The 48,217-nt window shown below is 75.3% G+C and carries 47 protein-coding genes and 1 pseudogene; 22 read left to right on the top strand and 26 right to left on the bottom strand.

Annotated elements, in window-relative coordinates; all coding sequences use genetic code 11:
• Window positions 1-758, top strand: a pseudogene (locus ACFU5J_RS18990) (rRNA small subunit methyltransferase B); the annotation flags it as partial.
• A gap of 36 nt (window positions 759-794) precedes the next feature.
• Here ACFU5J_RS18990 and ACFU5J_RS18985 read toward each other — a convergent pair.
• Window positions 795-1,352, bottom strand: coding sequence for a GNAT family N-acetyltransferase (locus ACFU5J_RS18985; protein WP_430575701.1), 558 nt, complete (start codon window positions 1,350-1,352; stop codon window positions 795-797).
• A 38-nt stretch (window positions 1,353-1,390) separates the two neighbouring features.
• On the opposite strand from ACFU5J_RS18985, the gene rpe reads away from it, so the two are divergent.
• The 4 genes from rpe (at window position 1,391) to ACFU5J_RS18965 (ending at window position 3,971) form a co-directional block, all read left to right on the top strand.
• Complete coding sequence (rpe, locus tag ACFU5J_RS18980; RefSeq protein WP_430575700.1) at window positions 1,391-2,053, top strand: ribulose-phosphate 3-epimerase; 663 nt, start codon at window positions 1,391-1,393, stop codon at window positions 2,051-2,053.
• Window positions 2,054-2,195: 142 nt separating this feature from the next.
• The gene (locus tag ACFU5J_RS18975; RefSeq protein ID WP_430575699.1) at window positions 2,196-2,459 is read left to right on the top strand and encodes a phosphoribosyl-ATP diphosphatase; all 264 of its coding nucleotides are present in this window, start codon (window positions 2,196-2,198) and stop codon (window positions 2,457-2,459) included.
• A 102-nt stretch (window positions 2,460-2,561) separates the two neighbouring features.
• Window positions 2,562-3,410, top strand: a complete 849-nt coding sequence (hisG, locus tag ACFU5J_RS18970) for an ATP phosphoribosyltransferase (RefSeq protein WP_430575698.1) — start codon at window positions 2,562-2,564, stop codon at window positions 3,408-3,410.
• Window positions 3,411-3,482: 72 nt separating this feature from the next.
• The gene (locus tag ACFU5J_RS18965; RefSeq protein WP_430575697.1) at window positions 3,483-3,971 is read left to right on the top strand and encodes a PH domain-containing protein; all 489 of its coding nucleotides are present in this window, start codon (window positions 3,483-3,485) and stop codon (window positions 3,969-3,971) included.
• Window positions 3,972-4,059: 88 nt separating this feature from the next.
• Here ACFU5J_RS18965 and ACFU5J_RS18960 read toward each other — a convergent pair whose 3' ends face one another.
• The gene (locus tag ACFU5J_RS18960; protein WP_430575696.1) at window positions 4,060-5,946 is read right to left on the bottom strand and encodes a DEAD/DEAH box helicase; all 1,887 of its coding nucleotides are present in this window, start codon (window positions 5,944-5,946) and stop codon (window positions 4,060-4,062) included.
• A gap of 233 nt (window positions 5,947-6,179) precedes the next feature.
• On the opposite strand from ACFU5J_RS18960, the gene ACFU5J_RS18955 reads away from it, so the two are divergent.
• The 8 genes from ACFU5J_RS18955 (at window position 6,180) to ACFU5J_RS18920 (ending at window position 12,247) form a co-directional block, all read left to right on the top strand.
• Window positions 6,180-6,794: a CDP-alcohol phosphatidyltransferase family protein gene (locus ACFU5J_RS18955; protein WP_430575695.1), complete on the top strand. Its 615-nt coding sequence runs from the start codon at window positions 6,180-6,182 to the stop codon at window positions 6,792-6,794.
• Window positions 6,791-7,720 (top strand): DUF881 domain-containing protein, encoded by a 930-nt coding sequence (locus tag ACFU5J_RS18950; RefSeq protein ID WP_430575694.1) that lies wholly within the window; start codon window positions 6,791-6,793, stop codon window positions 7,718-7,720. The genes ACFU5J_RS18955 and ACFU5J_RS18950 overlap by 4 nt, the downstream gene beginning before the upstream one ends.
• Window positions 7,717-8,049, top strand: coding sequence for a small basic family protein (locus ACFU5J_RS18945; RefSeq protein WP_430575693.1), 333 nt, complete (start codon window positions 7,717-7,719; stop codon window positions 8,047-8,049). Before ACFU5J_RS18950 ends, ACFU5J_RS18945 begins: the two co-directional genes overlap by 4 nt.
• Window positions 8,050-8,056: 7 nt before the next feature.
• Window positions 8,057-9,364 (top strand): DUF881 domain-containing protein, encoded by a 1,308-nt coding sequence (locus ACFU5J_RS18940; RefSeq protein WP_430579757.1) that lies wholly within the window; start codon window positions 8,057-8,059, stop codon window positions 9,362-9,364.
• A 173-nt stretch (window positions 9,365-9,537) separates the two neighbouring features.
• Window positions 9,538-10,014, top strand: a complete 477-nt coding sequence (locus ACFU5J_RS18935; protein WP_430575691.1) for an FHA domain-containing protein — start codon at window positions 9,538-9,540, stop codon at window positions 10,012-10,014.
• Window positions 10,011-10,760 (top strand): MerR family transcriptional regulator, encoded by a 750-nt coding sequence (locus ACFU5J_RS18930; RefSeq protein ID WP_430575690.1) that lies wholly within the window; start codon window positions 10,011-10,013, stop codon window positions 10,758-10,760. The genes ACFU5J_RS18935 and ACFU5J_RS18930 overlap by 4 nt, the downstream gene beginning before the upstream one ends.
• A 119-nt stretch (window positions 10,761-10,879) precedes the next feature.
• Window positions 10,880-11,416: a bifunctional nuclease family protein gene (locus ACFU5J_RS18925; RefSeq protein ID WP_430576465.1), complete on the top strand. Its 537-nt coding sequence runs from the start codon at window positions 10,880-10,882 to the stop codon at window positions 11,414-11,416.
• 243 nt (window positions 11,417-11,659) lie between these two features.
• Window positions 11,660-12,247 (top strand): MerR family transcriptional regulator, encoded by a 588-nt coding sequence (locus ACFU5J_RS18920; RefSeq protein ID WP_430575689.1) that lies wholly within the window; start codon window positions 11,660-11,662, stop codon window positions 12,245-12,247.
• Between the two features lie 16 nt (window positions 12,248-12,263).
• On the opposite strand, the gene ACFU5J_RS18915 is transcribed toward ACFU5J_RS18920, so the two are convergent.
• The 4 genes from ACFU5J_RS18915 to ACFU5J_RS18900 all read right to left on the bottom strand — a co-directional run bounded on the left by ACFU5J_RS18915 (window position 12,264) and on the right by ACFU5J_RS18900 (window position 17,001).
• Complete coding sequence (locus ACFU5J_RS18915) at window positions 12,264-13,541, bottom strand: phosphatidylserine/phosphatidylglycerophosphate/cardiolipin synthase family protein (RefSeq protein ID WP_430575688.1); 1,278 nt, start codon at window positions 13,539-13,541, stop codon at window positions 12,264-12,266.
• Window positions 13,542-13,546: 5 nt separating this feature from the next.
• The gene (locus ACFU5J_RS18910) at window positions 13,547-14,749 is read right to left on the bottom strand and encodes a tyrosine-type recombinase/integrase (protein ID WP_430579756.1); all 1,203 of its coding nucleotides are present in this window, start codon (window positions 14,747-14,749) and stop codon (window positions 13,547-13,549) included.
• A gap of 521 nt (window positions 14,750-15,270) precedes the next feature.
• Entirely contained in the window at window positions 15,271-15,828 is a 558-nt protein-coding gene (locus tag ACFU5J_RS18905; RefSeq protein ID WP_430579755.1) for a methylated-DNA--[protein]-cysteine S-methyltransferase, read from the bottom strand.
• An 807-nt stretch (window positions 15,829-16,635) separates the two neighbouring features.
• Window positions 16,636-17,001, bottom strand: a complete 366-nt coding sequence (locus ACFU5J_RS18900) for a cupin domain-containing protein (protein WP_430579754.1) — start codon at window positions 16,999-17,001, stop codon at window positions 16,636-16,638.
• Window positions 17,002-17,308: 307 nt separating this feature from the next.
• Between ACFU5J_RS18900 and tyrS the strand changes: the two genes are divergently transcribed.
• Window positions 17,309-18,559, top strand: coding sequence for a tyrosine--tRNA ligase (gene tyrS, locus ACFU5J_RS18895; RefSeq protein ID WP_430579753.1), 1,251 nt, complete (start codon window positions 17,309-17,311; stop codon window positions 18,557-18,559).
• Here the strand turns inward: tyrS and ACFU5J_RS18890 are convergent.
• From ACFU5J_RS18890 to ACFU5J_RS18880, 3 genes are read right to left on the bottom strand one after another with little or no spacing between them, the layout of a single operon-like run.
• On the bottom strand, window positions 18,534-19,130 hold the full coding sequence (locus ACFU5J_RS18890) for a hypothetical protein (protein ID WP_430575683.1): 597 nt from the start codon (window positions 19,128-19,130) through the stop codon (window positions 18,534-18,536). The genes tyrS and ACFU5J_RS18890 overlap by 26 nt on opposite strands.
• Window positions 19,131-19,178: 48 nt before the next feature.
• Window positions 19,179-20,567 (bottom strand): type II toxin-antitoxin system HipA family toxin, encoded by a 1,389-nt coding sequence (locus tag ACFU5J_RS18885; protein WP_430579752.1) that lies wholly within the window; start codon window positions 20,565-20,567, stop codon window positions 19,179-19,181.
• Entirely contained in the window at window positions 20,560-20,814 is a 255-nt protein-coding gene (locus ACFU5J_RS18880) for a helix-turn-helix domain-containing protein (protein WP_430579751.1), read from the bottom strand. The genes ACFU5J_RS18885 and ACFU5J_RS18880 overlap by 8 nt, the downstream gene beginning before the upstream one ends.
• A gap of 295 nt (window positions 20,815-21,109) precedes the next feature.
• On the opposite strand from ACFU5J_RS18880, the gene ACFU5J_RS18875 reads away from it, so the two are divergent.
• A complete protein-coding gene (locus ACFU5J_RS18875) occupies window positions 21,110-22,960 on the top strand; it encodes a glycoside hydrolase family 3 N-terminal domain-containing protein (protein ID WP_430579750.1) in 1,851 nt (616 codons plus the stop codon).
• A gap of 29 nt (window positions 22,961-22,989) precedes the next feature.
• On the opposite strand, the gene ACFU5J_RS18870 is transcribed toward ACFU5J_RS18875, so the two are convergent.
• From ACFU5J_RS18870 to ACFU5J_RS18860, 3 genes are all read right to left on the bottom strand, one after another.
• Entirely contained in the window at window positions 22,990-23,802 is an 813-nt protein-coding gene (locus tag ACFU5J_RS18870; protein WP_430579749.1) for an SDR family NAD(P)-dependent oxidoreductase, read from the bottom strand.
• 64 nt (window positions 23,803-23,866) lie between these two features.
• Window positions 23,867-24,658 (bottom strand): hypothetical protein, encoded by a 792-nt coding sequence (locus ACFU5J_RS18865; protein WP_430579748.1) that lies wholly within the window; start codon window positions 24,656-24,658, stop codon window positions 23,867-23,869.
• A gap of 97 nt (window positions 24,659-24,755) precedes the next feature.
• Window positions 24,756-25,793, bottom strand: coding sequence for a nitronate monooxygenase (locus tag ACFU5J_RS18860; RefSeq protein ID WP_430579747.1), 1,038 nt, complete (start codon window positions 25,791-25,793; stop codon window positions 24,756-24,758).
• A 117-nt stretch (window positions 25,794-25,910) separates the two neighbouring features.
• Between ACFU5J_RS18860 and ACFU5J_RS18855 the strand changes: the two genes are divergently transcribed.
• Window positions 25,911-26,360 carry a pyridoxamine 5'-phosphate oxidase family protein gene (locus ACFU5J_RS18855; RefSeq protein WP_430579746.1) on the top strand — a complete coding sequence of 150 codons (450 nt, stop codon included), beginning with the start codon at window positions 25,911-25,913 and terminating at the stop codon, window positions 26,358-26,360.
• A 39-nt stretch (window positions 26,361-26,399) separates the two neighbouring features.
• Here the strand turns inward: ACFU5J_RS18855 and ACFU5J_RS18850 are convergent, their stop codons facing one another.
• Window positions 26,400-27,419 carry an LLM class flavin-dependent oxidoreductase gene (locus tag ACFU5J_RS18850; protein ID WP_430579745.1) on the bottom strand — a complete coding sequence of 340 codons (1,020 nt, stop codon included), beginning with the start codon at window positions 27,417-27,419 and terminating at the stop codon, window positions 26,400-26,402.
• Window positions 27,420-27,587: 168 nt separating this feature from the next.
• Here ACFU5J_RS18850 and ACFU5J_RS18845 point away from each other — a divergent pair, with 168 nt between their 5' ends.
• Entirely contained in the window at window positions 27,588-28,418 is an 831-nt protein-coding gene (locus ACFU5J_RS18845; RefSeq protein ID WP_430579744.1) for an alpha/beta fold hydrolase, read from the top strand.
• A 16-nt stretch (window positions 28,419-28,434) separates the two neighbouring features.
• Here the strand turns inward: ACFU5J_RS18845 and ACFU5J_RS18840 are convergent, their stop codons facing one another.
• A complete protein-coding gene (locus ACFU5J_RS18840; protein WP_430579743.1) occupies window positions 28,435-29,253 on the bottom strand; it encodes a sulfite exporter TauE/SafE family protein in 819 nt (272 codons plus the stop codon).
• A 216-nt stretch (window positions 29,254-29,469) separates the two neighbouring features.
• Here ACFU5J_RS18840 and ACFU5J_RS18835 point away from each other — a divergent pair, with 216 nt between their 5' ends.
• The 3 genes from ACFU5J_RS18835 (at window position 29,470) to ACFU5J_RS18825 (ending at window position 32,119) form a co-directional block, all read left to right on the top strand.
• The gene (locus tag ACFU5J_RS18835) at window positions 29,470-30,480 is read left to right on the top strand and encodes an ArsR/SmtB family transcription factor (protein WP_430579742.1); all 1,011 of its coding nucleotides are present in this window, start codon (window positions 29,470-29,472) and stop codon (window positions 30,478-30,480) included.
• Between the two features lie 64 nt (window positions 30,481-30,544).
• The gene (locus ACFU5J_RS18830; RefSeq protein WP_430579741.1) at window positions 30,545-31,105 is read left to right on the top strand and encodes a GNAT family N-acetyltransferase; all 561 of its coding nucleotides are present in this window, start codon (window positions 30,545-30,547) and stop codon (window positions 31,103-31,105) included.
• Between the two features lie 9 nt (window positions 31,106-31,114).
• Complete coding sequence (locus ACFU5J_RS18825; RefSeq protein WP_430579740.1) at window positions 31,115-32,119, top strand: alpha/beta fold hydrolase; 1,005 nt, start codon at window positions 31,115-31,117, stop codon at window positions 32,117-32,119.
• A 46-nt stretch (window positions 32,120-32,165) separates the two neighbouring features.
• On the opposite strand, the gene ACFU5J_RS18820 is transcribed toward ACFU5J_RS18825, so the two are convergent.
• Window positions 32,166-32,717, bottom strand: a complete 552-nt coding sequence (locus ACFU5J_RS18820) for an Lrp/AsnC family transcriptional regulator (protein WP_430579739.1) — start codon at window positions 32,715-32,717, stop codon at window positions 32,166-32,168.
• Between the two features lie 164 nt (window positions 32,718-32,881).
• On the opposite strand from ACFU5J_RS18820, the gene ald reads away from it, so the two are divergent.
• Window positions 32,882-33,994, top strand: a complete 1,113-nt coding sequence (gene ald / locus ACFU5J_RS18815) for an alanine dehydrogenase (RefSeq protein WP_430579738.1) — start codon at window positions 32,882-32,884, stop codon at window positions 33,992-33,994.
• Between the two features lie 64 nt (window positions 33,995-34,058).
• On the opposite strand, the gene ACFU5J_RS18810 is transcribed toward ald, so the two are convergent.
• The 5 genes from ACFU5J_RS18810 to ACFU5J_RS18790 all read right to left on the bottom strand — a co-directional run bounded on the left by ACFU5J_RS18810 (window position 34,059) and on the right by ACFU5J_RS18790 (window position 38,360).
• Complete coding sequence (locus ACFU5J_RS18810) at window positions 34,059-35,036, bottom strand: ribonuclease Z (protein WP_430579737.1); 978 nt, start codon at window positions 35,034-35,036, stop codon at window positions 34,059-34,061.
• Window positions 35,037-35,046: 10 nt separating this feature from the next.
• The gene (locus ACFU5J_RS18805) at window positions 35,047-35,283 is read right to left on the bottom strand and encodes a hypothetical protein (RefSeq protein ID WP_430579736.1); all 237 of its coding nucleotides are present in this window, start codon (window positions 35,281-35,283) and stop codon (window positions 35,047-35,049) included.
• Window positions 35,284-35,423: 140 nt separating this feature from the next.
• On the bottom strand, window positions 35,424-36,446 hold the full coding sequence (gene galE, locus ACFU5J_RS18800; protein ID WP_430575665.1) for a UDP-glucose 4-epimerase GalE: 1,023 nt from the start codon (window positions 36,444-36,446) through the stop codon (window positions 35,424-35,426).
• Between the two features lie 88 nt (window positions 36,447-36,534).
• On the bottom strand, window positions 36,535-37,182 hold the full coding sequence (locus ACFU5J_RS18795) for an FMN reductase (RefSeq protein WP_430575664.1): 648 nt from the start codon (window positions 37,180-37,182) through the stop codon (window positions 36,535-36,537).
• A complete protein-coding gene (locus ACFU5J_RS18790) occupies window positions 37,179-38,360 on the bottom strand; it encodes an LLM class flavin-dependent oxidoreductase (RefSeq protein WP_430575663.1) in 1,182 nt (393 codons plus the stop codon). Before ACFU5J_RS18790 ends, ACFU5J_RS18795 begins: the two co-directional genes overlap by 4 nt.
• 340 nt (window positions 38,361-38,700) lie before the next feature.
• Between ACFU5J_RS18790 and ACFU5J_RS18785 the strand changes: the two genes are divergently transcribed.
• Window positions 38,701-39,045 carry an RNA polymerase-binding protein RbpA gene (locus ACFU5J_RS18785; protein WP_079575180.1) on the top strand — a complete coding sequence of 115 codons (345 nt, stop codon included), beginning with the start codon at window positions 38,701-38,703 and terminating at the stop codon, window positions 39,043-39,045.
• Between the two features lie 91 nt (window positions 39,046-39,136).
• On the opposite strand, the gene lnt is transcribed toward ACFU5J_RS18785, so the two are convergent.
• From lnt to tatA, 6 genes are all read right to left on the bottom strand, one after another.
• Window positions 39,137-40,993, bottom strand: a complete 1,857-nt coding sequence (gene lnt / locus ACFU5J_RS18780; RefSeq protein ID WP_430579735.1) for an apolipoprotein N-acyltransferase — start codon at window positions 40,991-40,993, stop codon at window positions 39,137-39,139.
• 109 nt (window positions 40,994-41,102) lie between these two features.
• Window positions 41,103-42,764 carry an amidohydrolase gene (locus ACFU5J_RS18775; RefSeq protein WP_430579734.1) on the bottom strand — a complete coding sequence of 554 codons (1,662 nt, stop codon included), beginning with the start codon at window positions 42,762-42,764 and terminating at the stop codon, window positions 41,103-41,105.
• A 90-nt stretch (window positions 42,765-42,854) separates the two neighbouring features.
• Complete coding sequence (locus ACFU5J_RS18770) at window positions 42,855-45,779, bottom strand: DEAD/DEAH box helicase (protein ID WP_430579733.1); 2,925 nt, start codon at window positions 45,777-45,779, stop codon at window positions 42,855-42,857.
• 101 nt (window positions 45,780-45,880) lie between these two features.
• Window positions 45,881-46,993 (bottom strand): diacylglycerol/lipid kinase family protein, encoded by a 1,113-nt coding sequence (locus ACFU5J_RS18765; RefSeq protein WP_430579758.1) that lies wholly within the window; start codon window positions 46,991-46,993, stop codon window positions 45,881-45,883.
• The gene (gene tatC, locus ACFU5J_RS18760) at window positions 46,986-47,726 is read right to left on the bottom strand and encodes a twin-arginine translocase subunit TatC (protein ID WP_430576463.1); all 741 of its coding nucleotides are present in this window, start codon (window positions 47,724-47,726) and stop codon (window positions 46,986-46,988) included. Before tatC ends, ACFU5J_RS18765 begins: the two co-directional genes overlap by 8 nt.
• Before the next feature lie 36 nt (window positions 47,727-47,762).
• Window positions 47,763-48,068: a Sec-independent protein translocase subunit TatA gene (tatA, locus tag ACFU5J_RS18755; protein WP_430579732.1), complete on the bottom strand. Its 306-nt coding sequence runs from the start codon at window positions 48,066-48,068 to the stop codon at window positions 47,763-47,765.
• Window positions 48,069-48,217 lie beyond the last annotated feature (149 nt).

The raw sequence follows: 48,217 nt of genomic DNA, 5'->3' as shown, positions 1-48,217 counted from the left end.
CCACCGCCCTGGTGCTCGCCGGCGGCAGCGACCCGGCCGGGCTGGCCGCCGTCGCCGACGCCCGCGCGGGCGTGCAGGACGAGGGCTCCCAGCTCGTCACCCTCGCCCTCGCCGGGGCGCCCCTGGACGGGCCCGACGGGCGCTGGCTGGACCTCTGCGCGGGCCCGGGCGGCAAGGCCGCCCTCCTCGCGGCGCTGGCGGGGGAGCGGGGCGCCACCCTGGTGGCGAACGAGCTGCAGCCGCACCGCGCGCGGCTGGTGGAGCGCGCCCTGCGGGCGGTGCCCGACGGCGTCGTCGAGCGCGTGCGGACCGGGGACGGCCGCGAGGTCGGCGACGAGGAGCCCGCGGCCTACGACCGCGTGCTGGTCGACGCGCCCTGCACCGGGCTCGGAGCCCTGCGTCGGCGGCCCGAGTCCCGGTGGCGGCGCACGCCCGCGGACCTGGGCACGCTGAGCGCGCTCCAGCGGGAGCTGCTCACGTCGGCGCTCGACGCGGTGCGGCCGGGCGGCGTCGTGGCGTACGTGACGTGCTCGCCGCACCTGGCCGAGACGCGGCTGGTGGTGGACGACGTCTTGCGCCGGCGCGGCGACACGGAGCGGGTCGATGCCCGCGCGGCGGTGCGCGAGGCGCTCGTGCCGGGCGTCGACATCGACCTCGGTGCCCCCGACGGCGGTGCGGACGGGCTGGACGTGCAGCTGTGGCCGCACGTGCACGGCACGGACGCCATGCACCTCACGCTGCTGCGTCGGCGCGGCTAGTCGCGGGCGGGCTCCCCGGCGCGGCGCCGGGGAGCCTCAGCCCAGCGACCGCTGCAGCAGCATCGTGCTGACGCTGCGCCCGTGCTTGACGCCGACGTCGCGCAGCACGCCCGCGACCTCGAACCCCAGCCGGCGATGCAGGGGCAGCGACCCGGCCGCGGCGGGGTCGTCGGCCACGACGGCCACGACCTGCCGCACGCCGGCCAGCGAGCAGGCGTCGAGCAGGGCGGACAGGAGCCGGGTGCCGACGCCGCGGCCCTGGGCCGCGGGGGACAGGTAGATCGTGTCCTCGACGGTGTACCGGTAGGCGGCCTTCGGGCGCCAGGGCGAGACGTACGCGTACCCGACGACCTCGCCGTCGACCTCGGCGACGAGGAACGGCAGCCCGCGGGCGGCGAGGTCGGCGAGGCGCTGCCGCCAGACGGTGAGGTCCGGGGGCTGCTCGTCGAACGTGACCGCCGTGCCGCTCACGTACGGCTCGAGGATCGCCGCGACGGCCGGGAGGTCGCCGGTCTCGGCGGCGCGGACGACCGGCCGGCCGGACGGGGACGCGGTCGCGGAGGTGGGCCCTGCGGGGGAGGGGAGCGGTGGCACGGAGCGAGCGTAGTGGGTGCCACGCCTAGGCTGGGCGCATGCCTGCGCTGATCAACCCGAGCATCCTGTCGGCCGACTTCGCGAACCTCGAGCGCGACCTGGGGGCCATCGCCACCGCCGACTACGCCCACGTGGACGTCATGGACAACCACTTCGTGCCGAACCTCACGCTGGGCCCGCCGATCTTCGAGCGGCTCGCACAGGTCTCCCCGGTGCCGCTGGACGCGCACCTGATGATCGCGGACCCGGACCGGTGGGCGCCGGCGTACGCGGAGGCGGGGGCGGCGTCGGTGACCTTCCACGCCGAGGCCGCCACGGCCCCTGTGCGCCTCGCCCGGGAGCTGCGGCGGCTCGGGGCGCGCGCGGGGGTCGCGCTGCGCCCTGCGACGCCCGTGGAGCCCTTCCTGGACCTGCTCGGCGAGATCGACATGATCCTCGTGATGACCGTGGAGCCCGGCTTCGGCGGCCAGTCGTTCATCGACGGCACGCTCCCCAAGATCCGGCGGGCGCGCCAGGCGGTGGGGGAGTCGGGGCTCGACGTCTGGATCCAGGTGGACGGGGGAGTGTCCCGCGACACCATCGAGCGGGCCGCCGACGCGGGGGCGAACGTCTTCGTGGCGGGGTCCGCGGTCTACGGCGCGGACGACGTGCCGGGGGAGATCGAGGCCCTGCGGCAGCTGGCCTCGCAGCACGCCCACTGAGCACGAGCAGGCGCGGTCGACCCTTCGTCATCGTGTTCTCTCGGAGAAATAGTGTGCCAAGCGCCCTGAATCAGGCGTACGCACCGTCCCGAGGGCCGAAACCCCGCCAGGAGGGCGGGGTCCCGGCGTCTAGGCTGGGCGGGTGAAGACGTTCGACTCCCTGTTCGCCGAGCTGACCGAGAAGGCCACGACCCGCCCCGCCGGGTCGGGGACCGTGGCCGAGCTGGATGCCGGCGTGCACGCGATCGGCAAGAAGATCGTCGAGGAGGCCGCCGAGGTCTGGATGGCCGCCGAGTACGAGACCGACGAGGCCGCTGCCGAGGAGATCTCCCAGCTGCTGTACCACCTGCAGGTGCTGATGCTGGCCAAGGGGCTGACGCTCGAGGACGTGTACACGCATCTGTGAGCGCCCGGACCGGGGCCGCACCGTCACGGTGCGGCCCCGTCGTCCGTCGCGCGCGCCCAGACGCCCGTCACGCCACGACCTGATCAGAACGAGGTATCCGCTGTGCTCCGTATCGCCGTCCCCAACAAGGGGTCCCTGTCCGTCCCGGCCTCCGACATGCTGCGCGAGGCGGGCTACCGCCAGCGTCGCGACACCCGCGAGCTGGTCCTCGCGGACCCCGACAACGGGGCCGAGTTCTTCTTCCTGCGCCCGCGCGACGTCGCGGTGTACGTGGGGTCCGGCACCGTCGACGTCGGCATCACCGGCCGCGACCTGCTGCTGGACTCGGGGGCCGAGGCCGTCGAGCACCTCCCGCTGGGCTTCGCGGCGTCGACCTTCCGCTTCGCCGCGCCCGCCGGCACGGTGACGGACGTCGCGCAGGTGGCCGGGCGTCGGGTGGCGTCGTCGTACGACACCCTGGTCCGTGCGTACCTGCAGGAGCGGGGGATCGTGCCCGCCGCGGTCGTGCACCTGGACGGCGCCGTGGAGAGCTCCGTGCGCCTGGGGGTCGCGGACGTCATCGCCGACGTCGTGGAGACGGGGACGACGCTGCGTGCCGCGGGCCTGGAGGTCTTCGGCGAGCCGATCCTGCGCTCGGAGGCGCTGCTGATCCGGCGCGCCGGGGCGGAGGAGCCGGCCGGGCTGGAGGTGCTCACGCGCCGCCTGCAGGGCGTGATCACGGCGCACGAGTACGTCCTCATGGACTACGACGTGCCGATCGAGCTCGTCGACGCCGCCGTCGCGGTGACGCCCGGCTTCGAGTCGCCGACCGTGTCGCCGCTGCACAACGGCGAGTCGGCGGCGGTGCGGTCGATGGTGAAGCGCGCCGAGACGAACCGGGTGATGGACGCCCTGTACGAGGTGGGGGCCCGCGGCATCATCGTGACCTCCATCCACGCCAGCCGGCTCTGAGCCGGTGCCGTCCGCCGGCCGACCCGGCACCCGCCCTGTCGAGCGAGGCACGACGGTGGCAGCGTGGTGGGCATGAGGGACTCCCGACTGCCCCGCGACGCCGCCGGCGCCCGGTCCCCGGCGGACAGGTTCCGCACGTTCCGGCCGCTCTGGGGGCAGGTCTCCGCGTGGTTCGTCTGGTTCTTCGCCGCGGTGGGGAGCGTCGTGGTGGGCCTGTCCGCGAGCGGGCCGCTCGGCGCCGCGGCCGTGAACAAGGCGTCGTTCGTCGCGTTCGCCCTCGCGGTCACCTGGCTCCTGTGGCGCCTCGGCGGGGTGCATGCCGTGCCCTCGCCCGAGGGCCTGCGCGTCCGTAACCTGCTCCGCTCGAGGACGCTGGCGTGGCCGGAGATCGTCGAGGTGCGGATGGGGCCGAACGACCCCTGGGTGCGCCTGGACCTGGCCGACGGCGGCACCCTGGCCGTGATGGGCATCCAGCGCGCGGACGGGGAGCGGGGGATGGCGGAGGCCCGGCGCCTGCGCGGCCTCGTCGTGAGCTTCGGCGAGGCCCCCGACCGCACCTGAGCGCACGGCGCCCGGTTGGACCGCACCGGGACGACGAACGCCCCCGAGCCTTACGGCTCGGGGGCGTTCGTGCGTGGTGCCGGTGTCGTCAGACGGTGCGGGCCGGACGACGGTCGGTGCGCGGGCGCTCCGTGCGCGGCGCGCGGCGCTCCGGCGCGCCCTTGTCGAGCGAGATGCGCAGCGCCTTGCCCGCGACGTGCGCGCGGCCGATGCGGGTCATGGTCGCGTCGTCCAGCGGCCGGGTGATGTCGACCAGCGAGAAGTTGCCGAAGATGTCGATCTTCCCGATGTCGCTGCCGGACAGCCCGCCCTCGTTCGTGAGCGCCCCGACGATGCCGCGCGGCTGCGCGCCGTGGGTGTGCCCGACGGAGATCCGGTAGCGCGTGCCGTCGGCCGGGCGGCGGATGCCGCGGCCCCGGTCGTCCCGGTCGGAGCGCGGGTGGCGCCCGGTCCGGTCGCCGTCACGCTCGGTGCGCTCGGCGCGGTGCGTCTCGCGGGTGCGGCCGCCCTTCGCCTCGGCGCGCTCCCGCTCGTGCTCCTCCTGAGCGGCACGCTGCTGGGGGCCGTCGTCCCCGACCGCGAGCGCCAGGAGCGCGGCCGCGACCTGGGTGACGTCGATGCCGGCCTCGGTCTCGGTCTCGGTGCCGTCCTGCTGCGCGGCGGCCCGCTCCTGGAGCATGCGCGTGTACATGTCGAGGCGGCCGGACTCGATGCGCGTGCCGACGGCTTCGAGCAGACGGCGGGCGCGGTGCTCCGAGACGTCCCGCGGGGACGGGATCTCGACCTCGACGAGCTGGGCGCGGATGGTGCGCTCGATGTGCTTGAGCTTGCCCCGCTCGTGCGGGGTGACGAAGGAGAGCGCGCGGCCTGTGCGGCCGGCGCGGCCTGTGCGGCCGATGCGGTGCACGTAGGCCTCGGCCTCGCGGGGGATGTCGAAGTTGACGACGAGGCCGATGCGGTCGACGTCGAGGCCGCGGGCGGCGACGTCGGTGGCGACGAGGACGTCGAGGGCGCCGGACTTGAGGCGCTCGACGATCTTCTCGCGCTCCTTCTGGGCGACGTCGCCGGAGATGGTGGCGGCGGAGGTGCCGCGCTCGACCAGGGCGGCGCCGACCTCCTCGGCGTCCTTGCGGGTCCGCGTGAAGACGATGGCGGCGTCGGCGTCGGAGGTGGCGAGGACGCGCACGAGGGAGCCGATCTTGTGCCGGAAGGGCACGACGGCGTAGGTCTGCTCGACGGTCGACACGGTGGACGACTGGCGGGAGACGGCGATCGCGACGGGGTCGTTGAGGTGCTGCGCGGCGACGGAGCGGATCGCGGGCGGCATGGTCGCGGAGAAGAGGGCGACCTGTCGCTTCGCGGGGGCCTGGCCGAAGATCGTCTCGACGTCCTCGGCGAAGCCCATGCGGAGCATCTCGTCGGCCTCGTCGAGGACGAGGAACTTCACGCCGTCGAGCGCGAGGGTGCCCCGCTCGAGGTGGTCCATGACGCGGCCGGGGGTGCCGACGACGACGTGCACGCCGTCGCGCAGGGCCCGCTGCTGCGGCTGGTAGGGGGAGCCGCCGTACACGGAGGTGACGCGCACGCCGGGCAGGTGGGTGGCGAAGGACTCGACGGCCTCGGCGACCTGGAGCGCGAGCTCACGGGTGGGGGCGAGGACGAGGGCCTGCACGTGCCCGTTGCGGACGTCGGCGGCCGGGTCGAGCGCGGCGAGCAGCGGGATGCCGAAGGCGGCGGTCTTGCCGGTGCCGGTCTGGGCGACGCCGGTGATGTCGCGGCCGGCGAGGAGCTCGGGGATGGCCTGCGCCTGGATGGGCGAGGGCGTGGTGAACCCGAGGTCGTCGACGGCGGCCTGCAGCGGCGCGGGGAGGCCGAGCTCGGAGAACGTGGGCCCGGCGGGGGCCGCCTGCTCGGCGGCGTCGGGGGTCTGCTCGGGGGTCTGCTCGGTGGGCAGGGTGGAGTCAGGGGTGCTCAAGGTGGTTGACCGTTCCGTCGGTGGGGGGAAGGAGTCCTGCGTCGCCGAGCTGGCGACGCGGTCGCTCTGTCCCGGACACACACCAGCCCCGCTCTTGGACGGGGCGCAACGAACACGCGGGAGGCACGACGAACTCCGAAGGTGTCACCAGTCTACGGGGTGGAGGAGCGGGCGGGTCCGAGGGGGCCGGTGAGTTCGGCCACTGCGGGTGGCGCCGTGCGTAGGATGTGCGGGTGCACGAGGGCCAGGAGATCAGCAGCCGGGTCTTCACGATCCCGAACCTGGTGAGCTTGCTGCGGTTGGCACTGGTGCCCGTCTTCGCGGTGCTCATCGTGGTGGGCGAGGACGTGTGGGCCCTGGCCGTCCTGGCGTTCTCCGGCTTCACCGACTGGCTCGACGGCGTGCTGGCGCGCCGCCTGGACCAGGTCACCCGGCTGGGGCAGATGCTGGACCCGGCGGCGGACCGCCTGTTCATCTTCGTCACCCTGGCCGGCCTGGCCTGGCGTGACGTGGTGCCGCTGTGGCTGCTGGTGGTCATCCTGGCGCGCGACGTGATGCTGGCGTGCCTGCTGCCGGTGCTCTCGCGGCACGGGTACGGGCCGCTGCCGGTGAGCTTCGTGGGCAAGGCGGGGACCTTCGCGCTGCTGTACGCGTTCCCGCTGCTGCTCCTCGCGACGGTGCCCGGCGGGCTCGGCTCGGCCGCCCACGTCGTGGGGTGGGCCTTCACCTGGTGGGGCGTGGGCCTGTACTGGGTGGCGGGCGTGCAGTACCTGCGGCAGGCGCGCGAGCTGGTCGTGGCCGCGAGCGCCGGGCCGGCCGCCGGCGGTACCGGGGAGGGTCGGGCGTGACGGCCCCGGAGCGCCCGGCGGGGCGGCGTCGCCCCGACGAGTCGATGACCCTGCTGGTCGAGGTGATGGAGAAGCCTCTGGACCCGGGGTACGCCGAGGCTGCGGAGCGACGGGCGGAGGCCGAGCGCGCGGGCCTGCCGACGCGGCGGCGCGGCACGGGCGTGGCCCTGCTCGCGGTCCTCGCGATCGCCCTGGGGCTGCTGACGGTGTCGGCGGCGCGGCAGCTGCGAGCGCCTCAGGCGGACGTGGCCGCGGCTCGGGAGGTGCTGGAGTCGCAGATCGTGGACCGGCGCGCCGAGGTGGACGCCCTGCAGCGCCGCTCGGTGGCGGCGAGCGACGAGATCGAGGCGCTGCAGCACTCCGCGCTGGCGAGCGAGGACCCTGCCCTGCTGCAGACCCTGCAGCTCGACGCGGTGGTGAGCGGTTCCGCGGCGGTCACGGGCGAGGGGCTGGTCGTCAGCCTGTCGGACGGCGACGCGGCGCAGTCCGAGACGGATCCCGACCCGAGCGCGCGGGTGCGGGACGCGGACGTGCAGACGGTCGTGAACGCCCTGTGGGCCGCGGGCGCGGAGGCGATCTCCGTGGACGACCAGCGCCTCACCTCCCTGTCGGCCATCCGCAACGCGGGGGACGCCATCCTGGTGGACCTGGTGCCCCTGCCGGGGCCCACGTACGTCATCCGTGCGATCGGCGACCCTGACGCGATGCAGACCGCGTACGCTCGGTCCGGCGCGCCCGCGTACCTGCAGCTGTTGGGGTCGCGCTACGGGATCGGGTCGTCCGTCACCCCGCAGAGCGACCTGTCGCTCCCCGGGGTGGGCAGCCAGACCCTGAGGTATGCCGAGCCGTCCGGTGCGGGGGACTCCTCGCGGCCGGGCGCCGGGTCCAGCACGCCGTCGTCCGACACCGAGGAGGAACGCCCATGATCGCCGCGATCGGGCTCGTGATCGGCGTGGTCGCCGGTCTGGTGCTGCAGCCGACCGTGCCGGTGGGGCTGCAGCCCTACCTGCCGATCGCCGTCGTCGCCGCGCTGGACGCGCTGTTCGGCGGCCTGCGCGCGAAGCTCGACGGCCTGTTCGACGACAAGGTCTTCCTGGTGTCGTTCCTGTCGAACGTCGTGGTGGCCGCGTTCATCGTGTTCCTGGGTGACCAGCTCGGTGTCGGGGCGCAGCTGTCGACCGCGGTCGTGGTGGTGCTCGGCATCCGCATCTTCTCGAACGCCGCGGCGATCCGCCGCCACCTGTTCAAGGCGTGAGGGACCGATGAGCGACCGCACGGGCGAGGGCCCCGACAACCCGGGCACCCCGGGCGACGAGGACCGCGAGGCTGTCGAGCGCGTGGAGCGGGCCGACGAGCAGGTCGAGTCCGCGAGCGCCGAGGAGCGCACCGCGCCCGAGGGCAACCCCGCTGGTGAGGCGGCCCCCGCAGGTGACGAGCCGTCCGAGGACGACTCGTCCCCGGACGACGGGTCCCCGGACGACGGGTCCCCGGAGGAGGTCCGCGCCGACGCGGTGCCCGGCGAGGCGGTCACCGATGAGCCGGCACCTGTCGAGACGGCGGACGAGGCGACGGACGAGGCGGGCGCAGCCGACGAGGAGCGCGAGGCGGGCGAGGCCCGCACCGACGGCCCGGAGGAGCCCGAGACGGCCCCGGTGGAGCCGGCGATCCCCCCGGCCCCGGACCGGGAACCTCTCCTCTCGGCGGCGGCGGAGGAGGACGACGAGGCCGCAGCGCCGGAGGGGCCCTCCCCGGAGGCGCCGGACGCGAGCGCCCCTGGGGCGGACGAGGCCGCGGCCGTCGGCGGGCACGACGCGACGGGGGAGGAGCCCGCGACCACGCCGGACGCGGGGCCCAGCGGGTGGCGTCGGCTCGGTGCGGCGCTGCACCCCCGCGCGACGCGCTCCCAGGTGCTGGCGGGCGTCCTGTGCGCCGCGCTGGGGTTCGCGCTGGTCGTGCAGGTGCAGCAGTCGGCGTCCGACCAGCTGTCGTCGGCGCGCCAGGAGGACCTGGTGCGCCTGCTCGACGAGGTCACGGACCGGGCGCAGCAGCTCGGCGACGAGGTCTCCGGCCTGGAGACCACGCGCGACGAGCTGCGCTCCGGGACGGGCAAGGCGCAGTCCGCCCTCGAGCTCGCGGAGCAGCGCGCGGAGTCGGAGGGCATCCTGTCCGGCCGGCTCCCCGCGCAGGGCCCGGGCGTCGACGTCACCATCCAGGACCCGTCCGGCCAGCTGCGGGCGTCGCAGATGTTCAACGTGCTCGAGGAGCTGCGCAACGCGGGCGCCGAGGTCGTCGAGCTCAACGATGTGCGTCTTGTCACGTCCACGTGGTTCGAGGACAAGGGCGACGCGATCGTCGTCGACGGCACCACCCTGACGTCCCCGTACGAGTGGACGGTCATCGGAGACCCCGAGACGCTGGACCGCGCCCTCGAGATCCCCGGCGGCGCGCTGGCGACGGTGCGCACCGCGGGGGCCGAGGCATCGACCACCCGGCAGGACGAGGTGAAGATCACCGCGGTGTCCCCGCCGAAGGAACCGGAGTACGCGAAGCCGGAGCGAGAGCGCGGCTGACGTGCGCCGACGGGCCGCGGTCACGGGGAGCGGGCTTCCCGGTCGCGCCTCGCTCGGGGTAGGTTTGTCGGACGACGGCGCACGTCGGACGCACAGCCAGCCAAAGGCGGACACCGGTCCGGGGCGGCGGCAGCGTCGCCCGACTCACCCGGCCCGACCTCACAGGAGGACTGATGACGGACCCCCGCGCTCTTCCGCCGCACCAGGCGGCCGCGGACACCACCGCGCACCTGGGGCGCGTGGGCGCGCCCGCGGAGGAGCAGTCGTTCCGGATCCCGCTGACCGCGGAGGAGGCCGCCGCCGTCGCGGCGCTGCCGCGGCACTCCGCGCTCCTCGTGGTGCAGTACGGGTCCGGCGCGGTCGGGGAGCGCTTCCTGCTCGACTCGGACCGTGCCGTCGCCGGGCGTAGCGAGCGGGCCGACATCTTCCTCGACGACGTCACCGTCTCGCGCAAGCACGCGGAGTTCGCCCGGGAGGGCGACCGGTTCGTCGTCCGGGACATCGGCTCCCTCAACGGCACGTACGTCAACCGCGAGCGGATCGACGCGGCCACGCTCACCACCGGTGACGAGGTGCAGATCGGCAAGTTCCGGATGTCGTTCCACGCCAGCCCGCAGGCGCCGCGGGATCCGCAGGCGCCCGCGTCGTGACGGCGGCGCAGGCCGCGCACGGCGAGGAGCCGGCCGGCCCCCAGGCGCCCGAACCCTGGCCGCGGGGGATCTCCCGCCAGGCGACGATGCGGATCTCCGACGTGCTGGGCCAGCTCGGCCCGGAGTTCCCGTCCGTGTCCCACTCCAAGCTCCGGTTCCTGGAGGACCAGGGGCTGATCGACCCCGTGCGTACGTCGTCGGGCTACCGGCAGTACAGCCCGGCCGACGTCGAGCGGCTGCGGTTCGTCCTCACCGAGCAGCGTGACTCCTACCTGCCGCTGAAGGTCATCAAGGAGCGGCTGGCGGAGATGGACGCCGGGGAGCCGGCGCCCGGCCCCTCGCCGCGCCTCGCGGACGCCTCCGCGGCCGCCGAGGTGACGCGCCGCCGCTGGACCGCCGAGAGCGTGGCCGAGGCGACGGGCACCACGCCCGAGTTCGTCCAGGAGCTCGTCTCCGCCGGCGTGCTGCACACCCGCTCCGGCAGCCGGCTCGACGCCGGTGCCCCCGACGTGGTGCGTATCGCGGCCCGGCTCGCGGAGCACGGCATCGAGCCGCGGCACCTGCGGTCGCTGCGCGCGTCCGCGGACCGGCACGTCGGCCTCGTGGACCAGCTCGTCGCCCCGTACCGCAGCCAGCAGACCCCGTCGGCGCGCGCCCAGGGCGCCGAGCTCGCCGCCGAGGTGGGCGAGCTCCTCGCCCGCCTGCACTCCACGTGGGTGCGGCAGGGCTCCGGCGACCTCGTCTGACCGGACGCCCTCTCCCGCCGGCGGGCACCCTTTCGCTCGCCCCGGTCTCCCGCACGACGTGCGGCGACCGCCGGACGTACCGTGGGTCGGTGGAACCCGACGAGGCGAGCGACGCACCGATGGTCCCGGTCGAGGTCCTCGGGGTGCGCCAGCAGCAGCACGACCAGGAGATCGTGGTGCTGCTCCTGGACGCCGCGGCCAACCTCGCCGTCCCCATCGTGATCGGCGCCCGCGAGGCGTCCGCCATCGCCATGGCGCAGGCCGGGCTCGTCACCCCGCGCCCCATGACCCACGACCTCCTGCGCGACCTCCTCGGCGCCGTCAGCGTCGAGCTCGAGCGGGTCGAGATCGTCGCGCTCGACGGCGGCGTGTTCTTCGCCGAGCTCATCCTGTCCAACGGCACCCGGCTCGACTCCCGCGCCTCCGACGCGATCGCGCTGGCCGTCCGGACCGCCAGCCCCGTCTTTTGCTCCGCGGAGGTCGTCGCCGTCGCCGGCGTCGAGGTCGTCGACGTCGAGCAGCAACGCGAGGTCGAGAAGTTCCGCGACTTCCTCGACCACGTCACCGCCGCGGACTTCACCACCCCCGAGGGCCCCCAGGACCCCGGGACGCCGCCGCCCAACGGGGGAGGGCGGCCCGACGACGCGCCGCCCTGACCCCGCCACGCCGCACCGGGTCCGCGCCGGCGCGCCACGCCGAGGCTGACCCTCGACCTCGGGTCGAGCCTCAGCCTCGGCTACCGTAGGACCCGAACCTTCAAGCCGTGGTCGAAAGTTGAAGGTCGGGCGTGAGGTCCCCCGACGTCGGGGAGGGCGCGCGACACGCGGTCCCGCAGGCGCCGACGTCGTTGACGACCCCCCAGGGGCGTCCTAGCGTGGAGTCGAACACCAGGAGGCACAGTGAACAGCAGCGGTGAGGCAAGCGTCCCCACGGGTGCGTCGGTCCCGCACGGCGCCCAGGGTCTGCTCTTCGGCGAGGACCTCACGGAGCAGGACGCCGCCACCGGGTACCGCGGCACCACGGCGTGCCGCGTCGCCGGGATCACGTACCGCCAGCTCGACTACTGGGCGCGCACCGGCCTCGTGGAGCCGTCGATCCGTCCTGCGACGGGGTCCGGCACCCACCGCCTCTACAGCTTCCGCGACATCCTCGTGCTGAAGGTCGTCAAGCGGCTCCTCGACACCGGCGTCTCCCTGCACCAGATCCGCAGCGCCGTGACCCACCTGAGGGAGCGCGGCGTCGAGGACCTCGCGCAGATCACGCTCATGAGCGACGGCGCGTCCGTGTACGAGTGCACGTCGCCGGACGAGGTCGTCGACCTCGTCCAGGGCGGTCAGGGCGTCTTCGGCATCGCCGTCGGGCGCGTGTGGCGCGACATCGAGGGCACGCTGTCCTCCATGCCGACGGAGTCCCTGGAGGACGAGGAGCCGGCGCCGCACGAGGGCGACGAGCTCGCCGCCCGCCGCCGCGCGCGCACGGCCGGCTGACCCGCCGCCCCGCCGGTCAGAGCAGCGGGCGCAGGGGGGACATCAGGCGCTCGGCCACCTTCGACAGCGGGTGCCGCCGCTGCCACTCGTCCAGGGTGAGCTCGCGCGAGTTCGACTCGTCCATCCGGAACGCGTCCTCGAGCTGGGTGGCCAGCCCCTCGTCGACGACCTCGAGGTTGATCTCGTAGTTCCCCGTGAGGCTGAGCCGGTCGATGTTGGCGGTGCCCACGGTGGTCCAACGGCCGTCGATCGTCGCGGTCTTCGCGTGGATCATCGCGCCCTGGTACAGGAAGATCCGCACGCCGCCGCGCAGCAGGGTGGAGTAGTGACCCCGCGCGAGCCAGTCGGCCACCACGTGGTTGGAGCGCTCCGGCACCAGCACGCGGACATCCACGCCGCGTGCCGCGGCGGCCAGGAGGCCCGCCTGGATGTCCTCGTCCGGGATGAAGTACGCCTGCGTGATGTAGACGTGCGAGCAGGCCCGGTCCATCGCGTCGAGGTAGATCCCGCGGATGGGGAAGACGAGCTCCGACGGCGCGTTGCGCGCCGCCCGCAGCTGCGGCAGCCACAGCGAGGTGCCCGCGTCCTGCAGCACGGGCAGCTCCGGGCTGCGCCAGCGGTTCCAGAAGTCGACGAACGCGTTGCGCAGCTCCCACGCCGACGGGCCGGTGAGGCGCAGGTGCGTGTCGCGCCACTGCGTCGCGTACAGGGACCCGATGTTGTACCCGCCGACGAAGGCGGTGTCGTCGTCCACCACCAGGATCTTGCGGTGGTCGCGGCCGGACCGGCGCACGTCCAGCATGAGCAACCCTGGCCGCATCGCCGGGAACCGGAGCATGTGCACGCTCGGGATGTCGTAGAAGCGGCGCGGGACCACGAGGTTGGCGAACCCGTCGTAGACGACGTACACGGACACACCGCGTCCCGCGGCCTCCGCGAGCGCCTGCTTGAACTGGCGGCCGACCTCGTCGTCCTTCCAGATGTACGTCTCGAGGAAGATCTCGCGCTGCGCGCCGCGGATCGCCTCGAGCATCGCCTCGTAGAGGTCGGCGCCGTACGTGTAGAGGGTCGCGGTCGTGTCCTCGACCTCGGTCGACGACGGAGGGGAGGTGGGGAACGCGGCGTCCAGCGGGTACTGGTGGCGGCGGAACCGCTCGAGTCCCATCACCGTCGCGGCCGCGGCCACCGGCACTGCGGCAGCGAGCAGCGCCCCCCGCGTCGCGTAGCGGCGCAGCGAGGGCCAGTCGATCTGGACGCGGACGGGCTTGCGGAGGCGGGGCAGACGAGGCGGCACGAGCCTCACGGTAGCCAGGGGGCCAGATCGGCGCGCGCCGAACTGTCGGGTTGGTCGGTGATGTCACCCGCGTCGGGCGGCTCGAGCGGCTCGAGTGGCTCGAGTGGCTCGGGCGCCTCCGCGCCGACGTCGGTGGGCACGGCGAGGTCGGCGGACAGCGGGTGCGAGCGGATCGCCGCGGCGAGCTCGCCCTCGATGCGGTCCAGGTACACCCCCGTGGTGGCGATGGAGCGGTGGCCCAGGAGCTCCGCGACGACCTTGACGTCCCACCCCTCGGCGACCAGGAGGGTCGCGGTGGTGTGCCGCAGGGCGTGCGGCGTCGCGGGACGCCGGTACGTCGAGGGCATGCGCTCGACCGCGCGGGCCAGGAGCGCGCGCACGGCCTGGGTGTCGATGCGGCGCCCGCGCCAGGTGAGCAGGAGCGCACGCTGCGCGTCGGGGTCGTCGGAACGTCGGGAGGCAAGCCGGGGCCGCAGCTCGGCGAGGTAGTCCTCGAGCGCGGAGGCCAGGGGCGGCGAGAGCGCCACCGTGCGGATCGAGCCGCCCTTGCCGACGATGCGCCAGCGCGTCTCCTCGGGCTCGCGCGAGAAGTCCGCGACGTCGGCGCGGGCGAGCTCGGAGACCCGCGGGCCGAGGACCAGCAGGAGCGCGACGACGAGACGGTCCCGCAGGGCGAGGGCCTGGTCGGTCCGCGGGGCGCGTCCCCCCGCGGCGCCCCGCGGCGGGGCGGGCCGGGCGGCGGTCGCGGCGGAGGCCTGCAGGAGGGCCCCCGCCGCCGTCGCGGACAGGGCGGTGCGCTCCACCCGCAGACGGTCGCGGGAGCGCGCGGGCGGGGCGGCCCACTGCATCGGGTCGGCCTGCACCCAGCACTGCCGGGTGGAGTGCGCGAAGAATCGGCTCACGGACTGGCGGAACCGGTTGACCGTCGCGACGGAGCGCCCCGGGCCGCCCTTGCGGGCGGGGTCGCTGTACCGCAGGTCGGGGGTCGCCTGGTAGCGCACCAGGGCGTCGTCGACGTCCTCGCCCGTGACGTCGTCGAGGACGCGGTCGCCGCCGACGAGCCGGGCGAGCTCCCGCACGTCCCGCTCGTAGCTGCGCGCGGTCGCGGGGGAGAGGACCCCGCGCACGCTCTCCACCTGCACGGACGCGAGATAGCGGTCGGCGGCCGCGGCGACGGTGAGGCGGTTCAGGCGGGGAGGAGCGACCACGGAGACAGGCTAGGCCGCCGCACCGACACGGGCCTCGGACGGCGACCCGGCCCAGTCGTCCGCCCGTCGCGTGCCCCACCGCCAGTCACGCCGAGCGTGCACCAGGGCCCTGGCCGGTCGTGGAGGGGTGCAGGGACCCGTCGTGCAGTCGGGCGCGTCTCCGTCGGGACGATGACCGGGGATCCCGTGCACGAGGAGCCGAGGCTCGAGCCGGCAGCCCCGGCGTTCATGCCGTACCCCCCGTAGGGCACCCACAGGGGGGGGCGGCGTCCCGGCGAGGACCACGCGGCGCTCGCGGACGGTGTCGGCCACGAGTCCGCCCACCACAGGGTCTCGCACGCGAAGCCGTGCTCCACCCGGGGATGTGGCGCGCCCGCACGGCGGGCCCGGCGTCGTCGGTCGTGCCGTGGAGGGTGGCCACGACGTCCGTTGCCGGCGCTCGCGGCCACGCACCAGGTCACCGGGGGAGCCGGACGGGCCGGCGCCCCTGGACGGTGACGCCCGCGGGCGTCGACGGCGGGTCAGACGTCGAAGAGCGTGGGGTGCTCGAGATGGACGCCCTCGGCGTCGAGCATGCGCAGCTTGGTGCGACGCCCGCCCCGCGCGGAGAAGCCGCCCACCTGCCGGCCGGCGGCGAGGACGCGGTGGCACGGGACGATCGGCGGGAACGGGTTGCGCCCCAGGGCCTGGCCCACGGCCTGGGCGGCCCCGGGGCTGCCCAGGCGGGCGGCGACGTCGCCGTAGGTGAGCGTGGTACCCGCGGGGATGGTGCGGACGACCTCGTACACGCGGCGGTCGAAGTCCGGGACCTCGCTCATGTCGAGGTCGATGCCGGAGAGGTCGCCGGCGCCGGACCCGAGGAGCGCCGTGACCGCGGAGACCGCGTCGACGACGACGCCCTCGGGGGAGGACTCGTGCGCCGCCGGGTACCAGCGCCGGACGGCGTCACGGGTGCCGTCGGCGGAGCCGTGGGGGAGCGTGGAGCCCACGACGTGGGCGGGGGAGCGCCACACCAGGGCGCAGTGCCCGATCGCGGTCGGGAAGACGCAGAAGGCGAGCCCGTCGCGGGGTGCGGCCATGGCACCACCGTAGGGGCGGGGTCCGACATCGCCGCGCCTGGAGGTGAGGGCGACCGCCGCACCGTGGGAAGAAGTGCCGATGTGGGAAGAGGTGCCGATCGCTCTCGCGGCAAAACCACTGTGTTGTGTCATACACAATGGTTTGAGAGGTATGTCCGAATCAGACTACCGCGGATGGCATCGGATGGCGAGGGGCGGCCACCGGGCCGAACTGCGGCCCGGCGAGCCTCGGCGCGGCTCCGTTCGGCCCGGGACGAACGGCGCTGCACGGCAACGAGGGGCCGCTGCCCGGGGGACCGTCGGGCGAGCTTGTGCCAGCAAGCGCCGACGAGCGCGGCACGGGCGGCGTCGCACGCGAACCTGCGGGCACCAAGGGTCACGCGGCGCGGGCGGACGGCGGACGGTTCGTCGTGAGCCGTCGTGAGCCGTCGTGAGCCGTCGGATCGGTCGGACGCGAGAAACGTCGCAAGCCGGCGGCGCCGACGCCGTCCAGCAGCTCGTCGTCAGGACGCGGCCTGCCGCACACGCGAGTCATTCGGCACGCGCACGCGCACGTGTCGCCACAGGCGCGGCTCGCCGTCCGGCCGACTGGGCGGAGGGAACAGGTCTCGACGGTGCGACGCTCTGCCGTCGACTCAGCGCGGACCGACCCCTGGGAGGGGACCGCTCTCGGGCCCGATCTCTCGCCGTAATGACATAATGTGCATTATCGGTTATACGCCCAGGGTGACCGCTACCGGCGAGAAGGACTGTCCTGGGCCCCTGCCGGGCCCCTGATCGACACCCGCTCGCCGCGGCGGGAACGCGTCAGTCGAGCTCGCGCAGCTCGGACGTCATCGCCCCGCCGGCGTCTCCGGTGTTCACCGTTCCCTGCGGCTCGAACAGCAGCGCGTGCGTCTCCTCGTCGGCCCGCGGGTGGTGCTCGACGCCGCGCGGCACGACGAACACGTCCTGCGGCCCCAGGACGACGTCCCGGTCCCGCAGCTGGATGGTCAGCCGTCCGCTGATCACGACGAAGAGCTCGTCGGTGTCAGGATGCGAGTGCCACACGAACTCGCCCTGGAGCTTGACGACCTTGACGTCGTAGTCGTTCACGGACGCGAGCCGGTGCGGCTGCCAGGGCTCCTCGATGCTCGACAACGCGGCGGAGATGTTGCGGACGTCGTCACTCACGTCCTCGACGATACGGCGTCGGCTCCTCCATCGGTCGGTGCGGCAGGACCTCGGTCCGGACCGGGGCCCTGCTCCCCCGGTATTTCCCTGGGAGGCGTCCGACGGCTCGGGTACCGTCCTGGCCATGGCGTTCCGTGACGCATATCCCGACGGCTCTGGTACGAGCCGTCGTCGCGCGCTTCCCTGATCACCGACTCCCCCGCCCCAGAGCCACCCAGGTGAGGACCGTCCGGTCCTCACCTTTCGTGTTGTCACGACGGGCGGGTGCCACGGGGAGCTCTTCGCTCGTCCCGTCGAGGAGAGCTCCATGCCACCGTCACCCGCCACCACGCCCGACGAGGTCCTGGCCCACCTGAGTCGCACGACGGACCAGGTCTTCGGGCGCGACGACCTCAGGTCCCGGCTGGGGTCCGGCCGCCCGCTGCGCATCAAGTTCGGGGTCGACTGCACGGCGCCGGACCTGCACCTCGGGCACGCCGTGAACCTCTGGATGATGCGGTACCTGCAGGACCTGGGCCACGTCGTCGTCTTCCTGCTCGGCGACACCACGACCCGGATCGGCGACCCGACCGGGCGCAGCGCCACGCGCCCCGTGCTCACGCCCGCCGAGATCGACGCCAACGCGCGGGCGTTCCTGGACCAGGCGACCCTCGTGCTGCGCGACGACCCGGAGGTGCTCGAGGTGCGGCGCAACTCCGAGTGGTACGACCGGATGGCGATCACGGAACTGCTGGGCGAGCTCAGCCTGGTCACGCTGCACCAGCTGATGGCGCGGGACATGTTCCAGAAGCGGGTCCGCGACGGCCGCGAGGTCGCCGTGCACGAGCTCGTCTACCCGGTGCTGCAGGGCTTCGACAGCGTCGCGCTGGAGTCCGACCTCACGATCGTCGGCTCCGACCAGCTGTTCAACGAGGCGATGGGGCGAGAGCTGCAGGCCAGGCACGGGCAGCTCCCCCAGACGGTCGTCACCAGCACGATCACGCCGGGGCTCGACGGCGGGCCCAAGCAGTCGAAGTCACTCGGCAACTACGTGGGCCTCGCGCACGACCCCGCGGAGAAGCTGGGCCGGCTGATGACGCTCGACGACGACCTGATCGGCACGTGGGCCACGGTCTACACGGACCTCCCGCAGGAGGTCGTCGCCGACCTCGCCGCGCGTGGTGCCGCGGGCGGCCCGGGCGCCCGGGACGCGAAGCTCGACCTGGCGGAGTCCGTCGTGGCCCGCTACCACGGCGCGTCGGCGGCCGCCGACGCCCGGGCGGCGTTCCTGGACGTGTTCTCCCGGCGGCACGTCCCGGGCTCGATGCCCGACGCGTCCGTGGCGCTCCCCCGGCCGACGGTCGCCGAGCTGGTCAGCGCGGCGCGCCCCGAGCTCACCGGGTCCGCCGTGCGCCGCCTGGTCGCCCAGGGCGGCGTCCGCATCAACGGGGCCCCGCACCGTGATCCTCAGGCGCGTCCGGAGGTGGCGACAGGCGACGTCCTGCAGACCGGCAGGCGCCGCTGGTTCCGCCTGCGCCTCGCCGGCGGGGACGTCACCTCGCGCCGGCCTTCTCGGTGAGCACGCCCAGCAGGTGGGCGAACCCGCGGGCGTCGTCGATGGCGCGATGGGTGTGCTCGACGTCCCCGAGCCAGCCCTCGGGCAGGCCGGAGGACGCGGGCAGCTCGGCCATCGGGAGCCCGAGGACGGCCGCGGCGTACGAGCGCAGGCACAGGGCGGGGCCCGTGAACAGGACGTCCGCCTCGTAGGGGCCCTGGCACAGTCCGTACGGGGTGAACCGGCGCAGGTAGTAGTCGATCCAGGTCCCGTCGAAGGCCAGCGGAGCGGCGGCGAGCACGCGCCGGGGGCCGAGCGCCCTCGCCCAGGAGGTGAACTCCGCCATGACCCCGGGGATCGGGCGCGCGCCCTCGGTCGCGGCCGCCCAGACCGACGCCGGCTGGGTGCGGAACCAGGCCAGCGTGTCCGGGTTCGGCGCGGCGCCGGGCAGCGGCTCGAGCACCGCCTCGAACTCGTCCACGACGGTGCCGTCCGCCCGCGCCGCCACCGACGCGAAGGAGCGCAGGGAGTTGGCGCCGGGGTGCGGGCCGTCGGTCTCGATGTCCGTGACGAGGTAGATCCAGTCGTCGGTCATGCCGGGAGCGTAGGCGCGCCTCCCCCGGCGCCGTCGACGGGTCCAGGGTCAGCGGCCGGGGTGGGACCGCCAGTGCCCGGCCACGGCGCGGCCGGCGCGCTCGTGGGGCGGCACCCAGGTGGCGGAGGCGGGGCCGGCGGCCTCTCCCCCGCGCCGCGCGCCGCCGAGCGCGCGCACGACGTCGGCCGAGCGGGCCGCGGCGCGGTCCACGAACTGCGCCGCGACGCCGTCGGCGACGAGGTCGCGCTCGCCCTCCGCGGCGTCGCGCACGGCGTCCGGCCAGGCGTCGGCGTACGCGGCGGCGGTGTCCAGGAGCCAGCCCGCGTCGACGCCGAGCTCGCCCGCGGCGCGCTCGACGTTCCGGGCGCCGAGCGCACGCAGCCGGTACTCGCCGCCGAGCTTCATCGCGAGCCGCGCCTTGTAGCGGACCTCCTCGGCGGGCCACAGCAGCGCGGCGCTCACGAGGTCGTACAGCGGCGCCAGCACGGTGCGCGCCCCCACGTGCAGCAGCGCCAGGTTCTTGGCGTGGGCGTCGGTGCCGGCGACCACCCAGTTCAGGACGACGGAGCGTGCCAGGTCGTCGCGGGAGCGGGCGAGGTCGCGCCGGTCGACGGCACGCGCGACGACGGAGGCGACGTCCCGCACGCCCGGGCCGCCGTCGGACTCGTACTTGGCCGAGCGCCAGAGGCCGAGGGCCTGGCACATGTCCTCCTGGTGCAGCCTCCGCGCCTCCCCGTCCGGGGCGGGCACGCGGTCGAACCGCTCGACCACGACGGCGCCCTGGTCCTCGAACCAGGCGGTCTCGACGCCCGCGACGGCCAGCCCGAGCGATCGTGCCGCGCGCATGGTGACGAGCTCGGCCGCGGCCGAGTCGGCGACACCGTCGATGCCGATCTTGAAGATGTGGGTGCTGGCGGCACGTCCGGTGGGCTGGTGCCAGGTGCCGTCGGCGGCGCGGGCCAGCGCGAACTTGCCCTGCTGCCCGCCGAGGGAGAACCGGCCGCCGTGCCGCTCGAACGCCCAGGAGCTGTCGTCGGCGCGCAGCTCGCGCAGGTGGGCGGCGACCTCCGCCTCGCCCAGGGGCCGCGAGCCGGCGCCGTCGTGCGGCTCCTCGCCCTCGGGCACCACCTGGACGGCCCCGGCGCAGTCGGCGCCCATGTGGCGCAGCAGGGCGAACGCCGTCGCGCGCCGCTCGTCGAACTGCGCGGCCCAGCGGGCGCGGACCGTGTCGCTGTCCGGCAGGAGGTTGTCGATCCACGGCATGGCGACGTCGGGGCCGTGCTCGGTGACGTGCCGGGGCATGCTCACGGACAGCGACGGCGCCGAGCGCAGCCCCTGGTAGGCCGCCGTGTACGCGAAGGTGACGTCGCCGCCGCGGCCGCGGCGGAGCGTGCCCGCGTGGGCGCCGTCGAGCCAGACGTCGAGGCGGTCAGCCACGCGCCCGCCCCAGGACGGTCTCGAGCGCGTCGTCGGGCTCGTCGGGGACGACGTCGACGACGAGGTCGACGGCGCGCAGCGCGTCCAGCACCAGGTCGAGCCGGGCCGTGGGCGCCCCCGCCTCGGCCGCGATGACCCACTGGCGGGACACGTCGACGGCGGACGCGAGCTCGGCCTGCGTCATCCCCTTGTCCTTGCGGGCGCGGCGCAGCAACGAGCCGAGCTGCTCGGCGTCGGCGACGATCATGGGTCCCCTCCCCTGCCCTGCCGACGAATGTCAGCGGCGGACGACATCTGGTGCGATGTCAACGCTAAGTAACATGAGGTCGGATGTCAACGATCGGTGACATCGACGCCGGCGCGGCCGGCTCGTCGCCGTTGGCGGGCCGCCCTCACGTGAAACTTCCTTTCACGGCGGGCGGGAGTCGGCGGCAAGTCTTGACGCGCCCCGGGGACGGTCCTAACTTCAGCACAGGCGCACCCGGACAACGACGTCCCACGGTCCCGCACCGTCGCGCGCCCGTCCGACACAGGAGGACCTCGTGAAGGATCAAGGAACCAGGCGCCTCGTGCGCTCGACGGCGGTGCTGGCGGGCGCGGGCCTGCTGCTCGCCGCCGTATCCCCCGCCCAGGCGGAGACCACCGCCCCGACCAGCACCACGACCCGTACCCCGGCCGCGGCGAACTCGAGCGTCGACGTCGCCGCGATGGTCGACGCGATGACGCTCGACCAGAAGATCGGCCAGATGACGTGGACCCACGTCTACGGCTCGTCCGCGAACGACACGTCCATGGCGGCCAGCAACCAGGCCCGCTACGGGGTGAGCACCCCCGCCGAGGTGGTCCAGAAGTACGACCTCGGCGGCGTGCTCTACTTCGCCTGGTCGGGCAACACCGCCAACCCGCAGCAGGTCAACGGGCTGTCGAACGGCCTGCAGGACGCGGCGCTCGCGGACGGCGGGCCCGGCATCCCGCTGGCCGTCACCATCGACCAGGAGGGCGGCCTCGTCGCCCGCGTGGGCTCGCCCGCCACCGAGCTGCCGGGCAACATGGCGCTCGGCGCCACCTTCGACACCGGCCTGGCCCGCGCGCAGGGCGACATCCTCGGGTCCGAGCTGAAGGCGATGGGCATCAACGTCGACTTCGCCCCGGTGCTCGACCTCAACACCAACCCCGACAACCCCGTGATCGGCGTCCGGTCCATGGGCTCGGACGCGAAGACCGTGAGCCGGCTCGGGGTGGCGCAGATCCGCGGCATCCAGCAGCACGTCTCGGCGACCGCGAAGCACTTCCCCGGGCACGGCGACACCGAGACGGACTCGCACTACGGCCTGCCGGAGGTCACGTACGACCGGGCGACGCTGAACCAGCACCTGAAGCCGTTCCAGGCCGCGATCGACGCGGGCATCGACATGATCATGACGGCGCACATCGTCGTCGACGCCATCGACCCCGACCTGCCGGGCACGCTCTCCCCGAAGGTCCTCACCGGCCTGCTGCGCGACGAGATGGGCTTCGACGGCATCATCACCACCGACGCCCTCGACATGGAGGCCATGACGGACAACTGGACGCAGGAGGAGATGTCGGTCAAGGCCATCCAGGCCGGGTCCGACATCCTGCTCAACTCCCCCGACGTCGACGCCTCCATCGCGGGCGTGAAGCAGGCGGTGGCCGACGGCACGATCACCGAGGCGCGGCTCGACGAGTCCGTCACGCGGATCCTGACGTGGAAGGCGAAGCGGGGCATCCTCGAGCACCCGTACGCCGACCCGGCCGGGGTGGGCACGGTGGTCGGCTCCGAGCGGCACCTGCGCACGGCCGCGAAGATCGCGGATCGATCGATGACCCTGGTGCGCAACGACCGGCGCACGCTCCCCCTCGACGTACGCCGCGACGACGTCCTCGTGGTCGGCGCCGGGTCGGCCTGGCCGGAGCGGCTGGCGCCGATGCTCGCCGAGCGCGGGTTCGACGTGACCACCGAGCTGGAGAACGGCAGCTCCCCCTCGGCCGCCTACCGGGAGCGCGCCGTCGCCGCGGCCGCCGACGTCGACGCGGTCGTCTTCACGTCGAACAACGCGAGCGGCAACCCGGCGCAGCAGGCGATGGTGGCCGCCCTCGCCGCGACGGGCAAGCCCGTGGTCGTGGTGGCGGCACGCAACCCGTACGACGTCAACGTGTTCCCCGGGGCCGACGCGGTCCTGAACAGCTACGGCTACGGCGTCGTGAACTACGCGGCGGTGGTGCGCGCGCTGGCGGGCGACATCAACACCAAGGGGCGGCTGCCCGTGGCCGTCCCGAAGGCGGACGGCAGCGGCACGATGCTCCCGGTCGGGTACGGCGAGCACTACTCCGGGCGGCCGTGGTGGTCGCACGGGAAGCACCGGCGCTGAGACGGCGCAGGCGGCGCGCCGCCCCGGCGTCACCTCGCGGTGGCGTCGGGGCGGTCGTGCGTCCGTTGGTCGAGCCGCTCGAAGGCGCGCAGGGGCCCGGCGAGGATGCCGCCGTCGACCGGGAGGGTGACACCGGTGATCCAGGCGGCGTCGTCGGAGGCCAGGAAGGCGATGGCGGCGGCCACGTCCGCGGGCTCGCCGACGCGGCCGAGCGGGTAGAGGGGGGTGAGCCGGTCCGGGCCGCCCTGGGAGGCCCACACCCGGGTCCGGACGGTGCCGGGCGCGACGACGTTGATCCGCACGCCCCGGGGCCCGAGGCGGACCGCGAGGTTCTGCGCCAGGGAGACCAGGCCGGCCTTCGCCGCGGAGTAGTCCTCGCCGCCGAACGCCTGCAGACCGTTGACGGACCCGACCAGCACGATCGCCCCGCCGCGGGGCAGGTGCGGCACCGCGGCCCGGACGCAGCGGACGGGCCCGGCGAGGTTGAGGTCGAGGCCGGCGGCCCAGGTGGCGTCGTCCATGCCGTCGACGAGCGAGGGGTGCGCGGTGTCCCCGCCCGCGACTCCGACGAGCACGTCGAGCCGCCCGTGCCTCTCGAGCATGGCGTCGACGGCCGCGTCCACGGAGGCGCGGTCCCGGACGTCGCACGCGACGGCGGTGGCGGCGACCTGCCCCGGCCCGGCGGGCGGGAGGTCGTCGAGGGCGCGCCGGGCGGCGTCGTGGTCGAGGTCGGCGACGACGAGGGTGGCGCCCTCGTCGTGCAGGCGGCGCACGGTGGCGGCGCCGATGCCGTGCGCGCCGCCGGTGACGAGCACCACGCGTCCTTCGAAGCGTCGGGTCACGGTCTCCTCCTCGTCGGGTCCTGTCGTGCGGTGTCGTGCCCGCCGGGTGCCGGGTGCCCGGGCGTCAGAGCGTGAGGCGGTAGTACCTCTCCTCGCCGTACCGCTCGAAGCCCGCCTTGCGCAGGATGCGCGCGGAGGTGCTGACACGCCCCTTGACGAGCGCGAGGGTGGCGCCGGCGGCGTAGGCGATGCGCAGCCGCTCGACGAGGACGGCGCGGTAGGCGCCGCGCCCGCGGCGGTCGGGCAGGGTGCCCGCGCCCCAGAGGCGGGCGACGGTGCCGAGGCCGGGGTACGGGGCGGGCGCGAGGGTGAGCCCGGCGGAGGCGACGGGAGCGTCGTCGAGGTACGCGACGACGCGCGCCTCGGCACTGTGCTCGGCGAGGAGCGCGCGGGCGTTCTCGGCGAGGCGCTCGTCGTCCATGGGCTGCTGGTCCCACACGACGGTCTCGACGTGGTCGGCGTCGCGCAGCCCGTCGACGTCGGTGACCCGCCGGACGACGACCCGCTCGGCGGAGTCGTGGGGAGGCTCGTCGAGGGTGCGGGCCAGCACGTCCACCGTGTCCTCGAGGCGGGCGCCGCGCGCGAGCAGCTCCCCGGTGAGGTCGGGGGCGCTACTGGCCGACACCCACACCCCGAGGGTGTCGCTCCGCCAGGCGCGCGCCTGCTCGACGGCCCCGCGCAGCACGTCGCCCGGCGCGCGCTGCGAGGAGAGCCCCGTCAGCACGACCCGGCCGTGCGCCCAGGCGGGCCACCGTGTCAGCGTGACGTCGGTGGTGAGGCACTCGGCGTCCGGCGGCACCCACGACCAGTCGGCGGCGGCACGCAGCACGGTGGGCGGGTCCCAGACGTCGGTCATGACGGCAACCTAGCGAACGGTGCCAGGCCGCGGGCGGTGCCGCGCGGCGCGGGTCGGCGCGGGTCGGCATGTGTCGGCACGGTCACGGCGGGCGTCCTCAGAGACCGGCGGCGAGGGCGCGCACGACGTCCCCGGCGGGCCCGGCGGGCGCCGCGCGATGGCCGGTGCCGGCCCACAGGTGGAGGCGGTCCGCGTCGCCGGTCGCGGCCGCCCGGCGACGCAGCTCGCGCGTGAGGTGGTGCACCTGCGGGTACCCGAGCGGGGCATCCTCGTCGTGCCGGCGGACGAAGCCGTTGCGCAGCGCGCGGGCGGGGCGTCCGGTGAAGGCGCGGGTGACGGTCGTCGCGTCGAACCGGGGGTCGACGAGCGCGGCCCGGTGCGTGGCCGACGCCCCCGACTCGTCCGTGCGCAGCAGCAGGGTGCCCACGGCGACCGCCTGCGCCCCCGCCGCCAGCAGGTGGGCGACGGCGCGGGGGCCGTCCACTCCCCCGGCCGCGACCAGGGGCAGCCGGGTGCGGGCGGCCACCGCCGCGACGACGTCGGCCGTGGCGCCGTCGCCCACCGTCCGGGCGGGGTCCCACGTGCCGCTGTGGCCGCCCGCCGCGGGTCCCTGGACGACGAGGCCGTCCGCGCCGAGCTCCTGCGCGGCGACGGCCTCCTGCGGCGTCGCGACCGTCACCAGGACGAGGGACCCGGCCGCGCGCAGGGCGGCGACGTCGGCCGCGGGCGGCGGACCGAACGTGCACGACACGACGGGCACCGGGTCGCGCCGCAGCAGGTCGACCTTGGCGGCCCAGGCGTCGTCGTCGGCCGCAGGCACGGCACCGGGGTCGAGGGTCACGCCCAGCGCCGCGGCCTCGGGCGCGATCCGGCGGGCGTAGGCCGCGAGCGCCGTGGGGTCGAGGGTGGGGGTGCCGGGGGGTGCGGGGACGAAGAGGTTGACGCCGAAGGGGTGGCCGTGGGCGTGGGCGGCGCGGACCTGCGCGGCGAGGGCGTCGGGGGCCTGGTAGCCCCCGGCGAGGAACGCGAGGGCGCCGGCGTCGGTGGTGGCGGCCAGGAGGTCGAGGGTGGTGCCGCCGCCGGCCATGGGGGCGGCGACGAGGGGCAGGTCGGTGTCGGGGAGGCGGGTGGCCATGGACGGCATGCTGCCACCGTGCCGTCGTAGGGTCCGGGCATGACGCGGACGGACGACGCCGGTTCCTCGAGCCCTGTGCCTCACGCGGAGGCGCCTGCCTCGGCGGGGACTCCCCCGGTGGGTCCCTCCCCTGCGCGGCTGACGCTCGGGCGGCTGGTCTCGCACGTGCGGGAGGTGGGCGACGGTGTGGTCTCGTCGCTGGGGCCGGACGGTTCCCCGCAGGGGGCGTACCTGCCGGTGGCGGTCACGGACGCCGGCGAGCTGGTGTTCGACGCCCGGGTGGGGTCGCGCAAGGTGGTCAACCTGGGGCGGGACGCGCGGGTGGCGGTGGTCGTGGGCGGCGCGGGCGGGACGACGCTGCAGGCGCAGGGGGTGGCGGACGTGCCGTCGGGGCTGGACCGGGACCGGTGCGCGGCCGCGTACGCGACGGCGTTCCCGCAGTTCGCGGGGTCGCTGGAGGATCCCGGGATCGTGGTGCTGAGGGTGCGGGTGGAGTGGGCGCGGTGGGGTGACTACCGGGTCTCCCCGCCGGTGCTGGAGGAGTCGTCGGGCGGCGTGCGTGCCTGAGGGTCCGAGTCTGCCGGGCGAGCCGCCGGTGGCGGCGGGTCACCGCCAGCCGAGGGCGGGTGCGACGTGCTGCACGACGTTCTCGATGACGTGCGCGTTGTACTCGACGCCGAGCTGGTTGGGCACGGTGAGCAGCAGGGTGTCGGCGGCGGCGACGGCCTCGTCCTCGGCGAGGTCGGCCACGATGGCGTCGATCTCTCCGGCGTAGGTCTTGCCGAACCGCGAGCGCACGCCCTCGAGGAGGCCGACCTGGTCGCTGCTGGCGGTCTCCATGCCGAAGTAGGCGCGGTCGCGGTCGTCGGTGAGGGGGAAGATGCTGCGCGAGACGGAGACGCGGGGCTCGTGCTGGTGCCCGGCGGCGGTCCAGGCGTCGCGGTAGCGCTGGATCTGCTCGGCCTGGAGCTGGTGGAACGGCACGCCGGTGTCCTCGGACAGCAGGGTGGAGCTCATGAGGTTCATGCCCTGCGCGGCGGTCCACTCGGCGGTGGCGCGGGTGCCGGCGCCCCACCAGATGCGCCTGCGCAGTCCTTCGGAGTACGGCTCGACGCGCAGCAGCCCGGGCGGGTTGGGGAACATGGGGCGAGGGTGGGGCTCGGCGAAGCCTTCGCCGTCGAGCACCTCGAGGAACCGGGCGGTGTGCCGGCGGGCCATGTCGGCGTCGCTCTCCCCCGGGCGCGGCTCGTGGCCGAAGTGGCGGAACCCGTCGATGACCTGCTCGGGTGACCCGCGGCTGATGCCGAGCTGCAGGCGCCCGCCGGAGACGAGGTCGGCGGCGCCGGCGTCCTCCGCCATGTACAGGGGGTTCTCGTAGCGCATGTCGATGACGGCGGTGCCGATCTCGATGCGGCTGGTGCGCGCGCCGACGGCGGCGAGCAGCGGGAACGGGGACGCGAGCTGGCGGGCGAAGTGGTGCACGCGGAAGTAGGCGCCGTCCGCGCCGAGCTCCTCCGCCGCGACGGCGAGGTCGATCGACTGCAGGAGGGCGTCGGACGCCGAGCGGGTGGCGGACTGCGGGTGCGGAGTCCAGTGGCCGAAGGAGAGGAATCCGAGGTGTTTCACGGGGGCGTCAACCTCCTGGGCGTCGGGGGGCTTCCCGGTCTGCCTCCCGATCCTCGCCGCGGGGGGACGTGCTCGCCCGGGGGCGCCGCGCGGGCGTCGAGGGAGGGGCCCGGGCGGGCGCGGGAATTGGTGGTGCCGGGGTGCCGCTCGCCCGCCTAGCCTGGGCGCATGACCCTCGTTCACGACGTCGCCGGTGACCCCGGCGCGCCCGCCGTCCTGCTGGTGCACGCCGGTGTGGCCGACCGCCGCATGTGGGACGCCGTCGTCCCCGCCCTCGCCCGCACGTTCCGCGTGATCCGCCCCGACCTGCGCGGCTTCGGCGACTCGCCGCTGCCGGTGGGCGACGGCCCGACGGCGGACGGCGAGCCGGACCTGCGATACACGAACGCCGGCGACCTGGCCGCGCTGCTCGACGAGCTCGACGTCGCGGACGCGGCCGTCGTCGGCTCGTCCTTCGGCGGCAAGGTCGCGCTCGAGCTGACCACCGCCCACCCCGGGCGGGTGCGCGAGCTGGTGCTGCTGTGCCCGGCGGCGCCCGGCGTCCCGGACACGGAGACGTCGGACGCGTTCGACGCGGAGGAGGCGCGCCTGCTCGGCGCCGGCGACGTGGAGGGGGCCGTGCGGCTCAACGTGACGACGTGGCTCGGGCCCGACGCCGACGACGCCGCCCGGGAGGCGCTCGCGACCATGCAGCGGCGGGCGTTCGAGGTGCAGCTCGCGGCGGACGCGGCCGCGAGCGCCGCGGGGGCGCCGGAGCCCGGCCCGGACGGCGTGGAGGTCGACCTGGCGGGGATCCACGTGCCGACGTTCGTCGTGGAGGGCGCGCACGACATGGACCTGCTGCGCGCGTGCGCCCGGCGGGTGGCGGACGAGGTGCCGGGGGCGGAGCTGTCGGTGCTGGACTGGGCGGGGCACCTGCCCGTCCTGGAGCGCCCGGACGCGGTGCAGGCGCTGCTGCTGGACGTGCTGCGCGACGACCCGACGGTGCACGCCCCCTGACGGGCGGTACGGGCGGTCAGGCGGCGAGCCACTGGTCGTGCACGATCGTGATGACGAGGGCGACCACGACCAGCAGGAGCACGGCCCGCACGAACCCGGCACCGCGGGCGAGGGCCGTGCGGGCGCCGACGATGCCGCCCGCCACGTTGGCCACGGCCATCCCCGCGCCCAGGAGCCACAGGACGTGCCCGAGGACGCCGAACAGGGCGAGGGCGCCCAGGTCGCTGCCGATGCTGACGACCTTCGCCATCGCGGACCCGCGCAGGAAGTCGGTGCCGAGCGCGGTGACGAACAGGGCGACGAGCAGCACCCCGGTGCCGGACCCGACGACCCCGCTGTAGAAGCCGACGGCCGCCGCACCGATGGCGAGCACGAGGGTGGGGCGCCAGGCGGGTCCGGGCCGGCAGGCGGGGCGGGTGGTGCCGGAGGGCGTCGCGGCCGTCGTCGTCCGGTCCCCGGGCCGGGCGACGACGGCCCACGCGCCGACACCGACGAGCGTGACGGCCACGACGAGCACGATGGTCTCCCGTGGCAGGTGGGAGGCGGTGACGGCGCCGGCGAGGGCGGTGGGCAGCCCCAGGGCGGCCGCGGCGAGCGCCCGCCGCCGGTCGAGGCCCACGCGGGTGGCGTAGGTGACGGCGGCCCCCGAGGTCCCGGTGATGGCGACGAGCTTGTTGGTGCCGAGGACGGTGGCCACGGGCACCGTCGGCAGCACCAGCATGAGGGCGGGGACCTGCACGAGCCCGCCCCCGCCGACGACGGCGTCGAGCCATCCGGCCGCGAACGCGACGACGACGAGGAGGCAGACGGCGGCGGGGTCGACGTCCAGGCCCATGGGTGCTCCTCGGTGCGTGCTCGCGGTGGTGGGGTCGCCGGTGCAGCGGGGTCGCCGTGGGCGTGCCGCCGCTGTGCCGCCGCCGTGCACGGAGTGCGGAGGGTGGCCCGCCGGCGGTCGAGACACCCGGGGCCGACATTCGACGAGGGTGCAAGGTCGGGTGGCCGGTGACGGGGGCGACTAGCGTGGGACGGCGGAGACCAGGGCGGTGGCGACATGCTCACGATCGACCTCACGGCGGAGGACCTGACGCGCCTGCGCGTGGCGGCCCGACCGGACCCGATGTGGGACGTGGTGCTGAGCCTGCACCTGCTGCAGAACCGGCAGGCGGCGCTGGCGTTCGACCCGTGGCGGCGCCAGGTGCGGGCGCGGGTCGTGGAGGCCGGCCTCACGCGGACCGTCGCGGCCCTGGCGCGGCTGGCACCGTGGGCGTCCTACTTCCCCGACTTCCTCACGCCGACGCCGGTGGACCTGGGCAGGGGGTCGGCGACGCCGGTGGAGGTGGCGGTGGACCGGGTGGCGAGCACGCCGCGCCGGCGCCTGGCGCGCGAGCTGGCGGTGACGTTCCCGGCGGGCGCGCCGGCGTGGGTGCGCAGGGTCGCCCGCGGGGAGGCGGAGGCGATGCGCTGGCTCGCCGGGGCGTTGCGCCGCTATCACGACGTGGCGGTGGCCCCCTACGCGACGGCGACGGGCGCGGCCGTCGCGGCGGACCAGGAGGCGCGCGCCGGCGCCCTGCGCGGGGGCGGCGTGCAGGGGCTGATGGGCAGCTTCGACCCGCTGCTGCGGCGGGTGGACGACGGCACCTGGGCCGGGCGGTACCCCGTGACGCGGGCCCTGCCGCTGCGGGGGCGTCCCCTGACGGTGATCCCGTCGATGTTCTGCGTGCTGGCCCCCGTGGCGCTCGCGGACGAGTCGCTGGAGCCGACGCTGGTGTTCCCGGTGGAGCCGTTGCCGGGCTGGCTGACGCGCGCCGAGCGACCCGACGGGCAGCGGCCACCGGTCGCGCACCTCATCGGCCCGACCCGCGCCCGGGTGCTGGAGGTGCTGGACGTGGCCCGGACCACCACCGGCCTCGCCCGGGTGCTGGGCCTGACGCCCGCGACGGCGAGCCGGCACGCGACCGTGCTGCGCGAGGCGGGGCTGGTCGCCTCCGAACGGCAGGGCAACCGGGTGCTGCACACGCGCACCCGGCTCGGGGACGCGCTGCTCGCCGGACACCTCGGCTGACGCGCCCCCGGTGGGCGCGGGCGCCAGGCGGGCGGACACGCGCCCGAAACACGGGCGAGGCAGGATGCGGGGCGTGATCATCGCCGCCGAGACGCCGGGCCGCGCCGACGTGCGGGCCCTGCTGGCCGAGCACCTGGCCGACATGCACGCCACGTCCCCGGCCGAGTCGGTGCACGCCCTCGACCTGGCGGCGCTCCGGGTCCCCTCGGTGACGTTCCTGACGGCCCGCGACACGGACGGCGCGCTCCTCGGGTGCGGGGCGCTGAGCGAGCTGGACCCGGTGACCGGGCACGCCGGCGGGCTCGGCGAGGTCAAGTCGATGCGCACGGCGGCCGCGGCCCGCGGCCGGGGCGTGGCGGGCGCGGTGCTGGGGCGCCTGGTGGACCTGGCGCGCGGGCGCGGGTATGCGCGGGTCAGCCTCGAGACCGGCCCGCAGGACTACTTCGCGGCCGCGCGGCGGCTGTACGCGCGGCACGGCTTCGTCCCCTGCGGCCCGTTCGGCGCCTACGCGCCCGACCCGTGCAGCGTGTTCTTCACCCTCGACCTGCGCGCGGCCGACGGCGGCACCGCGCAGGTCGGCGCGCCCGCCGCCGTCGCGGCGGCGGGCGCGGGCCCCGCCGCCTAGCCTCGCGGGATGGCCGACACCGACCGCACCGCGCCCCCGACCACCGCCGGCACGTCCGCAGCGAGCGCCGCCTCCCCGTGGGCGCGGGAGCCTGCCGCGGGGCGGGTGCTGCTGGACCGCCGGTTCGCGTGGCAGGGCCGCGAGGTCGCCTGGGCGGCGTTCGGCTCCGGCCCGCCGCTGGTGTTCTGCCACGGCACGCCCTGGTCGTCCTGGCTGTGGGAGCCGTACGCGCGCGCCCTGGCCGCCGAGTTCACCGTGCACCTGTGGGACATGCCGGGCTACGGGGCGTCGTCGAAGGACCCCGACCACGCCGTCGACCTGGGGGTGCAGGGCGAGGTGCTCGCCGCCCTGCTGGAGCACTGGCGCCCCTCCTGGGCCGCGTCGGAGGGCGCGTCGGAAGACCGGCCGGAGGAGGGGCCGGGCGCCGGGTCAGGGGGCGGCGTGGCGCCGCACGTGGTCGCCCACGACTACGGCGGCGCGGTGAGTCTGCGGGCCGCGCTGCTGCACGGCGCCCGGTTCGCGTCCCTGTGCCTGGTGGACGTCGTCGCGCTGCGGCCGTGGGGGTCGCCGTACTTCTCGCTGGTGCGCGAGCACGCCGACGTGTTCACCCGCACGCCCGCCACCGTGCACCGCGGCGCCCTGGAGGCCTACGTGCGCACGGCCGCGCACCGCCCGCTGTCCGACGCCGACCTCGACGCCCTCGTGACCCCGTGGACCGGGCCGGAGGGGCAGGCGGCGTTCTACCGGCAGATCGCCCAGGCGGACGAGCGCTACACCGCCGAGCTGGAGCCGCTGCTCGGCGCGCTGGACGTGCCCACGCGCGTGCTGTGGGGCGCCGAGGACACCTGGATCCCCGCCGACCGGGCGCAGCGCCTGGCCGACGCGCTCCCGCGCGCCGACGCGCGGCTGGTGCCGGGAGCCGGGCACCTGGTGCAGCTCGACGCGCCGGTCGCCCTCGCCGTCGAGCTGCAGCGGTGGCTGTCCGCTCGCGCGGGCGACGCCGCCACCGAGTGACGCGGCTCGGCCCCGCGTGCCCCTGCGTGACCCCGCCCGACCCGGGTCAGTACCAGCTCGCCCGCGCGTGCTGGAAGATCAGGTTGGTCTCGGTGAGGGCCACGTCCGGGTCGGTGGACAGGTGCTCGATGACGAACTCGTTGAGGGCGTCGGAGTCCGCGGCGGCCACGTGCACGAAGAAGTCGTGCGCCCCGCCCAGCAGGAAGACGTTCAGCACGCCCGGCAGCTCCGCGAGGCGTGCCAGGTAGGTGCTCAGCCGGGTGCGTGCCGCGCCCCGCATCTGCACGGCGATCATGGCCTGCAGCGGGTGGCCGGTGCGCCCCGGGTCCACGTCGGCGTGGAACCCGCGGATCACGCCCCGCTCGCGCAGCTGGCGCACCCGCGTCAGGCAGGTGGACGGCGCCACCCCCGCCCGGGCTGCGAGCGCGTTGTTCGGCAGCCGCGCGTCCTCCGCGAGCGCCGCGAGGATGCGCTGGTCGACGTCGTCGAGCCGCTCGGGCGCGGGCCCGCGACGGTCCAGGCCCCACGACGGGTCGGGGCGAACATCCTTCGGTCGTGACGCCCGTGCCCCGGGCCGAGCCTGCCCCATGTTCGACATGGTCTGAATCTACCGAAGGATGTTCCGAATTGTGGTGCCGGATCGAATCGCACCCTCAGACTGGGGAGTGAGCGGGGTCACACACCCACGCGACCCACCCGTCCGACCGTGCCCCGCCGGCCACCGCCGTCCGGCACGGTCACCGAGCCTCGAAGGCGAGCCCCATGCGCATCGGCGTCCCGAAGGAAGTCAAGAACCACGAGTACCGGGTGGCCATCACCCCCGCGGGCGTGCACGAGCTCGTCGCGCGCGGCCACCAGGTCGTCGTCCAGGCGGGTGCGGGGCTCGGGTCCGCGATCACGGACGAGGAGTACCGCGCCGCCGGCGCGGACCTGTTCGACGACGCCGACGAGGTGTGGGCCGGCGCCGAGACGGTGCTGAAGGTCAAGGAGCCCGTCGCCGAGGAGTACCACCGCCTGCGTCCCGGCCTGGTGCTGTTCACCTACCTGCACCTCGCGGCCGACAAGGCCCTGACGGAGGAGCTCCTCGCGAGCGACGTCACCGCCGTCGCGTACGAGACGGTCCAGTCCCCCGACGGGCGGCTGCCGCTGCTCGCCCCCATGTCGGAGGTCGCCGGCCGCCTCGCCCCCCAGGTAGGCGCCGCCACCCTGCTGCGTGCCGCCGGCGGGCGCGGCGTCCTGCTCGGCGGCGTGCCCGGCGTCCCCGCGGGGCACGTCGTGGTCATCGGCGCCGGCGTCTCCGGCATGAACGCCGCGCGCATCGCCGTCGGGCTGGGCGCGCGCGTCACCCTCCTGGACACCAGCGCCGACGCGCTCAAGGCCGCCGACCGCGAGTTCGGCGGGCGCGTGCAGACCCTGGCGTCCAACCGCCTCACCCTCGCCGAGGCGGTGCTGGAGGCCGACCTCGTCGTGGGCGCCGTGCTCGTCCCCGGCGCGAAGGCGCCCGTGCTCGTCCCGAACGACCTCGTGGCCCGCATGCGGCCCGGCGCCGTCCTCGTCGACATCGCGATCGACCAGGGCGGGTGCTTCGAGGACTCGCGCCCCACCACCCACGCCGACCCCACGTTCCGGGTGCACGACGCGGTGTTCTACTGCGTCGCGAACATGCCCGGCGCCGTCCCCCGCACCTCCACGTACGCCCTGACGAACGTGACCCTGCCCTACGTCGTGGCGCTCGCGGACCACGGCTGGCGCGAGGCCCTGCGCGGCGACCCCGTGCTGGCGGGCGGGCTGAACGTGCACGGCGGCCGCGTCACGAACGCCGGCGTCGCCGAGGCGCACTCCCTGGAGCAGGTGGCCGTCGCCGACGTGCTGTGAGGCCCGCCGGGCCTTCGCCGCGGGCAACGGGGGTACGGGGTGCGGGGCCGAGTCACCGCCGCCGTCACCGCCGCCGTCGCGGCAGCGGCACGCGGTCGAGGTCGGACGCGACCGTCAGGCCGCCGTCGAACACCTCCCGGGCCTCCCGCTCGAACTCGGCGGGCAGCTCCTCGGGCACGCGGTAGCGCTGGGAGAAGTGGGTGAGCACGAGGTGGCGCACGCCCGCGCGGGAGGCGACGACGGCGGCCTGCCGGCACGTCAGGTGGGCCCAGCGGGCCGCGAGCTCGGCGTCGCGGTGCAGGAACGTCGACTCGATCACCAGCAGGTCGACCCCGTCGGCGAGCTCGAGCACCGCGTCGCACAGCCGCGTGTCCATGACGAACGCCACCGACTGGCCCGGCCGGGCCACGGACACCGCGTCGCGGTGCACCGTGCGGCCGTCGTCCAGGGTGACGCTGCCCTCGCGCAGCAGCCGCCCCACCGCCGGGCCGGGCGGGACGCCCGCGGCCGCGAGCGCCGCGGGGTCCAGGGAGACGCCGTCGGGCTCGTCCAGCCGGTAGCCGACCGCGTCGATGCGGTGGTCCAGCGGCCGCGCGGTGAGGGCGGGGGCGCCCGGGCCGGCGCCGCGCTCGCCGTCCACCCGGGGCAGCGTCGCGACCGGTCCGTGGCCGGGCGCGAACGACACGGGCTGCAGGGCGACCCGCTCGTGGTGGTCGTAGGCGCTGGCGTGCAGCAGGTGGCGCACCCACTCCTCGCCGGAGGAGGGGAACGAGATCGGGACGGTGTGGCGCACCTGGTCCCCGGACAGCCGCTGCGCGACGCCCGCCAGCCCCAGGGAGTGGTCGCCGTGCAGGTGGGTGATCGCGATGCGGGTGAGGTCCGTGGCCGACACCCCGGCCAGCGTCATCTGCCGCTGGGTGCCCTCGCCGGGGTCGAACAGGATCGCGGCGTCGTCGAAGAACAGCACGTACCCGTTGTGGTTGCGCGTGCGGGTGGGCACCATGCTGGCGGTGCCGAGCACGACCAGCTCGCGTCGTGACACGCGGGGGCGCTCAGCGGCCCAGGGCGCGCCCGACGACGCGCACGAGGCCGGTGGTGACGTGCTGCACCGGGCGCCACAGGTCGCGGTCGAACACCGCCGTGCGGGTCAGCGGGCGGGGGCGCAGGCGACCGGTGAGCCGCGGCCCCGGCGACGGCGCGGGGGCCGGCAGCCCCGCGAGCACGGACGGGCGGTATCGGGCGCCGGGGTCCCAGCGCGTCTCGGGGCGCGTGCTCGCGTCGTCGGGCATGCGCTCATCGTGGCGCGGCCGACGACGCCCCGCAAGGCCGCCCGCAAGGCCGCCCACGGGTCCGGTGGACGGGGCCGGTGGGCATGGACGCCGTGCCCGCCGGACCCGCCGTCGGGTCAGGCGCCGGGTCAGGCGCCGGGTCAGGCGCCGGGGAAGCCCTGCGGGTTCTCCGACTGCCAGCGCCAGGTGTCCGCGCACATGTCGTCGATGGTCTTGACGGCGCGCCACCCGAGCTCGGTCTGCGCGCGCGTGGGGTCGGCCCAGAAGGCGGCGAGGTCGCCGGCGCGGCGCGGCCCGACCTCGTAGGGCAGCTCGCGGCCGACGGCCCGCTCGAACGCGTGCAGCATCTGCAGCACGGACGTGCCCGTGCCGGTGCCGAGGTTGAACGCCCGCACCGGCTCGGTCATCGCGTCCAGGTGGTCCAGTGCGGCGACGTGCCCGGCGGCGAGGTCCTCGACGTGCAGGTAGTCGCGCTCGCAGGTGCCGTCCGCGGTGGGGTAGTCGTCGCCGAAGACGACGAGCCTGTCGCGCTTGCCGACGGCGACCTGCGCCAGGAACGGCATGAGGTTGTTGGGGATGCCCTGCGGGTCCTCGCCGATCTGCCCGGACGGGTGCGCGCCCACGGGGTTGAAGTAGCGCAGCAGCGCCACCTTGAGGCCGCCGACCGCCACCGCGGCGTCGGCCATGATCCGCTCGATCATCACCTTCGTCTGCCCGTACGGCGAGGAGGAGGACAGGTGCTCGTAGTCCTCGCGGTAGGGCACGGGCGCCTTCTCCCCGTACACGGTGGCCGAGGAGGAGAACACCAGCCGCGGCACGTCGTGGCGGCGCATGGCCTCCAGCAGCGACAGCGTGGAGTCGAGGTTGTTGCGGTAGTACTCCAGCGGCTTGGCCACGGACTCCCCCACGGCCTTGAAGCCCGCGAAGTGCACGACGGCGTCGAACTTCTCGTGCGCGAACAGGCGCTCGGTCTTCTCCGCGTCGGTGAGGTCGATCGCGTGCACCGGCACGTGCACCCCCGACAGCGACTCCACGCGGCCCATCACCGTGGGCTTGCTGTTGGAGAAGTCGTCGACCACGACGACGTCGTGCCCGGAGGCGACGAGGGACAGGACGGTGTGGGAGCCGATGTACCCGGCGCCGCCGGAGACGAGAACGCGCATGGGCCCAGCCTAGGGCGTGGGCTCGCCGTCCTCGGACGGCGTCCGCACCCCGGGCCGGGCCCGTGCGCGTCCTCGTGCGGCGTGCTGGTCAGCCCCCGAGCAGCTCGGTGAAGCTCGGGGTGGCGGCGAACGGGTCGGCCGGCCCGTCGTTCTCCCGCCGCGCGACGCGCTGCGCCAGCTCCCGCCCGGCGCGCCCGATGCGCCGCGGCAGCCCCGCGGCCGGGTCGTCGGCGCTCGCGGCCCAGTCGTCGGTGGCCGCGAACACGCTGGTCGGCACGACGTCGGCCCGCAGGTAGGTGAACAGCGGCCGCACGGCGTACTCGAGCGCGAGGGAGTGGCGGGCGGTGCCGCCGGTGGCGCCGAGCAGCGTGGGCATGCCGGTCAGGGAGTCGGGGTCGACGACGTCCCAGAACGACTTGAACAGACCCGAGTAGCTCGTGGTGAACACGGGCGAGACGGCGATGAGGCCGTCCGCGCCCGTCACGGCCTCCAGCGCGCGGGCGAGGTCGCCGGTCGGGAACCGGGTGAGCATCGCGTCGACGACGGCGTGGGCGACGTCGCGCAGCTCGACGGTCTCGACCCGCACGGTGTGCCCGAGGTCTTCCAGCTCCCGCACCGTGGCGTCCGCGAGCCGGTCGGCCAGCAGCCGGGTGGACGACGGCTGGGACAGGCCCGCCGAGACGACGGCGAGGGTGCGGGTGGGGGTCTGGCCGGGGATGCCCGAGGGCGTGGTCATGCGCGTGCCTCCTGCGATGCGGCGGGCTGGGTGCCCTCGGCAACGGTACCGGTGTAGGGGTCCGAGGTGTCACCGACGTGCGTGGCGCCGGTCTCGCCCTTGGCGCGGGCGGCGGCGACGCGCTCGGCGTGCGTCGGCGGGTTCAGCGGCACGTCGGCGGGGCGCTTGGCCTCGACGATCTTGCGCAGCTCGGGCACGACGTCCTCGGCGAGGAGGTCGATCTGCTCGAGCACCGACTTCAGCGGCAGTCCGGCGTGGTCGACGAGGAACAGCTGGCGCTGGTAGTAGCCGACCTCGTCCACGAACGACGCGTACCGGTCGATGACCTGCTGCGGCGAGCCGACCGTCAGCGGCGTCTCGCGCGTGAAGTCCTCCATCGACGGGCCGTGCCCGTACACGGGCGCCTCGTCGAAGTAGGGGCGGAACTCGTTCCACGCGTCCTGCGAGCGCTTGCGCATGAACACCTGCCCGCCGAGGCCCACGATCGCCTGGTCGGCGCGGCCGTGGCCGTAGTGCTCGAACCGCTGGCGGTAGAACCGCACCATCTGCCGGGTGTGGTGCATGGGCCAGAAGATGTTGTTGTGCAGGAAGCCGTCGCCGTAGAACGCGGCCTGCTCGGCGATCTCGGGGCTGCGGATCGAGCCGTGCCACACGAACGGCGGCACGCCGTCCAGCGGGCGCGGGGTGGAGGTGAAGCCCTGCAGCGGGGTGCGGAACTTGCCCTCCCAGTCCACGACGTCCTCGGTCCACAGGCGGCGCAGCAGCGCGTAGTTCTCCACGGCCAGCGGGATGCCCTGGCGGATGTCCTGCCCGAACCACGGGTAGACGGGGCCCGTGTTGCCGCGGCCCATCATGAGGTCCATGCGGCCGTCGGAGATCACCTGGAGCATCGCGTACTCCTCGGCGAGGCGCACCGGGTCGTTCGTGGTGATCAGGGTGGTGGCCGTCGACAGGGTGATGTTCTTGGTGACGCCGGCCAGGTAGCCGAGCATCGTGGTCGGCGAGGACGCGACGAACGGCGGGTTGTGGTGCTCGCCGGTGGCGAAGACGTCCAGGCCGGCCTCGTCGGCGTGCCGGGCGATGGTGAGCATGTCGCGCACCCGCTCGGTGTCGTCCGGCGTGTGACCCGTCGTCGGGTCGGTGGTGACGTCACTGACGGAGAAGATTCCGAACTGCACGGCTGCGCTCCCTGTTGGTGGACTCTGACCTGAAGCCTAGGTCCATGCGTTTGCATGTACATGCCGATGAACCGCGGTACCCGCCCGGTTGTTCCCCGCCGCCCGTGGCCCCCGGGTGACGTCGCGCACAAAGGGTGCCCGCAGGGCGGTCTCGAGTTGCGTCATGCGCGCCGACTGGCCAGCCTGAGGGGGCAACCGTCACGTCCATCGCCACGATGCCCATTCTCCGGCACTCGGTGTGGACCGTGCTTCACGGGACCTTCACGGACCGCCGGAACATCCCCCGGTAGGGCCGCGTTGGAACCTCAGGCCCCTTCCCACCGACCTCCAGGAGGACGACATGCCCGACCGGTCCCTGCGCGGCATGAGCATCGGCAGCAAGAGCATGGAGTCCGACGAGGGCGTGGACTTCGCCCCGCGGTTCCAGGCTCACTACGACTGCCCCAACGGTCACACCATCATCCTGCCCTTCTCCACCGAGGCCGAGGTGCCGCCGGTGTGGGAGTGCCGGTGCGGCGAGGAGGCGCTCCTGCGCGACGCCGAGCGCCCCGAGGTGAAGCCCGGCAAGCCGCAGCGCACCCACTGGGACATGCTGCTCGAGCGCCGCACCGTCGCCGAGCTCGAGGAGCTCCTCGACGAGCGCCTCGAGCTGCTGCGCGCCGGCAAGCTGCGCCGCAGCGCCTGACGCGGACGCACGACGAGAGGGCGGGCACCCCCCGGGGGGCCCGCCCTCTCGTCTGCCCGGGTCCCGTACGTCCCGGCGCCGCCCCTGGCCGTCAGCCGCGGCGCGCCCGCACCGCCGACACGATGCCGCCGGCCACCAGCACGACCGCCGCCGCGCCCACGGCCCAGCCCGGCCAGTAGCCCGCCCGCACCGCCGGCGTCAGCTCCGTGCGCAGCGGCAGGTCCGCCACCCAGTGGTCCGGCGTGAACAGCTGCGTGCGCGCCACCAGCGTCCCGTCCGGCGCCACGACGCCGCTCACGCCCACCGTCGAGACCTGCACCGCCGCCCGGCCCGTCGTGATCGCCTGCAGCCGTGTCATCGCCAGCTGCTGCGTCGACTCCGCCGTGTACCCGAACGACGCGTTGTTCGTCGGCACCACCAGCACCTGCGCGCCCCGCTGCACGGCGTCGCGCACGATCTCGTCGTACGCCACCTCGAAGCAGATCACCGTCGCCATCGGCACCGTCGCCGGCCCCGACCCGCGACCGATCGCCGCGCCGTCCACCGGCAGGTCGACCACCGCCGGCTCGGTGCCCGGGATCATGTCGGTCGTGACCCGGTCCACCTGCGAGCTGAACAGCCGCACGAACCCGCGGATCGGGATGTACTCCCCGAACGGTGCCGGATGCTGCTTGGCGTACCGCTGCGTGACGCCCTGGCCCGGCTCCCACAGCAGCGCCACGTTGTAGCGGCCGCCGGTCGCCGGGTACTCCTGCGCGCCCACGAGGATCGGCGCGTCCACCGCACGGGCGGCCGTGTCGATCGCGTCGCCCACCTCCGGCGTCGTCTGCGGGTCCAGGTCCGAGCCGTTCTCCGGCCACAGCACCACGTCGACCCCGTCGGTCGGACCGTCGCCGAAGTCGCCCGCCGCCTGCTCGTCCGCGATCGCGTACGTGCCGTCCAGGTGGTTGTTCAGCACCTCCGCCCGGTTGGCGAAGGACCCCTCCCCCGGCTCCGACACGTTGCCCTGCACCCCGCCCGCGCGCAGCACGCCCGCCTGCGCCGTCGCCGTGCCGGCGTCCACCACCGTGCCCACGTGCCCCGGGTCCGCCGCGTCCGTCACCTCGCGGGTGCCCGCGTCGTGCGCCAGCGGCAGCAGCTGCGGGCCGACGACCAGCACGGCCGCCGCGAGGACCAGCGCGCCGGCGCTCGCGGCCCCGCGCACGCGCGCCGCCGCCGTCCGCCAGTCGGTGCGCAGCAGGCGCCCGACGGCGAGCGCGAGCAGCAGGCCGGCGCCGGCGACGAGGAACGACACGAGCGTCGTGCCGCCCAGCCACGCGGCGCGCCCCGTGGGGGCGCCGGCCACCGTCCAGGCGAGCCGGCCCCACGGGAAGCCGCCGAACGGGATCTCCGAGCGCCACTGCTCCACCGCGACGAACAGCACGGCGAACACCAGGCCCTGCGCGAGCGGGTGCCGCCGCACCCAGCCCCAGCGCCGCGCCCACGTCCACAGCGCGCCGAACCCCGCCAGGAAGAGGGCCTCGAGCGACGCCAGCGCGATCCACGGCACCGTGTCCGTGGCGAAGTTGGCCCACCAGATGTGCGGCAGCCAGAACGTCAGCCCGGCCACCAGCCCCACGAGGAAGTTCCAGCCCGCCGCGCGACGGCCCTCGCGGCGCAGGGCGGCGAACAGCAGCGCGACCCCGACGAACGCCAGCGGCCACGCCCCGACGTCCGGGAACGACGCCCACAGCGCGACGCCCGCGGCGACCGCGAGCAGGAGCGTGGCCGGGCGGCTCGCCCACCAGTTCGACGGCGTGGCGTCGCCCGTCCGGGAGGCGCCCGGGCCGCGGCCGGACGCCTCGCCCCGGTCGCGGCTCCGGTCGCGCTCCTGGTCCCGGTCGGGGGTGTGGCCCGGTGCCGGGTCGGACCCGCTGTCGGAGGGCCCCTCGAGCGGGGACGAGCTCACGTGCAACACCCCCGCAGGGTACGTGAACCCGGACCTCCCCCGGGGCCCGCGCCCGACACCTGTCGCGCGTGCGGCGCGGTGCTCGACGGCGCGGTCGGGTGCGGTCGGGTCAGTCGAAGGTGTCGTGCAGGACGACGCCGTCGCGCACGGTCTGCAGGCACACGGGCTCCGGCTCGCCGGGCGACAGGTCGGGCAGCAGGGGCTGGCCGGCACGCGCCTCGGGGTTCCACGCCGACAGGCGGCCCTCGGGCGCCTGCACGGACAGGGTGTCCGCACGCCACACGGCCAGGTGCGCCGGCGCGCCGACGCGCAGCTCGCCCGCGCCCGTGTGGTCGAGGCCGGCGAGCCGCCACCCGCCGCGCGTGTGCGCCCGGAACGCCGACCGGGCGGAGATGCGCTGCGTGGCGTCCTCGTGCGTGAGGGTCGCGCGCACCGCCTGCCACGGGTCCAGCGGGGTGACGGGGGTGTCCGACCCGAACGCGAGCGGGACGCCCGCGCCGGCCAGGTCGGCGAACGGCGACAGGGTGGACGCACGGGCCACGCCCAGGCGCGCGGCGTACATGCCGTGGCTGCCGCCCCACGCGGAGTCGAACGCGGGCTGCACCGACAGCGCCACCCCGTACAGCAGGAGGGCGGCCAGCGCGGACGCGTCGACGAACAGGGCGTGCTCGATGCGGTGGTGCCCGGAGCGCAGCAGGCCCGGGCCGTGCTCGGCGGCGGCGAGCTCCAGCCCCCGCACCACCTCGTCCATCGCCCGGTCGCCGATGACGTGGAAGCCACCCTGCGTGCCCGCGGCCGAGCAGGCGGCCAGGTGCGCCGCGATCTCCTCGCCCCGCAGGAAGAGGCGGCCGTCCGGCTCGGTGCCGCCCGGGCCGGCGAGCAGGTCGGAGTAGGGGTGGCGCAGCGCCGCCGTGCGCGAGCCGATCGACCCGTCGGCGCACAGGTCGCCGGCGATGCCGGTGAGGAACGGCAGCTCCGCGAGCATCTGCCGCGCGTCGTCCGCCGTCGCGCACAGCTCGCCCCGGTAGGCGACGACGTGCGGCAGCGCGCCCGCCGGGTCGGCCGTGAGCGCCACGAGCTCGGCCAGGCCCTCGCGGGTGTCCATGTTGGGCTCGCTCATCTCGTGCACGCCGACGATGCCGCGCGCCGCGGCGTCGGCCAGGGCGCGCCGGTAGGCCCGCGTCCGGCGGGCGGGCGAGACCTGGCGCACGACCGCCGCGGCGGTGTGGTGCGCGTCGGACGTCACCATGCCGGACGGGTCCCAGCCGGGCAGCCGGTCGAGGCCCGCTGCCCGCGCGAACGACCCGGACACGACGGCGGAGTGGCCGTCGACCCGCGCCGCGTACACGCGGCGCCCGCCGCAGGCGGCGTCGAGCTCGTCCGCGGAGGGCGCGCGCCGCTCGGGCCAGGTCTGCTCGTCCCAGCCGAACGCGAGGAGCACCTCCTCGCCGCCGGGGTCGGCCGCGTCCAGCTCGCGCGCGCCGCGCGCGAGGGCGTCCAGCGCCGCCGCGAGCGACGTCACCGACCCGGCGGCGAGGTCGACCGACGCGGCGGCCAGGCCCGTCTCCAGCAGGTGCACGTGCGCGTCGACGAACCCGGGCGCCACCAGCGCCCCGTCGAGGTCGATCACGCGGTCGGCGCGCGCCGCGAGGCCGGCGGCGGTGTCCTCCGCGCCGATCCAGGTCACGACGCCGTCGTCGACGAGCAGCGCCTCGGCGAACGGGTCGGCGGACGAGTGGACGGCTCCGTTGCGGTACAGGGTGGACGTCACGGCTTGCACTCTAGGGCACCGGCCCACGCACGCCCCCCACCGGACCGCCACGACTTCGTCACCTCCGGCCGGCGCGCGGCGGCCGGAGGATCAGACGCTCGAGTAGGCCACGACCCCGCGCAGGACGGCGGTCTGCGCCTTGCGGGCGGTGGCCCGCAGCGCGGGCCGCGGTGCCGCCTTGGCCAGCTGGTCCAGCACGTCGAGGACCTGCTTGCACCAGCGCACGAAGTCGCCGGCGGCCACGTCCGTCCCGCGCAGCACCGTGTCGAGGTTCTTGCCCGACGCCCACCGGTGCACCGGTGCCACCAGGCCCAGGTCGAGCGGCCCCGTGGCCTCCAGGCGGTGCGCGGCCTCCAGGTCGGTCACCTCCGACCAGATCCGCGTCGTGGCGTCCAGCACCTGCGCGAGCCGCCCGTGCGGGCCGCCGGGCACGTAGGGCTCCGCCGCCTCCTCCCGGCGCCCGGAGTACACGACCGTCGACACGGCCGCCGCCAGGCCCGGGGCGTCGAGCTCGTCCCAGATGCCGCGCCGCAGGCACTCCGCGAGCAGCAGGTCGTCCTCCGCGTACAGGCGGCCGAGCCACCGCCCGTCCTCGGTGACGCCCAGCGCCCCGTCGCCGTCCGCCCCCGTCGCCAGGTAGCCGAGCCGCGCCAGCACGTCGCAGGTCCGGTCGAAGGTGCGCGCGATCGACCCCGTGCGCCCCTCGACGCGGTGCACGAGCTGCTCGTGCTCGCGGCGCAGCCGCTCCCAGCGCTCCGCCCAGCGGGCGTGGTCGTCGCGGTCGGGGCAGCCGTGGCACGGGTGCGCCCGCAGCGCGGCCCGCAGCCGCTGCAGCTCGCCGTCCGAGGCCGCGTCGCCGCGGCGCCCCGCCCGGCCGCCCGACGACGCGCCGCCCCTGCGCCCCGGGTGCAGGCCGGTCCCCGCGTCGTCGGAGAACGCGCCCAGCGCGTTGCGCATGCTGGAGGCCAGGTCGCGGCGCTGGTCCGGGCGGCGCGGGTTGAACGACTTCGGGATGCGCACGGTCGTGACGACCTGCACGCCGTCCGGCGCGTCCGCCAGGGTCAGCTTCTTGACCTGCCGCTCCTGGGTGAGGACGGTGGGCCGCGGACCGTCGAAGCTGCGCTCGTCCTTGCCCGCGTCCAGCACGACGACGTAGCCGCGCCGTCGCCCCGACGGGACCTCCACCACGTCCCCGCGGCGCAGCCTCTCGAACGACTCCACCGCGTCCGCGCGCCGCGCGCCCGACGCGACCTGCGACAGCTCCTTCTCCCGGTCCTTGATCGCGACCCGCAGCCCCATGTACTCCGCGAAGTCGCCCCGGTCGCACGCCATCGCCGTGGCGTACCCCTCCATGGCCTCCGCGTGCGCCTGCGCCTGCTTCGCCAGCCCCACCACGCCCCGGTCGGCCTGGAACTGCGCGAAGCTCGTCTCCAGCACGTCGCGCGCCCGCTCGCGGCCCACCTGGCCCACCAGGTTGACCGCCATGTTGTACGTGGGGCGGAAGCTGGAGCGCAGCGGGTACAGCCGCTTGGACGCCAGGCCCGCCAGGGCTACCGGGTCCAGGCCCGTGTGGTCCACGACCACCGCGTGCCCCTCCACGTCGATACCGCGCCGGCCGGCGCGGCCCGTGAGCTGCGTGTACTCCCCCGGCGTCACCGGCTGGTGGGCGGTGCCGTCCCACTTCACCAGCTTCTCCAGCACCACCGACCGGGCCGGCATGTTGATGCCGAGCGCCAGGGTCTCAGTGGCGAACACGATCTTCACCAGGCCGCGGGAGAACAGCTCCTCCACCGTCTCCTTGAACACCGGCAGCATCCCCGCGTGATGCGCCGCCACGCCCCGCGACAGCGCCTGCACCCACTCGTGGTACCCGAGCACGTCCAGGTCCTCGGTCGGGATGGTCGCGGTGCGCTCCTCCACCACCCGGCGGATCTGCGCCTCCTCCTCGCCGTTGGTCAGCCGCAGGCCGGCGCGCAGGCACTGCTGCACCGCACCGTCGCACCCGGCGCGGGAGAAGATGAAGTAGATCGCCGGGAGCAGCGCGTCCGCGTCCAGCGAGTCCACGACGGCGAACCGCGGCGGGGTGCGCCGGTGCGCCACCGGCCCGCCGCCCGGCCGGTTCCCGCCCCGGCCCCGGTAACCGCGGTCGCCGCGCCCCCGGTGCCCGTGCCGCCCGTGCGGGCTCTCCGCCCGCGCCGACGTGCGGAACATCGCCTGCAGGTCCGGGTTGATCGGCGGGTTGGTGCCCGGGTCCGTCGGGTCCACGTGCCCCGCGTACAGGTCCATCAGGCGCGGCACCCCGCGCGGCTCCGGCGCCGAGACCACGACGTGCTGCCACAGCGGCACCGGACGGCGCTCGCTGACCACCACGGCCGTGTCCCCGCGCACCGTGGCGAGCCAGTCGCCGAACTCCTCCGCGTTCGACACCGTCGCCGACAGGGAGACCAGCTGCACGTGGTCCGGCAGGTGGATGATGACCTCCTCCCACACCGGCCCGCGGAACCGGTCCGCGAGGTAGTGCACCTCGTCCATGACGACGTACGCCAGCCCGTCCAGCGCGGACGACCCCGCGTACAGCATGTTGCGCAGCACCTCGGTGGTCATCACCACCACGGGCGCGCCCGCGTTGATCGACGTGTCCCCGGTGAGCAGGCCCACGTTCGCCGTGCCGTGCCGCGCGACGAGGTCGGAGTACTTCTGGTTGCTCAGCGCCTTGATCGGCGTCGTGTAGAACGCCTTGCCGCCGCCGACGAGCGCGAGGTGGACGGCGAACTCCCCCACCACTGTCTTGCCCGCGCCCGTGGGCGCGGCCACGAGCACGCCGCGGCCCTCCTCGAGCGCGACGCACGCGTCGACCTGGAACGGGTCGAGCTCGAACCCGACGACCTCGCGGAAGCGGCGCAGCTCGCCCTCGGCGTCGGCGCGGTCGCGGGCGCTGCGGGCCCGGGAGGCGGCGTACCGCTCGGCCGGGCTGAGGACGTCCTGGCCGGCGTCGGGGCGGGGGTGGGCGGTCATGCCGTCAGCCTAGGCGCCGGACCGGACGTCCCCGCGCGACGCCGGGCCGTGCAGGGCCGCGCGGGTCCGTGCTCGGCGACGCCCAGGAGCGCCGTCCCCCGTCAGCGGGGCGCGACCAGCACCTCGACGGCACGGGCGCGGACCTCGACCCGCAGCGGCAGCGGCCCCAGACGTTCGCCGTCCGCGTGCGCCACCGGCAGGGGGCGCTCGCCGGCGACCCACGCGTCGGGGCCGGGCTCGATGGTGACCCCGCGCGCCCGCACGACGTGCACCTTGCGGCGGCGCACGTGGCCGCCGGTGAACATGCTGGGGAACACGGCGAGGGCGCCCGGCCGGGACAGGTCGGTGGCGACGAGGACGTCGAGCAGGCCGTCGTCGAGCGACGCGTGCGGGGCGACGCGGATGCCGCCGCCGATCTGGGGGCCGTTGGCCGCGGTGACGAGCGCGGCCCGCCCGGTCCACGTCGCGGTGCCCGCGGGCCCGGGGCGCAGGTGCAGGCCGTCGCCGGGGCGGGGAGCCCGTCCAGTCCTGCGCCCGGCGGTCGCGGGCGTCTTGCCGGTCGGGGAGGCGTCGACGACGCCGTCGAACGTCAGCCGGTAGGACCAGGGGCGGTAGCGCATCAGCTCGAGCGCGGCGGCGACGGTGTACCGGGCGCTGCCGCGCGGGTACCGCAGCTGGTTGGCGCGCGCGTTGACGGCGGCGTCGAGCCCCGCGGACACCGCCCCCGCGACCCACCGGCCGCCCGGCGGCACGCCGGGGCCGGTGACGAACGCCGCGTCGACGGCGCGCCGGCCCGCGGCGCCGACGTCCAGGGCCCGGCACAGCGCCAGCCCGGCCGCGGCGGGGTCGCGCACGGGCAGGCCGAGGGTGGCGGCGAAGTCGTTGCCGGTGCCGACGGGGACGATGCCGAGGGGCACGCCGGTGCCGGCGACGGCCTGGGCACCCAGGTGCACCATGCCGTCCCCGCCGACCACGACGAGCGCGTCCACCGTGCCGTCCGGGCCGGACATGCCGGACGTGCCGTCGACGGCGGCCCGGGCACGGGCGAGCGCCGCGTCCGCGTCCGGGCCGGACAGGTCGACGACGTCGTGCCCGGCGCGCCGGAGCCCCGCCAGGACGCCGACGCCCGCGTTGGCGGCGCGTCCCTTGCCGGCGGTGGGGTTGACGACGACGCCGAGGCGGCGGGCGCGGGATCCGGGGCGGCCGTCAGACAGCGGGGGCGACCCGTTGCTTGTCGACCCGTCGGTCGTGCAGGATGCACAGCCCGAGGGCGCCGAAGTAGAGCACGACGATCGGCGTCGCGACGAAGATCATCGTGAGCGCGTCCGGGGTCGGCGTCATCACCGCCGCGAACACGAACGCGATGAGGACGGCCCACCGCCACCCCTTGGCGAGCGTCTCGTGCCGCAGCACGCCGGCCATGTTCAGGCCCACGAGGAACACGGGCGAGACGAACGCGATGCCGAACGCCAGCACCAGCCGCATGACGAAGCTGAGGTACCCCTGCGCGTCCGTGAAGTTGGTCGCCCCGTCGGGGACGAACCCCGCGAGGATGTCCACGGCGTGCGGCAGCACCCACCACGCGAGGGCGGCGCCGCCGAGAAACAGGGGGACGGCCGCGCCCAGGAAGCCGTACGCGTACCCCTTCTCCTTGCGGGTCAGCCCCGGGGTGATGAACGCCCACAGCTGGTAGAGCCACCACGGGCACGACACGATCACGCCGAGGAACAGCGCGACCTTGATCTTCATGTCGAGCGCGGACGCCATACCCGTGAAGTTGAGCGCGATCGTCTTGCCCTGCTCCTGCGCCGCGACGGCCAGCGGGGCCTGCAACGCGGACAGCAGCGGTTCGTACAGGACCCATCCGGCCGCGGCACCCACGACGAGCCCGCAGGCGGCGAGGAAGAGCCGCTTGCGCAGCTCCAGCAGGTGCTCGCGCAGGGGCATGCGCCCCTCGGGGTCCCGGGTGTCTCCGGGCACGGACTACCCCCGCGGGTGGTTCGGGTCGATGAGACCCGGGATCTGCTCCTGGCCGGCGCCCGCACCCGGGTTCGCCTGCGTCGGAGGGGTGGTGCTGCCGGCGACCGGCGACGACGGCGTCTGTGCCGTCGTGTCGGGCTTCGGCTCGTTCGAGTCGTTGAGCTTGCCGTCGTCCGTGAGGTCCTTGACCTCCGACTTGAAGATCTTCAGCGACTGCCCGACGCTGCGCGCCAGGTCAGGGAGCCTGCGCGCCCCGAACAGCAGCAGGATCACGATCACCAGCACGATGATGTGCCAGGGCTTGAGCATGCCCATGAGTATGGCTCCTCGTTCTCGTCCGCCCGTGGGCGGGGTCTGTCGGGATCAACCCTAGTGGGTCCTGGGAGTGCTGGGTGTCGCGCGTCACAGGTTCGCTGTCTGTTTTAGTCTTCCGCGTGCCCTGGAGTCATTGTGCGATG

The sequence above is a fragment of the Isoptericola sp. NPDC057559 genome, assembly GCF_042801555.1.
In the GTDB taxonomy this organism is placed as follows: Bacteria; Actinomycetota; Actinomycetes; order Actinomycetales; family Cellulomonadaceae; genus Isoptericola.
The sequence above is the reverse complement of the archived record's forward strand: the minus strand, read 5'-3'. Positions and strand labels throughout refer to the sequence as shown.

Coding starts and splice junctions, on each gene's coding strand:
- ACFU5J_RS18830 (WP_430579741.1), top strand. CDS start 30,545: ATGCGGGGCGTGATCATCGCCGCCGAGACGCCGGGCCGCGCCGACGTG.
- ACFU5J_RS18795 (WP_430575664.1), bottom strand. CDS start 37,182: ATGACCACGCCCTCGGGCATCCCCGGCCAGACCCCCACCCGCACCCTC.
- ACFU5J_RS18965 (WP_430575697.1), top strand. CDS start 3,483: ATGAGGGACTCCCGACTGCCCCGCGACGCCGCCGGCGCCCGGTCCCCG.
- ACFU5J_RS18820 (WP_430579739.1), bottom strand. CDS start 32,717: ATGTCGAACATGGGGCAGGCTCGGCCCGGGGCACGGGCGTCACGACCG.
- galE (WP_430575665.1), bottom strand. CDS start 36,446: ATGCGCGTTCTCGTCTCCGGCGGCGCCGGGTACATCGGCTCCCACACC.
- tatC (WP_430576463.1), bottom strand. CDS start 47,726: ATGCCCCTGCGCGAGCACCTGCTGGAGCTGCGCAAGCGGCTCTTCCTC.
- ACFU5J_RS18845 (WP_430579744.1), top strand. CDS start 27,588: ATGACCCTCGTTCACGACGTCGCCGGTGACCCCGGCGCGCCCGCCGTC.
- ald (WP_430579738.1), top strand. CDS start 32,882: ATGCGCATCGGCGTCCCGAAGGAAGTCAAGAACCACGAGTACCGGGTG.
- tatA (WP_430579732.1), bottom strand. CDS start 48,068: ATGCTCAAGCCCTGGCACATCATCGTGCTGGTGATCGTGATCCTGCTG.
- ACFU5J_RS18770 (WP_430579733.1), bottom strand. CDS start 45,779: ATGACCGCCCACCCCCGCCCCGACGCCGGCCAGGACGTCCTCAGCCCG.
- ACFU5J_RS18925 (WP_430576465.1), top strand. CDS start 10,880: ATGGTCCCGGTCGAGGTCCTCGGGGTGCGCCAGCAGCAGCACGACCAG.
- ACFU5J_RS18940 (WP_430579757.1), top strand. CDS start 8,057: ATGAGCGACCGCACGGGCGAGGGCCCCGACAACCCGGGCACCCCGGGC.
- ACFU5J_RS18825 (WP_430579740.1), top strand. CDS start 31,115: ATGGCCGACACCGACCGCACCGCGCCCCCGACCACCGCCGGCACGTCC.
- ACFU5J_RS18865 (WP_430579748.1), bottom strand. CDS start 24,658: ATGACCGACGTCTGGGACCCGCCCACCGTGCTGCGTGCCGCCGCCGAC.
- ACFU5J_RS18905 (WP_430579755.1), bottom strand. CDS start 15,828: ATGGCCGCACCCCGCGACGGGCTCGCCTTCTGCGTCTTCCCGACCGCG.
- ACFU5J_RS18835 (WP_430579742.1), top strand. CDS start 29,470: ATGCTCACGATCGACCTCACGGCGGAGGACCTGACGCGCCTGCGCGTG.
- ACFU5J_RS18840 (WP_430579743.1), bottom strand. CDS start 29,253: ATGGGCCTGGACGTCGACCCCGCCGCCGTCTGCCTCCTCGTCGTCGTC.
- ACFU5J_RS18880 (WP_430579751.1), bottom strand. CDS start 20,814: ATGATCGTCGCCGACGCCGAGCAGCTCGGCTCGTTGCTGCGCCGCGCC.
- ACFU5J_RS18890 (WP_430575683.1), bottom strand. CDS start 19,130: ATGACCGACGACTGGATCTACCTCGTCACGGACATCGAGACCGACGGC.
- ACFU5J_RS18785 (WP_079575180.1), top strand. CDS start 38,701: ATGCCCGACCGGTCCCTGCGCGGCATGAGCATCGGCAGCAAGAGCATG.
- rpe (WP_430575700.1), top strand. CDS start 1,391: ATGCCTGCGCTGATCAACCCGAGCATCCTGTCGGCCGACTTCGCGAAC.
- ACFU5J_RS18935 (WP_430575691.1), top strand. CDS start 9,538: ATGACGGACCCCCGCGCTCTTCCGCCGCACCAGGCGGCCGCGGACACC.
- ACFU5J_RS18945 (WP_430575693.1), top strand. CDS start 7,717: ATGATCGCCGCGATCGGGCTCGTGATCGGCGTGGTCGCCGGTCTGGTG.
- ACFU5J_RS18860 (WP_430579747.1), bottom strand. CDS start 25,793: ATGGCCACCCGCCTCCCCGACACCGACCTGCCCCTCGTCGCCGCCCCC.
- ACFU5J_RS18805 (WP_430579736.1), bottom strand. CDS start 35,283: ATGCCCGACGACGCGAGCACGCGCCCCGAGACGCGCTGGGACCCCGGC.
- tyrS (WP_430579753.1), top strand. CDS start 17,309: ATGCCACCGTCACCCGCCACCACGCCCGACGAGGTCCTGGCCCACCTG.